This window comes from Streptomyces sp. NPDC004838, from assembly GCF_053600955.1.
Genome location: NZ_JBSGAW010000020.1, coordinates 111,576 through 159,520 on the forward strand (window position 1 = coordinate 111,576; position 47,945 = coordinate 159,520).

The 47,945-nt window shown below is 70.1% G+C and carries 49 protein-coding genes, 1 pseudogene and 2 riboswitches (1 of these 52 only partly in view); of the genes and pseudogenes, 23 read left to right on the top strand and 27 right to left on the bottom strand.

Annotated features, from left to right (window positions below; translation table 11 throughout):
* Nucleotides 1-816, top strand: partial view of an 8-amino-7-oxononanoate synthase gene (locus ACWEFL_RS22715; RefSeq protein ID WP_451715528.1) — the 3' portion only. The gene continues 357 nt to the left of window position 1, outside the view; the window shows 816 of its 1,173 coding nt (coding positions 358-1,173); the start codon falls outside the window, past its left edge; the stop codon is at nt 814-816.
* A gap of 119 nt (nt 817-935) precedes the next feature.
* On the opposite strand, the gene ACWEFL_RS22720 is transcribed toward ACWEFL_RS22715, so the two are convergent.
* Together ACWEFL_RS22720 and ACWEFL_RS22725 are read right to left on the bottom strand one after the other, a co-directional pair.
* A complete protein-coding gene (locus ACWEFL_RS22720; protein WP_451715530.1) occupies nt 936-1,238 on the bottom strand; it encodes a DUF397 domain-containing protein in 303 nt (100 codons plus the stop codon).
* Between the two features lie 11 nt (nt 1,239-1,249).
* Nucleotides 1,250-2,110, bottom strand: coding sequence for a helix-turn-helix domain-containing protein (locus ACWEFL_RS22725; RefSeq protein WP_451715532.1), 861 nt, complete (start codon nt 2,108-2,110; stop codon nt 1,250-1,252).
* A gap of 293 nt (nt 2,111-2,403) precedes the next feature.
* Between ACWEFL_RS22725 and ACWEFL_RS22730 the strand changes: the two genes are divergently transcribed.
* A complete protein-coding gene (locus ACWEFL_RS22730) occupies nt 2,404-2,835 on the top strand; it encodes an ATP-binding protein (RefSeq protein ID WP_451715535.1) in 432 nt (143 codons plus the stop codon).
* Between the two features lie 219 nt (nt 2,836-3,054).
* Here the strand turns inward: ACWEFL_RS22730 and ACWEFL_RS22735 are convergent, their stop codons facing one another.
* From ACWEFL_RS22735 to ACWEFL_RS22745, 3 genes are all read right to left on the bottom strand, one after another.
* A complete protein-coding gene (locus tag ACWEFL_RS22735; protein ID WP_451715538.1) occupies nt 3,055-3,531 on the bottom strand; it encodes a C40 family peptidase in 477 nt (158 codons plus the stop codon).
* Nucleotides 3,532-3,534: 3 nt separating this feature from the next.
* Nucleotides 3,535-3,732, bottom strand: a riboswitch (cyclic di-AMP (ydaO/yuaA leader).
* Nucleotides 3,733-4,083: 351 nt separating this feature from the next.
* On the bottom strand, nt 4,084-4,392 hold the full coding sequence (locus tag ACWEFL_RS22740; protein ID WP_451715541.1) for a hypothetical protein: 309 nt from the start codon (nt 4,390-4,392) through the stop codon (nt 4,084-4,086).
* A 7-nt stretch (nt 4,393-4,399) separates the two neighbouring features.
* Nucleotides 4,400-5,035 (bottom strand): ATP-dependent Clp protease proteolytic subunit, encoded by a 636-nt coding sequence (locus tag ACWEFL_RS22745; RefSeq protein ID WP_451715543.1) that lies wholly within the window; start codon nt 5,033-5,035, stop codon nt 4,400-4,402.
* 269 nt (nt 5,036-5,304) lie between these two features.
* Between ACWEFL_RS22745 and ACWEFL_RS22750 the strand changes: the two genes are divergently transcribed.
* On the top strand, nt 5,305-5,913 hold the full coding sequence (locus ACWEFL_RS22750; RefSeq protein ID WP_451715545.1) for a PASTA domain-containing protein: 609 nt from the start codon (nt 5,305-5,307) through the stop codon (nt 5,911-5,913).
* A 106-nt stretch (nt 5,914-6,019) separates the two neighbouring features.
* Entirely contained in the window at nt 6,020-6,313 is a 294-nt protein-coding gene (locus ACWEFL_RS22755) for a type II toxin-antitoxin system Phd/YefM family antitoxin (RefSeq protein ID WP_451715547.1), read from the top strand.
* Between the two features lie 201 nt (nt 6,314-6,514).
* On the opposite strand, the gene ACWEFL_RS22760 is transcribed toward ACWEFL_RS22755, so the two are convergent.
* The 5 genes from ACWEFL_RS22760 to ACWEFL_RS22780 all read right to left on the bottom strand — a co-directional run bounded on the left by ACWEFL_RS22760 (nt 6,515) and on the right by ACWEFL_RS22780 (nt 11,836).
* Nucleotides 6,515-7,222: a lysophospholipid acyltransferase family protein gene (locus tag ACWEFL_RS22760; RefSeq protein WP_451715550.1), complete on the bottom strand. Its 708-nt coding sequence runs from the start codon at nt 7,220-7,222 to the stop codon at nt 6,515-6,517.
* Between the two features lie 352 nt (nt 7,223-7,574).
* Nucleotides 7,575-8,066: a transglycosylase SLT domain-containing protein gene (locus ACWEFL_RS22765; RefSeq protein WP_451715552.1), complete on the bottom strand. Its 492-nt coding sequence runs from the start codon at nt 8,064-8,066 to the stop codon at nt 7,575-7,577.
* 2 nt (nt 8,067-8,068) lie between these two features.
* Nucleotides 8,069-8,228, bottom strand: a riboswitch (cyclic di-AMP (ydaO/yuaA leader).
* A gap of 475 nt (nt 8,229-8,703) precedes the next feature.
* Nucleotides 8,704-10,302 (bottom strand): AMP-binding protein, encoded by a 1,599-nt coding sequence (locus ACWEFL_RS22770; RefSeq protein WP_451715555.1) that lies wholly within the window; start codon nt 10,300-10,302, stop codon nt 8,704-8,706.
* Nucleotides 10,299-11,222 carry a crotonase/enoyl-CoA hydratase family protein gene (locus ACWEFL_RS22775; RefSeq protein ID WP_451715558.1) on the bottom strand — a complete coding sequence of 308 codons (924 nt, stop codon included), beginning with the start codon at nt 11,220-11,222 and terminating at the stop codon, nt 10,299-10,301. The genes ACWEFL_RS22770 and ACWEFL_RS22775 overlap by 4 nt, the downstream gene beginning before the upstream one ends.
* The gene (locus ACWEFL_RS22780; RefSeq protein ID WP_451715561.1) at nt 11,219-11,836 is read right to left on the bottom strand and encodes a TetR/AcrR family transcriptional regulator; all 618 of its coding nucleotides are present in this window, start codon (nt 11,834-11,836) and stop codon (nt 11,219-11,221) included. The genes ACWEFL_RS22775 and ACWEFL_RS22780 overlap by 4 nt, the downstream gene beginning before the upstream one ends.
* A 233-nt stretch (nt 11,837-12,069) precedes the next feature.
* On the opposite strand from ACWEFL_RS22780, the gene ACWEFL_RS22785 reads away from it, so the two are divergent.
* Entirely contained in the window at nt 12,070-12,606 is a 537-nt protein-coding gene (locus ACWEFL_RS22785) for an ATP-binding protein (RefSeq protein ID WP_451715564.1), read from the top strand.
* Nucleotides 12,607-13,029: 423 nt separating this feature from the next.
* Nucleotides 13,030-13,434: an SSI family serine proteinase inhibitor gene (locus ACWEFL_RS22790; protein WP_451715566.1), complete on the top strand. Its 405-nt coding sequence runs from the start codon at nt 13,030-13,032 to the stop codon at nt 13,432-13,434.
* A gap of 153 nt (nt 13,435-13,587) precedes the next feature.
* On the opposite strand, the gene ACWEFL_RS22795 is transcribed toward ACWEFL_RS22790, so the two are convergent.
* The 5 genes from ACWEFL_RS22795 to ACWEFL_RS22815 form a co-directional block, all read right to left on the bottom strand.
* On the bottom strand, nt 13,588-13,746 hold the full coding sequence (locus ACWEFL_RS22795; protein ID WP_451715567.1) for a hypothetical protein: 159 nt from the start codon (nt 13,744-13,746) through the stop codon (nt 13,588-13,590).
* Nucleotides 13,747-13,837: 91 nt separating this feature from the next.
* On the bottom strand, nt 13,838-14,794 hold the full coding sequence (locus ACWEFL_RS22800; RefSeq protein WP_451715570.1) for a cytochrome c oxidase assembly protein: 957 nt from the start codon (nt 14,792-14,794) through the stop codon (nt 13,838-13,840).
* 103 nt (nt 14,795-14,897) lie between these two features.
* Nucleotides 14,898-15,923: a 6-phosphofructokinase gene (locus ACWEFL_RS22805; protein WP_451715572.1), complete on the bottom strand. Its 1,026-nt coding sequence runs from the start codon at nt 15,921-15,923 to the stop codon at nt 14,898-14,900.
* A 140-nt stretch (nt 15,924-16,063) separates the two neighbouring features.
* Nucleotides 16,064-16,792 carry a type 1 glutamine amidotransferase gene (locus ACWEFL_RS22810; protein WP_451715575.1) on the bottom strand — a complete coding sequence of 243 codons (729 nt, stop codon included), beginning with the start codon at nt 16,790-16,792 and terminating at the stop codon, nt 16,064-16,066.
* Nucleotides 16,793-16,863: 71 nt separating this feature from the next.
* A complete protein-coding gene (locus tag ACWEFL_RS22815; RefSeq protein ID WP_451715578.1) occupies nt 16,864-18,102 on the bottom strand; it encodes a MurT ligase domain-containing protein in 1,239 nt (412 codons plus the stop codon).
* Nucleotides 18,103-18,215: 113 nt separating this feature from the next.
* Between ACWEFL_RS22815 and def the strand changes: the two genes are divergently transcribed.
* The gene (gene def / locus ACWEFL_RS22820) at nt 18,216-18,782 is read left to right on the top strand and encodes a peptide deformylase (protein ID WP_451715581.1); all 567 of its coding nucleotides are present in this window, start codon (nt 18,216-18,218) and stop codon (nt 18,780-18,782) included.
* A 238-nt stretch (nt 18,783-19,020) separates the two neighbouring features.
* Here def and ACWEFL_RS22825 read toward each other — a convergent pair whose 3' ends face one another.
* From ACWEFL_RS22825 to ACWEFL_RS22840, 4 genes are all read right to left on the bottom strand, one after another.
* Nucleotides 19,021-19,668: a TetR family transcriptional regulator gene (locus tag ACWEFL_RS22825; protein ID WP_451715584.1), complete on the bottom strand. Its 648-nt coding sequence runs from the start codon at nt 19,666-19,668 to the stop codon at nt 19,021-19,023.
* A 291-nt stretch (nt 19,669-19,959) separates the two neighbouring features.
* On the bottom strand, nt 19,960-20,451 hold the full coding sequence (locus ACWEFL_RS22830) for a glutathione peroxidase (protein WP_451715585.1): 492 nt from the start codon (nt 20,449-20,451) through the stop codon (nt 19,960-19,962).
* A 32-nt stretch (nt 20,452-20,483) separates the two neighbouring features.
* Nucleotides 20,484-21,362, bottom strand: a complete 879-nt coding sequence (locus ACWEFL_RS22835; RefSeq protein WP_451715588.1) for an acyl-CoA thioesterase — start codon at nt 21,360-21,362, stop codon at nt 20,484-20,486.
* Nucleotides 21,363-21,421: 59 nt separating this feature from the next.
* Entirely contained in the window at nt 21,422-23,935 is a 2,514-nt protein-coding gene (locus ACWEFL_RS22840) for a DEAD/DEAH box helicase (protein WP_451715590.1), read from the bottom strand.
* A 160-nt stretch (nt 23,936-24,095) separates the two neighbouring features.
* Between ACWEFL_RS22840 and ACWEFL_RS22845 the strand changes: the two genes are divergently transcribed.
* On the top strand, nt 24,096-24,887 hold the full coding sequence (locus tag ACWEFL_RS22845; protein WP_451715593.1) for a metal-dependent hydrolase: 792 nt from the start codon (nt 24,096-24,098) through the stop codon (nt 24,885-24,887).
* Between the two features lie 104 nt (nt 24,888-24,991).
* Here ACWEFL_RS22845 and ACWEFL_RS22850 read toward each other — a convergent pair whose 3' ends face one another.
* From ACWEFL_RS22850 to ACWEFL_RS22860, 3 genes are all read right to left on the bottom strand, one after another.
* On the bottom strand, nt 24,992-26,773 hold the full coding sequence (locus ACWEFL_RS22850; protein ID WP_451715653.1) for an ABC transporter ATP-binding protein: 1,782 nt from the start codon (nt 26,771-26,773) through the stop codon (nt 24,992-24,994).
* A 20-nt stretch (nt 26,774-26,793) separates the two neighbouring features.
* Complete coding sequence (locus ACWEFL_RS22855; RefSeq protein ID WP_451715596.1) at nt 26,794-28,692, bottom strand: ABC transporter transmembrane domain-containing protein; 1,899 nt, start codon at nt 28,690-28,692, stop codon at nt 26,794-26,796.
* A gap of 327 nt (nt 28,693-29,019) precedes the next feature.
* Complete coding sequence (locus ACWEFL_RS22860) at nt 29,020-29,466, bottom strand: MarR family winged helix-turn-helix transcriptional regulator (protein WP_451715598.1); 447 nt, start codon at nt 29,464-29,466, stop codon at nt 29,020-29,022.
* A gap of 181 nt (nt 29,467-29,647) precedes the next feature.
* Here ACWEFL_RS22860 and ACWEFL_RS22865 point away from each other — a divergent pair, with 181 nt between their 5' ends.
* The 3 genes from ACWEFL_RS22865 to mltG all read left to right on the top strand — a co-directional run bounded on the left by ACWEFL_RS22865 (nt 29,648) and on the right by mltG (nt 33,111).
* Nucleotides 29,648-31,462 carry an ABC transporter ATP-binding protein gene (locus ACWEFL_RS22865; protein WP_451715599.1) on the top strand — a complete coding sequence of 605 codons (1,815 nt, stop codon included), beginning with the start codon at nt 29,648-29,650 and terminating at the stop codon, nt 31,460-31,462.
* 68 nt (nt 31,463-31,530) lie between these two features.
* A complete protein-coding gene (locus tag ACWEFL_RS22870; protein WP_451715601.1) occupies nt 31,531-32,124 on the top strand; it encodes a hypothetical protein in 594 nt (197 codons plus the stop codon).
* 141 nt (nt 32,125-32,265) lie between these two features.
* The gene (gene mltG, locus ACWEFL_RS22875; RefSeq protein ID WP_451715603.1) at nt 32,266-33,111 is read left to right on the top strand and encodes an endolytic transglycosylase MltG; all 846 of its coding nucleotides are present in this window, start codon (nt 32,266-32,268) and stop codon (nt 33,109-33,111) included.
* Nucleotides 33,112-33,200: 89 nt separating this feature from the next.
* Here the strand turns inward: mltG and ACWEFL_RS22880 are convergent, their stop codons facing one another.
* Entirely contained in the window at nt 33,201-34,313 is a 1,113-nt protein-coding gene (locus ACWEFL_RS22880; RefSeq protein WP_451715604.1) for an NAD(P)-binding domain-containing protein, read from the bottom strand.
* Nucleotides 34,314-34,405: 92 nt separating this feature from the next.
* Here ACWEFL_RS22880 and ACWEFL_RS22885 point away from each other — a divergent pair, with 92 nt between their 5' ends.
* The 5 genes from ACWEFL_RS22885 to ACWEFL_RS22905 all read left to right on the top strand — a co-directional run bounded on the left by ACWEFL_RS22885 (nt 34,406) and on the right by ACWEFL_RS22905 (nt 38,021).
* Nucleotides 34,406-34,828 (top strand): secondary thiamine-phosphate synthase enzyme YjbQ, encoded by a 423-nt coding sequence (locus ACWEFL_RS22885; RefSeq protein ID WP_451715606.1) that lies wholly within the window; start codon nt 34,406-34,408, stop codon nt 34,826-34,828.
* A gap of 84 nt (nt 34,829-34,912) precedes the next feature.
* Nucleotides 34,913-35,605 (top strand): recombinase family protein, encoded by a 693-nt coding sequence (locus ACWEFL_RS22890; RefSeq protein WP_451715608.1) that lies wholly within the window; start codon nt 34,913-34,915, stop codon nt 35,603-35,605.
* Nucleotides 35,602-36,435, top strand: coding sequence for a zinc ribbon domain-containing protein (locus tag ACWEFL_RS22895; RefSeq protein WP_451715611.1), 834 nt, complete (start codon nt 35,602-35,604; stop codon nt 36,433-36,435). The genes ACWEFL_RS22890 and ACWEFL_RS22895 overlap by 4 nt, the downstream gene beginning before the upstream one ends.
* A 142-nt stretch (nt 36,436-36,577) precedes the next feature.
* Nucleotides 36,578-37,081, top strand: a complete 504-nt coding sequence (locus tag ACWEFL_RS22900) for a hypothetical protein (protein ID WP_451715613.1) — start codon at nt 36,578-36,580, stop codon at nt 37,079-37,081.
* 76 nt (nt 37,082-37,157) lie between these two features.
* Nucleotides 37,158-38,021 (top strand): hypothetical protein, encoded by an 864-nt coding sequence (locus ACWEFL_RS22905; RefSeq protein ID WP_451715616.1) that lies wholly within the window; start codon nt 37,158-37,160, stop codon nt 38,019-38,021.
* A 203-nt stretch (nt 38,022-38,224) separates the two neighbouring features.
* Here the strand turns inward: ACWEFL_RS22905 and ACWEFL_RS22910 are convergent.
* From ACWEFL_RS22910 to ACWEFL_RS22925, 4 genes and pseudogenes are all read right to left on the bottom strand, one after another.
* Nucleotides 38,225-38,413 (bottom strand): annotated as a pseudogene (locus ACWEFL_RS22910) (IS110 family transposase); the annotation flags it as partial.
* Nucleotides 38,414-38,548: 135 nt separating this feature from the next.
* The gene (locus ACWEFL_RS22915; protein ID WP_451715618.1) at nt 38,549-40,066 is read right to left on the bottom strand and encodes a hypothetical protein; all 1,518 of its coding nucleotides are present in this window, start codon (nt 40,064-40,066) and stop codon (nt 38,549-38,551) included.
* Between the two features lie 350 nt (nt 40,067-40,416).
* Nucleotides 40,417-41,220 carry a phosphotransferase enzyme family protein gene (locus tag ACWEFL_RS22920; protein ID WP_451715621.1) on the bottom strand — a complete coding sequence of 268 codons (804 nt, stop codon included), beginning with the start codon at nt 41,218-41,220 and terminating at the stop codon, nt 40,417-40,419.
* Between the two features lie 71 nt (nt 41,221-41,291).
* A complete protein-coding gene (locus tag ACWEFL_RS22925; protein WP_451715624.1) occupies nt 41,292-42,665 on the bottom strand; it encodes a helix-turn-helix domain-containing protein in 1,374 nt (457 codons plus the stop codon).
* 699 nt (nt 42,666-43,364) lie between these two features.
* Here ACWEFL_RS22925 and ACWEFL_RS22930 point away from each other — a divergent pair.
* From ACWEFL_RS22930 to ACWEFL_RS22960, 7 genes are all read left to right on the top strand, one after another.
* Nucleotides 43,365-43,985: a hypothetical protein gene (locus tag ACWEFL_RS22930; RefSeq protein ID WP_451715626.1), complete on the top strand. Its 621-nt coding sequence runs from the start codon at nt 43,365-43,367 to the stop codon at nt 43,983-43,985.
* A 119-nt stretch (nt 43,986-44,104) separates the two neighbouring features.
* The gene (locus tag ACWEFL_RS22935) at nt 44,105-44,482 is read left to right on the top strand and encodes a hypothetical protein (protein ID WP_451715628.1); all 378 of its coding nucleotides are present in this window, start codon (nt 44,105-44,107) and stop codon (nt 44,480-44,482) included.
* 262 nt (nt 44,483-44,744) lie between these two features.
* Nucleotides 44,745-46,049, top strand: coding sequence for an ATP-binding protein (locus ACWEFL_RS22940; RefSeq protein WP_451715630.1), 1,305 nt, complete (start codon nt 44,745-44,747; stop codon nt 46,047-46,049).
* Nucleotides 46,046-46,504 (top strand): roadblock/LC7 domain-containing protein, encoded by a 459-nt coding sequence (locus tag ACWEFL_RS22945; RefSeq protein WP_451715633.1) that lies wholly within the window; start codon nt 46,046-46,048, stop codon nt 46,502-46,504. The genes ACWEFL_RS22940 and ACWEFL_RS22945 overlap by 4 nt, the downstream gene beginning before the upstream one ends.
* Nucleotides 46,505-46,615: 111 nt before the next feature.
* Nucleotides 46,616-46,873 carry a DUF742 domain-containing protein gene (locus ACWEFL_RS22950; RefSeq protein WP_451715656.1) on the top strand — a complete coding sequence of 86 codons (258 nt, stop codon included), beginning with the start codon at nt 46,616-46,618 and terminating at the stop codon, nt 46,871-46,873.
* Nucleotides 46,851-47,471 (top strand): GTP-binding protein, encoded by a 621-nt coding sequence (locus ACWEFL_RS22955; protein WP_451715635.1) that lies wholly within the window; start codon nt 46,851-46,853, stop codon nt 47,469-47,471. Before ACWEFL_RS22950 ends, ACWEFL_RS22955 begins: the two co-directional genes overlap by 23 nt.
* Nucleotides 47,468-47,869, top strand: a complete 402-nt coding sequence (locus ACWEFL_RS22960) for a GAF domain-containing protein (RefSeq protein ID WP_451715637.1) — start codon at nt 47,468-47,470, stop codon at nt 47,867-47,869. Before ACWEFL_RS22955 ends, ACWEFL_RS22960 begins: the two co-directional genes overlap by 4 nt.
* Nucleotides 47,870-47,945: the final 76 nt, after the last annotated feature.

The window sequence follows — 47,945 nt, forward strand, 5'->3', positions numbered from 1 at the left end:
GTCTCCGACAGCGGCAATCACGCCTCGATCGTGGACGGCTGCCGGCTCTCGCGCGCGGAGACCTCGATCGTCCCGCACGCCGACGTCGACGCCGTACGCGGGACACTGGACGCGCATTCCGGCCGGCGCGCCCTCGTGGTCACGGACTCGGTCTTCTCGGTGGACGGCGACGCGGCCCCGCTGGCCGCCCTCGCGGACGTCTGCCGTGGGCGCGGGGCCGCCCTGCTCGTGGACGACGCGCACGGCCTCGGGGTACTCGGCGACGGCGGCCGGGGCGCCCCGAACGCCGCGGGGATCGCGGGCGAGAGGGGAGTGGTCGCCATGCTCACCCTCTCCAAGTCCCTGGGCAGCCAGGGCGGAGCCGTCCTCGGACCGGCGAAGGTCATCGACCATCTGGTCAACACCGCCCGGACCTTCATCTTCGACACCGGTCTCGCACCGGCCGCGGCGGGAGCCGCCCTCGCCTCGCTGCGGCTGCTGGGCCGCGAGCCCGAACTGGCCGAGAGGGTCCGTACGGTCGCCGTGACCCTGCACCGCCTGCTGACCGAGAGCGGTCTGACGGCCGTACGCCCGGACGCCGCCGTGGTCTCGGTACGGGCGCCGTCCCCCGAGGCGGCGGTGCGCTGGGCCGCCGACTGCCGTACCGCCGGTCTCGCCGTCGGCTGCTTCCGCCCGCCGTCGGTTCCGGACGGCGTCTCCCGGCTCAGGCTGACGGCCTGCGCGGACCTGACCGATCAGCAGATCGACCGGGCGATCGCGACGATCGTGAAGACCGCGCCGGCCGGAGCCTTCGCCGGGATGCCGTCCGTCGGTTGACGCGGGACACCGTCCGTCGGCCGGTGCTCTCGGGGGTGCCGTCCATCAACCGGAGCTACGAGACCGGCCCACCGCGCCGACGGTTCGGCGACGGCGCTCGGCCTGTACGGCGACGGGGGTCAGCCGTCGCTCTCCGCGGAGACCGCGGTCACGAATCGGGACCAGGACCGCGGGGAGAACCGCAGGGGTCGGCGGGTCACGTCTTTGGAGTCCCGCACGGCGAGCGACTCGTCCGGCAGCTTCGCCGCCTCGACGCAGTTGCTCATCGCGGTGCTGCGGCTGCTGTGCCGCCACAGTAATCCGCCGCCGTCGCGGACGAGTTCGCCGTCGGCGACTTCGCCGCCTGCCGGGCCGCTTCGGAGGGGATCGTCGAGGAGTGGATCGGGGCGGAAGGAGTCGGGGTGCACGAGGGGATCGGACATGGGGGGCCTCCCTATGCGTCATCCATGATCGTGGCGATGAGATCCAGAGAATCCACGGCGGACAGGGCGCGCGCCTGCATCGTGGTGAACGCGGCGCTGTACACCGCAAGGTCTTCTGCCCGCTCCAGATGGAGGCTACTCGTCAAATGGTCGAGAACGACCACATCCAGATCAGAAGTGTTCGGAAAGGAGAAGATAACGAAAGAGTTGGCGAGTCCGACATACGCGCCGACGGAGAACGGCAGTACCTGGATCCGTACATGAGGCAACCCGGCGGAGCGGATCAGCTCCCCCAACTGCTCCCGCATCACCCGTGAGCCCCCGACCCTCCGTCGCAGCGCGGCCTCGTCCAGCACGACGCGCAGCTTCAGCGGCTTCCTGCCGCGCAGCACCGACTGCCGGGCGATCCGCACCTCCGCCAGGGAGTTGACGGTCGCCTCGGGCAGATCCTCAAGCGTCGACCGGGTCACCGCCCGCGCGTACTCCGGGGTCTGCAACAGTCCCGGCACCACCGAGGTCTCCAGCGTGCGCACGGCGCACGCCTGCGCCTCCAGGGAGATGAAGTCCCGGTACTCGGGCGGCAGCAGCCCCCGGTAGGCGTGCCACCAGTGTTGGCCGCCCGAGCCGTCGGCCGCTCCGGCGAGGGTCTCCAGCAGATTCCTCAGCTGGGGGTCGGCGACCTCGTACACATCGAGCAGCAGCCGTACGTCGGCGCTCTTCACCCCGCTGGCCCCGGTCTCGATCCGGCTCACCTTCGACTGGTGCCAGCCGGCCAGCTCTCCGGCGTTCCGGCTGGTGAGGCCGGCGGCCAGCCGCAGCTTGCGGAGTTCCTCGCCGAGTTTGCGGCGGCGCACCGCGGGACCGTGCTGCATCAGGGCATCCTTCCTGCCGGTCCGTCTCCGTCGGTCCTCGGCCTCGATCCGTCGTCAGCCCCTGCGGTCGGCCGGATCGGCCCGTCGGACAAGGTTCTGAGTGTGCGCCCAAAAGCGGTTTCATGTTGCAGAGTTCACCGCATCGAGCGACAGATATATGCATATCTTTGTGGATCGCCACTCCTGGCGGCACGATGAGTGGCAGTCTGGCCGCAGCGCAATCCGTGGCCGCCCGCGCATCCATCCGCTACGAATTCGGAGCACGGCCGCGGTGGGAAAGGGACAGCGTCGCCATGGCAGATCTTCAGGAAGCCTCCATCACCCTGCCGAGCGAACCCGCCTCGGTGTCCGTGGCCCGGAGATACGCCACGGATGTCGTCTCCGGCTGGGGACTGCCGGCCGACAGCGAGACGGTCGACACGATCCGGCTGATCGTCTCGGAGCTGACCACCAACGCCGTACAGCACACCTTCGGCCAGTCGCCCACCTTCACGGTGGACCTGTCGCTGGAGCGGGACGAGGAACTGCGCATCGGGGTGACCGACAGCCACCCGCGCTGGCCGCAGCGACTGCCGGCGGCCGTCCGGCAGGACAACGGGCGGGGCATGGTCATCATCCGAAGCCTGACCGCGCACTCCGGCGGACGGCTCTCGGTCACCCCGACCGAGGAGGGCGGCAAGACCGTCTGGATCGCACTTCCGTGGACCGTGCCGGTGCCGAACTGACCGAGGCGCGCGCCGTGGTTCGCGTCTTGGTGCGCGCCGGGCTTGTGCCGTGCTCGTGCCGGGCGGTGAGGGCGGCGGGCCATTCCGCCGAGGAGGCCAAGGCTCGTGAGAGAGGCCCGGCCGGGCCGCGGAGTAACCGCTGAGGGCGCTCACAGCCCGACGCGCCGGCGGCCGGGCGAGACCCCGGCGACCGGCGCGTGTTCTGTCAGGTGCGGGCCGTCAGCGGACCCGGCCGTACAGGACGCTCTTGCTCCAGATCTTGTCCAGCTTCACCCAGGAGCCCGTCTTGGGCGAATGCCAGATCTTTCCCTTCCCGGCGTAGATGCCCACGTGGTACACCCTCTTGTTGCTGTGGAAGAAGACCAGGTCCCCGATCTGCCGTGAGGACGCCGAGACCTTGCGGGTCGAGTTGTACTGCTGCTGAGCGGTCCGCGGGAGCTTCTTCCCCGCCTTTTTGTACGAGTAGAGCGTGAGCCCCGAGCAGTCGAAGCGGGAAGGGCCCACGGCGCCGTACTTGTAGGGCGCCCCCTTCTTCGAGGCCGCGATCTTCAGCGCCTTTCCTGCGTGCGTCGTGGCCGCCTGGGCCTCGGCCGTGCCGCCCGGCACGATCAGGGTGCCGCCGAGCGCGGCGAGGGTCAGGGCCGATACGGCGCCCGCCCGGCTGATCAGAGACGGGACGTTCTTCTGCGCAGTCATGCGCAACCCTTCGTCAGCCGCCTGTGAAGGATGACCTGTCGGGTTCGGGCGGACGAAGGTGCCCGGCCGCTGACGCGGCTTCACCCCTAGGGACTTCCGGACCGGCCGGCTGTCCCGTGCTGCGTGGGTCCTCCACTCCTGCCGAAGCACTCCTGTCGACCAGTGGTCCGGAACAGCGGCAGGATTCGGCGTCTGTCCGGACTGCCCCGCCGAGGTGACGGGGGCTTGTCGTCCCAGGGATCTTGACCTACGCACCGCCGGTTTTCCGAGGCAAAACGGCGATATGTGAGTTTCAACACGAATACTCTGTTCGGGTGGACGTGCCCCGTCGCGCCTCGGTGTTCGACGGCCTACGAGGCTCTTACCAGCACCGGAATGAGATATTCCGGTTTCTTGGTCGTCTCCGTGCGCAACTCGACCGTAGCCGCCGACCGGTGGGTGACTACTTCAAAAGAGGTATGTCTTCTGGTACTCCGATGGCGGTTGACATTCGCTCGGGGGTGGCTTCGGGCCCCGAGGCGAAGTCCGCCGCCGGTCCTGAGCGAAGGTCCGTCACCGGTCCGGAGGCGGCGGCACGGTGACCCGGAGCGCCCTCCTCTCCCCGTCGAGGACTCTCAACGCCCCGGCGAGTGTGACCGAGTGCACCTCGCTCTCGCCGCGCAGATGCATCAGCGCCAGGGCGTCCCGCAGCGCGGTCGCCCGGCTCACGAGTGCCTGTGCGGCGCGGAGCGCGCCGTAGGTGTGGGTGGAGCGGGCCGGATTGATCCGTCCCACCATGTCGACGACTTCGAGGTAACTGTCGATGAGCGCGCACTCGGCGCGGGTCAGCGCGGGCAGCGGCGGCGGTTCGGGCAGCGGCATGACGTCATCACCCGGAAGAGCGGCCGGAGCGCGAGGTCTTGCGGTCGGTGACGACATGGTCCACCAGTCCGTACTCCCTGGCGGCCGCGGCGTCGAAGAACCGGTCCCGTTCCAGATCCGCCGTGACCCGCTCCACCGGCCGGCCGGTGTGCCGTGCGAGAAGCTCCGCGAGCTGAGCACGGAGCCGGAGCAGTTCCGCGGTCGCGATCTCCAGGTCGGACGGCATACCGCGCATCGGTTCGTCGAGCGAGGGCTGCTGAACGACGATCCGGGCCCCCGGCAGCGCCATCCGCTTTCCGGGGGTTCCCGCGGCGAGGAGCAGTGCGGCGGTCGAGGCGGCCTGGCCGATGCAGACCGTCTCCACGTCGCAGGTGACCACCTGCATGGTGTCGTAGATCGCCGACATGGCGCTGAGCGAGCCGCCGGGGGAGTTGATGTACAGCGAGATGTCCCGGTCCGGCGCCGTGTATTCGAGATGCAGGAACTGCGCGATCACATCGTTGGCGGCGGTGTCGTCGACATCGGTACCGAGGAAGACGATCCGTTCGTCGAGCAGCTTCGAGTACGGATCGAGGGTCCGGATTCCCTGGGCGGTGCGCTCCGAGAACTGGGGCAGGACGTAGCGGGCGGCGGGACGGGTCATGGCGTACCTCTCCTCGGTGCACTACTGGAACGGTGTCTGTAAAAAATGTACAGGACGTACAGAACTGAGAAGGGTGCGCTTCTGATGCGAGGAGAGGAAGGTCAAGCCAGAGGACGATTGCGTGGCGAGCGGACAGTGGGGCGAGGCGGATCAACACGCCTTCTCCGCCGATTGATCACAAGTGCGTCACTACGGGGAAGTGCGGGGCACCGCGGACGATTCGGGGCCGCTAGGTTCAATCCTGCAGTCGACATCCTTGGGGGGATCTCATGAGCTGGGGTCAGCAACAGCCGTCATCGCCGTCATCCCAGACGCCGCAGTGGGGGCAGCCCTCCGGGCCGCCGCCGCCGGAGAAGGGGCCGGGGTGGGCGCGGAAGCGGATCGCCATTCCGGCGGCCGTTCTCCTCTTCTTCATGGGCGTCGTCATCGGCGCGGCCGGGGGAGGCGGTACCGAATCGGCAGGGGACTCCGAAGCCGCCTCGGCCGCGACCGGGGTCAAGGCGGCGCCGGGGCCCACCGTCACCGCCACCGTGACCGTGACGCCTGCTGCCGAGAAGCCGGAGAAGCCGGAGAAGCCCGAGAACGCCGAGAAGCCGGAGGAGCCCGAGAAGCCCGAGAAGCTCGAGAAGCCTGCCAAGGCGGCGGCCGGGAAGGCCGTGCCCAACTTCATCGGCATGGGCCTGCAGGCTGCCCAGGACTCGGCGCAGTCGGCGGGCTTCTACCTCCTCACCTCGCACGACAGCCTGGGAACGGGCCGGAATCAGGTCTGGGACCGGAACTGGAAGGTCTGCAGCCAGGATCCGAAGGCGGGCAGCACCGCCCTCCCCGACACCGAGGTGAACTTCGGCACGGTGAAACTGGAGGAGACCTGTCCCTGAGCGCCCAAGTCGCCCCGCCTTGCCGGGCGGGGCCGCGCTGACCTGGGCCTTCGGCCGTTCGCCGCAGGCCCTGTGGCCGTATCGGCCGACGATTAAGCTGAGGAGCATGGCCTACGAGATTCCGGTGACGCAAGCCCGCGCAGAGCTCGCCGAACTGATCAACCGCGTGGTGTACGGCGGCGAGCGCGTCGTCGTGACCCGGCACGGGAAGCCGCTCGTGGCGCTGGTGTCCGCCGCTGATCTGGAACGGCTGGAGAACCTCCCGGAGCCGGCCGAGGAGCAGGTGATCGGCTCGGTGGCCTCGGTCGGTCCTATCGCGTCCGGGTCCGCGTCCGGGTCCGGCGAGCGGGGCCGGTTCGGCCTGACGGCCGAGCACCGCCGCCCCGAAGCGCACGGCTGATCCCCGCGTCCGGGCGTCCGGGCCCGACCTCCCGGCCGACCTCCCGGCCGACGTCCGCGAACCGGCCGTGCGGGCGCCCGCATGGTCCGCCCGTACCTCTCTTCCCGTGTGCGGGGAGCCGCGTCGTCGCAGGTGGGCACGGATCTCATGAGGTCACGTGCGCGGCGCTCCACCAGGACCGGCCGCCCCTGCTTCCCGTGCTCAGCCCTCGCGGCGGGCGGCCTTCTTCGACTGCTCCAGCTCCGCCTTCACCTCGGCCGCGTACCGGTCCACGTACTCCTGGCCGGAGAGTTCGAGGATTGCGTACATGATCTCGTCGGTGACTGCCCTGATGGCCGCCTTCTGGTTCTCCAGGCCCGCGTACCGGGAGAAGTCCAGGGGCTCGCCGAACCGCACGGAGACCCGCTTGATCCTCGGCAGCACCTGCCCGGGAGGCTGGATCTCGAAGGTCCCCACCATCGCGCAGGGAATCACCGGCACGCCCGCCTTGAGGGCCATCACCGCGACGCCGACCTTGCCTTTGTAGAGGCGTCCGTCGTGCGACCGGGTGCCCTCCGGGTAGATGCCCAGCAGCTCGCCCTTGCCCAGCACCCCGAGCCCTTCACGGATCGCCGCCTGGCCGGCGTCCTTGCCGGACCGGTCCACCGGGATCTGCCCCGCGCTGCGGAAGAACGCCGCCGTCAGCCTCCCCTTCAGACCGGGGCCGGTGAAGTACTCCGCCTTGGCCAGGAACGTGATGCGCCGCTTGATGATCGCGGGCATCAGAAAGTGATCCGAGAACGACAGGTGGTTTCCGGCGACGATGGCCGCGCCGTCCTCGGGGAGGTGTTCGAGTCCCTCGATGCGGGGGCGGAACAGCAACCGGAGAAGCGGCCCCAGGACGACGTACTTGAGAACGTAGTAGAACACGGTGTCTCTCCCCACTGTCCCTGGGTCGGCTCTGGGCCGCGTTCCGCTCGTTCGCACGCTGTAGCAGGCTGTTGTGCGGGGGTCAGTTTATGTGCGGGTCCGGTCGCCTGTAATCACGTCCGGTCGGACATCCGCCGCCCGCTGCCGGTTCTCCGCCGTGCTTCGGCGAGGGGTTCAGGGGCGCGGGGGACACCTGGAGTTCCGAGGATCCGGGGAGAGTTCCGAGGGTCCGGGGATCCCGGGGTGTGGTGGGCGGAGCCACGGTCGTCGCTCCGTACCGCGGTCCGCGGCCGACAGCCGAGAACGCCCCCGCTGTACGGGGGCGTTCTCGGCCAGGGAGTCGATGGGGGCGTCAGTAAGGCCCGTTCACATTGTCGATCGAGCCGTATCGGTCGGCCGCGTAGTTGCAGGCGGCGACGATATTGGCGACCGGGTCGTAACTGTCGGTCGAAGTGCCCGGCACGTGGTAGGCCCGGAACGTCGGGTCGATGACCTGCAGGAGGCCCTTGGACGGGATTCCGGCAGCCGCGTTGGAATCCCAGTTGTTGATCGCTCGCGGATTGCCGGAGGACTCGCGCATGATGTTCCGGTGAATTCCCTCGTAGCTGCCCGGAATTCCGTGCTTCTTCATGATGGACAGCGCTTCCGAGATCCACCCGTGAAGGTTGTCGGGGTACTTCACGGTCTGGGCGGCCGGCGCGGAACCCTTGGTGGCCGGCGCCGCGTGAGCGGTGGCCGCACCGGCTACCGGCAGGACCAGCAGGGCGCCGAGCGTTCCGAGGGCGACGAGTCCCCTGGTGAGCGTGGTGGTTCCGGTCAGGTGCCGATCAACCTTTGCAGGCATGGTGAGTTCCTCTCCGTCGCCTGCGAGGTGAGCTGTCGGGTTCGGGCTGGAGATGCCCTACCGCACCGGTGGTGCGGATTCACCCCGAGCCGGTTCCTTTCGGTACCGGCGGCTAACCTGGTTCCCCCGCTCCTGCCGTACGTGAGTGAGTAGGATCGATGGTCGGGCGGCGGCAGGATTAGGCGTTCCGTCCCGAGTGACGATGAACCTAGACGAAACCCGGCCATGGGAACAAGGTGCTATTCCCGTTCCGATATCTTCTTCGTTGATCGAATTCCGGGGATCTTGTTATTCCCGTTGGGTCGGGATTCTCAACTCGCGCCGTATGGCGATGAAATGAGACTTCGAGGAGTTGATCGAATTCGCGGCCGAGTGACGCTTGTCACCGATGGCGTCGTTACGGGAAAGAGACAACAGGGAATGCCTCTTGGGGATATGAGGAATTAAACGGGTAAATAGGACATGTTATGCAAGGGTGTCCATGTCGGCTGAAATCGCGGTTCGCCTGGCTCGAGGGTCGGCGGCTCGGGTCGGCCGGGCGTGTCGCCCGTCACGTGGGGCCGGTGATGGTAAATCATCTGAAATCGGACCAAATGCACCTAGGTCGGGCCGCCGGGGGTCGCCGGCGGCCCGAGCGTCAGGGCAGTACGGGCAGTGCGGCGAGCCGATCGCGGAGCACGAACTTCTGGATCTTGCCCATGGCGTTGGCCGGGAACGCCTCGGCGAGATACCAGTGCCGTGGCGTCTTGTGCGGCGCGAGACCGGCGCGCAGATACTCCCGGAGTTCGTCCGCCGTCGGTGGACGGTCCGGATCCGTGGGAGTGACGACGGCCGCGACCTGTTCGCCCCAACGGGTGTCCGGCACGCCGAGGATGACGGCGGCGCGGACGGCGGGATGGCGGACGAGGGCGGCCTCGATCTCGGCGGGATAGATGTTCTCCCCACCTCGGATGATCATGTCCTTGAGGCGGCCGGTGATGGTGAGATAGCCGCGTTCGTCCATGGTGCCCAGATCGCCCGTGTGCAGCCAGCCGTCCGGGTCGACGGCCGCCGCGGTGGCGTCGGGCTGGTCGTGGTAGCCGAGCATGACCTGATAGCCGCGGGCGCAGATCTCGCCGGGCAGACCGGCCGGTACCACCTCGCCGGTAAGCGGATCGACGACCTTCATCTCGACCTGCCACAGGGGTCGCCCGGTCGTGGTGGTCTTGTCCTCGATCGAGTCGTCGGGGCTGGTCTGCGCGACGATCGGGCTCAGTTCGGTCTGCCCGTACACGGTGGAGAACCGCGCGCCGAGCCGCCGCTCCGCCTCGGTCACCATGGGAGCCGGAACGCTGTCGCCCCCCGACATGACACGGGCGCAGGAGGCCAGATCGTAGGAGTCGAACTCCGGGTGGGCGAGCAGCCCGCCGAGCATCGCGGGGACCCCGCCGAAGGTGTCGGCGCGCCAGTGCTGCATCGCCGACAGGACGAGCGCCGGCTCGTAGAACGAGGGCAGCACCAGAGTGCCGCGGCGCAGCGCGCAGCCCAGGACGGTCAGCCCGCACCCGGCGGTGTGGAACAGGGGCAGCGCGCTCACCCAGACACCGCCGTCGGGGAAGCCCACCCGGGCGGCCACGTAGTCGGCGTTGGTGACGAGGCCGCGATGGTGCAGCACCGCGCCCTTGGGCGCTCCGGTCGTGCCGGAGGTGTACTGGATCTGCGCCGCGCCGCCCGGCGCGACTTCGGGCAGCGGCCGGACGGTGACGTCCGCCAGCCGGTCGTGCCAGCCGGTGAAGCCGACGCGCTCCCGCAGGCCGGGAAGGCCGGGTGTGACGCGGTCCAGGATCGCGGCCATGTCCGTGCCGCGGAAGGACTCCAGATAGACGATCCCGGCGGCTCCGGACTGGCGCAGCAGATGCTTCAGCTCCGCCTCGCGCAGCGCCGGGTTGGCGGTGACCAGGACGATTCCGGCAAGCCCTGCCCCGTACTGGAGGATCACCCACTCGGGCAGGTTCGGTGCCCAGACGGCAACGCGCTCACCAGGGGTGAAACGTTCCTGCAACCAGGATGCGGCGCGTTCGGCGTCCTGGAGCAGGTCACGGTAGGTCCACTGGCGGCCGGGCAGGCCGGGCGGGACGAACTCCGCCAGCGCGACCGTGTTCGGCACGGTCGTGGCCGCGTCGCGCAGCACGGTGCCGCAGGTGGTCTCGAGGACGGGGCGGCCGGTGTCGGCGGGCCAGAACGACAGGGCCGTCATCGGTTGTCTCCTCCGGTCGCGCCGGCGGCACCGGAGCCCGTCGCCCCGGCGTCGGCCGGTTCCCCGTCGGCCAGTTCCTCCGCGGTCGGGGCCGGTCCGCCGCCCTCCGGGATCCACCGCCCCGAATCCCGCCACTTCACCGCTTCGTGGAAACCGTGGGTGGCGGCGAACTCCTGGAACCAGCGCCCCTCGGGGGAGTGGCGGGTGATCCCGTCGAACAGCGTCGCCAGGATCTGGGTGCCCTGCAGCCCCATGTTGTCGTACGCCTGATTGATCATCAGCTTCTGCATGGCGAGCTGATTGACCGGCACTCCCGCCATTCGGTCGGCCAGGGCCTCGACCCGGGCGTCCAGTTCCCCGGGCGGTGCGGACTCCAGCACCAGGCCCCAGTCGGCGGCCTGTACGCCGTCGATGGTGTCGCCGGTCAGCAGCATCCGCTTGGCGCGCTCGGCGCCCAGCCGGTACACCCACATCGCCGTCGTCGGGCAGCCCCACACCCGAGAGGGCATGTATCCGATGCGGGCGTCGTCGGCCATCACCACCAGATCGCAGGAGAGCGCGATATCGCTGCCGCCCGCGACCGCGTATCCGTGGACCTTGGCGATGGTCGGCTTCAGCGAGCGCCACAGCGAGAAGTAGTCGTCGGTGTTGCGCTTCATCGAGCGGTAGTCCTTGATCGGGTCCCACACCACTTCCTGGGTGCCGACGCCGTCCTCCGCGTAGTCCTTGAGGTCGTAGCCCGAGCAGAACGCCCGGCCCGCGCCCTGCACCACGATCACATGCACGGCGGGGTCGTCGTTCGCCCGCTCGACCGCGGCGGCCAGATCCCGTGCCAGCTCGAAGGTGATGGCGTTCAGCCGCTCCGGCCGGTTCAGCGTGAGATACGCCTTGCGGTCCCTCGTCTCGTACAGGATGGTCATACGTCTCCTCCGGAAGGGTTGTGCGGGGGTGGGTTGCCCAGGACGGTCCGGGCGACGGCCGCCCACTGCTCCAGCAGTGCCTCGTCGTCGCGATCCCGGTACAGGGCGTCGGAGATGGCCAGACCGCGCAGAAGCTGGACGGTCAGCTCGGCGACGAGCGGGTAGCCGGGCGACGCGGCGATCTCCGGTCCGACGAGGTCGCCGACCACCCGGTAGAGGTCACGCTTGGCCGCCCCCTCGGCCCGCCGTAGCACGGTGCGCAGCTCCGTGTCCGAGCGCGCCGCCGCCCACAGCTCCAGCTCCGCGCCGAACGCCGGACGGGTGTTGGAGGCCCGGAGCACCCACAGGGCCCGCGACAGCGGATCCAGACCGGGCGGGGCGTCGGCCAACTGCTCCCAGACCGCCGCCTCGTTCCTGGCGACCAGTTCGGTGATGGCCGCGCCGAACAACTCCTGCCGCGACGGGAAGTGGTGCAGCAGGGCGCCCCTGCTCACCCCCGCCCGCCGCTGTACCTCCAATGTCGTACTGGCGGCGTACCCGGCCTCGATCAGCGACTCCACGGCCGCCTCCACGATCCGGCGGCGTGTCGCCTCCCGTTGTTCCTCGCGCGGCATCCGCCCACCTCCCGATTGACAGTCAGGGCTGACTGTCAATCGACCATCCCACAGTCAGGGCTGACTGTGAAGTCCCGGGGCCGGGTTTTCCGGTGGTGCGGAGGGTCCTTGTGTTGCGGGCGGCGGCACTCGGGGTCACTCTGATCAGTGACTGAGAAGCGTCAGGCGCTCACTTTCCGCACTCGGGGTCCGTAGTGGAGGAGCCGGTCTGTCGCGGTGAGGAGCCCACGGTCATGCATGTTCAGACCGCCTGCCGTTACCTCATGGAAGTGCAGGCATCCATGGAGCGGATCCCCCGGATCCGCCGCATTCTCGCGGCCCATCTCCGGTACTGGAAACTCGAACCCCACATCGCGCCGGTGTGCCGTGCCGTCGACGAGTTGATAGGAAATGTCGTCCGGCACGTTCCCGGTGACAAGACCTGTGTGGTGGAACTCCGCTGGACCGGACGTCATCTCATCGTCTCGGTCGCGGACAACGACCGCCGTCTGCCGAAGGTGACGAGTTCCTGCCCGGCGACGGGCGGACTCGCCACCGTCGCGGTCCTCAGCGACAGCTGGGGCACCTGCGGCACGGACACGGGCAAGGTGATCTGGTTCAGCCGGCGGGTGAAGGAGGCCGAGCACATCCCTCGGGCCGCCCGGACGCCGACGCTCCCCACGCGCGCGTCCAAGCCGTTGCCCGCCGCCGTCCCCGCCGACGGGGACACCGGCCGGGGTACGCGCCCGGAGGCCCGCGTATCGGGCCGGGTCGGCGCAGGCGTGGGCTGACCGGTCGGGCTCGGGCCCGCGGGAGCCGGCCGCCCCTGGTCCGTCCCGTGCGCGCGGCCGCCCCGTGGCCGGTCCCGTGCACGCCGTACGTCCCGGAGCGGTACGCGCCCGTCCGGCCTTCCGGACCGGAGCAGTACGTCCGCACACGGCCCGGACCGGGCTCGGACGACCGCGCGCGTACGCCCCGGATGCCCAGCACACGCGTGTCGACGACACACGCACGGATGAGGGTGGCCGCGGCGGACGGAGACGGCCCGAGCGCCGCCGTACGGGTGGTGCGCGCCGCCCGTACGCGCGACCGGGGCCGCGTGGCCCCTTGCCCGCGCCGCCGTCCGGGAGTGCTCTGGCCTCCGTCGGCCCGACCGCGCGCCGGCCCCAAGCCCTTCGAGCATAGGACGCACGGGGATGCACAGGATGCACCGGATGCACCGCAGCGCCGCCTTCGCCGCAGCCGCCCTGATCACCCTCGCCACGGTCGCGCCCGCCCAAGCCGCGCGGGCCCCGCGGCACGATCCCGCGGCCACCGACGGCGGACTCTTCCTGACCGTCTCCGGGAGCGGCGGCGACCGACTGCGCGGAGTACGTCTGAGGTGCCGCCCCGAACCCGCCGGACCTCACCCCGAGGCGGCAGCCGCCTGCGCGGCCGTCGCCGCCGCGGGCGGAGACTTCGACCGGCTGCCCGGCGACCCCCACCCGTGCACCAAGAGGTTCGACCCGGTCACCGCCGGGGCCACCGGCGGCCGGGACGAGCGCGCCACCCGTTGGACCAGGACCTACGCCAACGCCTGCGAACTCGACGCGGCGACCGGAGCCGTCTTCCGCTTCTGATGCCGCACAGTCGCTTCTCACGCCGAGCGGCGGACCCGGACGGCTCCCCGGCCGACTTTCCCGTCCGCGACCCGCCGCTCCGGTCGGCGCACCCGGTCGCCGCACCCGGTCACCGCTGTCCGCCGTCGGCCTTTCACGGCCCCGCCACGGCGTTCAGCCGCCGCGCGAGGCGACCATCCCGATCGTCAGCAGGCCGAGCACCACCCAGCCGAGCCAGAGCCAGCCATTGCTCCCGAGCGCTGCCGTGTAAGCGGTCACGACCACCAGGGCCGAGACGGTCAGCACTCCCATCGTCTTCGTGGATCCGGACATCCGCGCCCTCCTCGGACGACGACCGCCTCGGACGGCGATCGTCGCCATCCGTCATCGTCACCCCGGAGCGGGGCGGAGCGCTACCGTCCCGTCAGCCACCGCCGCGCGCGTGGAGCGAGGCGAGATACGCGTTGTACGCCTCCAGCTCCTTGTCGCCGTCCCGGTCCGCGGCCCGGTCCTTGCGCCTGGCCTGCCGCTGATCCGATCCGTACCACTGGTACACCAGCGCGATCAGCACCAGCACCGACGGGATCTCGCTGAACGCCCAGGCGATGCCGCCCGCCGCGCTCTGGTCCGCCAGGGCGTCGATCCCGAGCGAGGCCGGGGGATTCTCGTACGCCTTGACCATCGGCGCGCTCGCCATCATCAGCGCGATGCCGAAGAAGGCGTGGAACGGCATCCCCGCGAACAGCTCCAGGATCCGCATCACATAGCCGGGACGGTGCGGCCCGGGATCCACGCCCATGATCGGCCAGAAGAAGATCAGGCCCACGGCGAGGAAGTGCACCATCATCGCGATATGACCCGCCTGCGACTTCATCAGGAAGTCGAAGAGCGGGGTGAAGTAGAGCCCGTACAGCGACGCGATGAACATCGGGATCGTGAAGGCCGGGTGCGTCACGACCCTCATGTACCGGCTCTGCAGCAGAGCGAGCAGCAGCTCCCGCGGCCCCTTGCGACGGCCCCGGCCCGCGACCGGCAGCGCCCTCAGCGCCAGGGTCACGGGTGCGCCCAGCAGCAGCAGAATCGGCGAGACCATGCTGATGATCATGTGCTGCACCATGTGCACGCTGAACATGACCATGCCGTAGTCGTTGAGCTTGGTGCACATCGCGAGCGCCACGGTCAGCACACCGGCGACGAAGAAGGCGGTGCGGCCGGTCTGCCAGGAGTCGCCGCGCCGACGCAGCCGCAGCACACCCCATCCGTACAGCAGCAGTGCCAGGACGCAGCCCGTCAGGAAGAACGGGTCCGGTGCGAACTCCAGCCCCCGTCCCAGCGTGAACGGCGGCAGCTCCATCGATGTGCCGTGTTCGCTGTGATCCATCCGACGGCTCCCGGTTCGTGCTGGTGACGCGCTTGCCCGCACCACAGTAGAACTGCCCCCGGCAGCGCTCGCGGCCGGGGGCAGTCACTCGCTCACGGCCGGCCTACATGACGCACTCCGCTTCGGCGTACCGCTCCGACGGCACGGTCTTCAGGGTCTCCACCGCCAGCGCCAGCGGCACCATCGTGATCTCCGCGCCGCGCAGCGCGGTCATCATGCCGAACTCGCCGCGGTGCGCCGCCTCCACCGCGTGCCAGCCGAACCGGGTCGCCAGCACCCGGTCGTACGCGGTCGGGGTACCACCGCGCTGCACATGGCCGAGAATGACGGGGCGGGCCTCCTTGCCCAGGCGTGCCTCCAGCTCGATGGAGAGCTGCCGGGCGACGCCGGCGAACCGCTCATGGCCGTAGACGTCCTTGCCGCCCTCGTCCCACCGCATGGTGCCCTCGCGGGGCTTCGCGCCCTCGGCGACGACGACGATCGCGAACCGCTTGCCCGCCTCGAACCGCTCTCCGACCGTCCGGGTCAGCTCGCCGATGTCGAAGGGCCGCTCCGGCACGACGATGGCGTGCGCGCCGGCGGCCATGCCCGAGTGCAGCGCGATCCAGCCCGTGTGCCGGCCCATGACCTCGACGATCAGCACCCGCTGATGCGACTCGGCGGTCGTCTTCAGCCGGTCGAGCGCCTCCGTCGCCACGCCCACGGCGGTGTCGAAGCCGAACGTCACATCGGTCGAGGAGATGTCGTTGTCGATGGTCTTCGGCACGCCGACGATCGGCAGGCCGCCCTCGGAGAGCAGATGGGCGGCCTTGAGCGTGCCCTCGCCGCCGATGGGGATGATCGCGTCGAGGCCCAGATCGGCCACATGCCCCCTGGCGCGTTCCACCCCGTCCCGCAGATGCTCGGGCCGGACCCGGGACGAGCCGAGGATCGTGCCGCCGCGGGCCAGGATGCCGCCCACGGCATCGAGGTCGAGCTTGCGGTAGTCGCACTCCAGCAGGCCCTTCCACCCGTCGTGGAAGCCGATGACCTCGTCGCCGTGGTCGACGACCGCACGGTGCACGACGGAGCGGATGACGGCGTTCAGGCCGGGGCAGTCGCCCCCGGAGGTGAGCACACCAATGCGCATAGCCCGGATTACCTTTGCAACGTGGGCCGACTCCCGGACCACGTCGTCCGGTTGGATCCCCGTCACCCTACCGGCGTACGGTGGCGGAAACCGAACCGGGCGTCCGCCAGTTGGGACGCCCGGTTCGGTTTCGGCGCCCCTCAGGCGGGCTGCGTCGCGGAGGCGATGCGCTCGTCGCGCAGCGCCTCGTACCACCGGTCGTCCGTCGGGGGCAGCGCGTTCACATCGAGCGCCAGCTTCAGCAGCAGATCCGCGATCTGCGGATTGCGGGCCATGACGGGACCGTGCATATAGGTGCCGAAGACGGTGTCGTTGTACGCGCCCTCCGTGCCGTCGCCCGTGCCGTTGCCGCGGCCGAGAACGGTCCGGGCGAAGGGCCGGGCGGTGGGGCCGAGGTGCGTGATGCCCTGGTGGTTCTCGAAACCGGTCAGCTGCGGCAGACCCAGCCGGGGATCGATGTCGGCGAGCACGTCGCCGACGCAGCGCTCGCCCTCCCCGCGCGTGGAGATCACATCGATCAGACCGAGGCCGGGCTCGCGCTCGCCCAGGTCGTTGATGAACTCATGGCCGAGGATCTGGTATCCGGCGCAGACGGAGAAGATGATCGCGCCGTTCTCCGCGGCCCGCGAGAGCCCGCCGTCACGGCGCAGCCGCTCGGACGCCAGCCGCTGCGGGCGGTCCTCGCCGCCGCCGATCAGATAGATGTCCCCCGAGGTGGGGATCTGCTGGTCGCTGCGTACGTCGATACGCAGCACGTCGAGACCGCGCTGCCGGGCCCGGCGCTCCACGACGAGGGCGTTGCCCTGGTCGCCGTAAGTGCTGAGCAGGTCGGGATAGACCCAGACCAGACGCAGGCTGCTGTCGCTCATGCTCGTAGTCCTTCGGTCCTTCGTCGTTGGTCCGGGGATCGTCCGGGATCCTCCGGGATCGTCCGGCGGGATCAGTTGCCGACGCGGCGGCGTACGTCCTGGAAGGCCGTGTAGTTCGCGATCAGTTCGATCCTGCCCTGCGGAGCCATCCCCACCGCCTCGTCGACGGTCTCACAGACCCGGAAGTCCAGGCCCGCGACCTCCAGCCGCACCGCCAGGTCGAGACGGCGGTCGCCGATCACCATAATCGGGTGGCCCGCCAGCCGGGTGTAGTCGACGTCCCAGAGCCAGGAGGTGTCCGTTCCGTCGGCGCCGCGGGCGTTGACGGAGAGGATGACCGGGGTCGGCGGCGGGTCGATCAGCGAGAACGTCTCCAGCCAGCCGGCCGGGTTCTTCGCGAGCAGCAGCCGCAGCTCGCGGCCCTGGAAGCCGACCACGTCATAGCGTCCGGCCACGGCCTGTACCGAGTACATCCGCTCCAGCGCGACCTGCGGGGGCACACCGAAGCAGGCGGCGACGGCCGCGGAGGTGGCGGCGTTCGCCTTGTTGGCGCGGCCGGGGAGCTGAAGGCGGATCGGCCAGGCGGAGCCGTGCGGGTCGAGGACATGGTCGCCGTTGAGGACCCAGCTCGGGGCCGGGCGGCGGAAATGGCACTCACCGCAGAACCAGTTGTCGCCGGGGCGTTGCAGCACACCGCCGCAGGACGGGCAGGACCAGGCGTCGTCCTTCCACTCCTGGCCGGCGGCGACCCACACGACATTGGGGGAGGACGAGGCGGCCCAGACGATCAGGGGGTCGTCGGCGTTGGCGATGACGACGGCCTTCGAACCGGCGAGGCCCTCACGCCACTTCTCCGCGAGCATGCGGGTCTCGGCGGCGCGGTCCAACTGGTCGCGGGAGAGGTTGAGCAGGGCGATCGCCTTGGGCGTCACATCGCGGGCGACCCCGGAGAGATACTTCTCGTCGACCTCGATCACCCCGAACCTGGCGTCGGAGCCGCCCGCGAGCGCGGAGGTGATGCCGGCGGGCATGTTGGCGCCGAGCGCGTTGGAGACGACGGGGCCGGCGGCGCGCAGGGCCTCGGCGATCAGCCGCGTGGTCGTGGTCTTCCCGTTGGTGGCCGACACGAGGACGATGTCCAGGTGCTGCGCCAGCCGCCCCAGCAGATCGGGGTCGAGCTTGAGCGCGACCCGGCCGCCGATCACCGAACCGCTGCCGCGTCCGGCTGCGCGCGACACCGCCGCAGCGGCCTTGCCTGCCGTCACGGCGAGCTTGGCGCGAGGCGTCAGTGGCTCCGAGTTGCCTGACATCGTCCTTGATCCTCCTTGCATCGGTCGGGCCAAGCCTATCCAGGTCCGGCCCGACCGCCCTACCACGGCACCGCCGCGCGGGCGGGCCGCGGCCCGGACGTACGCTTGCGCCCATGCGAAACCGGCCGATCCCCGGCAGTTCCGGACGCCCGAGGCCGATGAGCCTGTTCGGCGATCCGGTGCTGCACAACCCCTGTGAACCCGTCACCGAATTCGGTCCCGCGCTCGCAGACCTCATCGAGGACATGTTCGCCACGATGTACGCGGCTCAGGGGGTGGGGCTCGCGGCGAACCAGGTGGGCGTGGCCCTGCGGGTGTTCGTCTACGACTGCCCCGACGACGAGGACGTACGCCATCTCGGACACCTCGTCAATCCACGGCTGGTGGAGGCGGACGGCGTCGTCGTGCGGGGCCCGGAGGGCTGTCTGTCGCTGCCCGGCGTCTCGGCGGGTACGCGCCGGTACGACCGCGCCGTCGTCGAGGGGGTGACCTCCGCCGGCACGGCGGTACGCGTCGAGGGCACGGGGTTCTTCGCCCGCTGCCTCCAGCACGAGGCGGACCATCTGGACGGCCGGGTCTACCCGGACCGCCTCGGCGACTGGCGCCGCTCCCGCGTGGCGCGCGCGGCCCGCAAGGCGGGTCTGCCGGGGCTTCCTCCCCGGCCCCACGCGTACCCCTGACCGGTCGCCGCCCGTCCCGCGCGCGGTCGGGGCCGTCCCCGGCCGTCCGGTGTCCGGTCCGCCGCCACGGCGGCGGCTCCGGAGCCCCCGTGGCTCCGCCTCTCGCGCGACGTCGGGGCCGGTCTCCGCTCAGGCCCGCACGCCGAGCCGCACCGCGTACCGTGCGCAACGGTCGTTCGTCCAGCGCCTCGGCATCGCCGGACGGCGTCGCACCGGCGCACCCGTGCGCAACGGTCCCTCAGAACCCCGGTCCGCCCGCCTTGTCCGCCACCGCGGCCAGACGGCCCCAGAGCAGATCGGCCAGGCAGCGGACCAGTTCCGCGCGTGAGCAGGGGCGCTCGCCGAGCCACCAGTCGCCCGCCGCGTGCATCATGCCGACGATGCCGTGGCCCCAGACGCGGGCCAGCCGCTCGCCGTCCGGGCCGAGTTCGACGCGGCCGTGGATGACCTTCGCCAACTCCTCGCCGAGTCTGCGCAGCAGCGGCGCGGAGTGGCGGCCGACATCGAAGCCGGCCTCCGCGGGCTGCGCGTCCTCGGAGGGGTGCATCAGGAAGCGGTAGACCTGGGGCCGCGCCTCGATGGCCGCGAGATACGTGTCGAGCGTCGCCTCGATCCGCTCGCGGCGGTCCGCGGGCGCGTCGAGTGCCTTGCGCAGCGAGTCGAGCAGCGCGTCCGTATGGCGCTCGCCGAGCGCCCGGTACAGTCCGCCCTTGTCGCCGAAGTGACGGTAGAGGATCGGCTTGGTGATGCCGGCCTCCGCCGCGATCGCGTTCATGGACGCATGCGGCCCGTCCCGGAGCACCACCCGGTCCGCCGCTTCCAGGAGTTCACGGCGGCGCTGATCGGCCGGCCGATCCCGGTCGGAAGACTGCTGTGTGGTCTCCATAGGTGTACTCCCCGCCCGAGCGATTGCGTGACGCCTGCGCAAACTAACACCCCTCGCGCTTCCGCAGGCGCTCTCGCGCCAGATCGGTTGACACGCCCTACCGCCTGGTACCAGAAGGTAGTTACCGCAGGTAATGCGTGGATGGGGCGTCGCGGAAGGTCGCTGTCGTCCGCTCCTTCGAGCCGGACGCGGGTTCAGACGTCAGGGGCGATGCGCAACCGCGCGGTGTACGACGAGGCCAGGGACGAGCCCGCGCCCTCTCGAGCGTGCCGATCCGCTACGGGACAGCCGTCAGGACTCGACGAGCCCCTCGATCAGCGAGACCACCTCCGCGGCCTCCGGCTCCGTACGGGGACGGATCCGTGCCACGACCTCGCCTTCGCCGTCGATCAGGAACTTCTCGAAGTTCCACTGGACGTCTCCGGCCTGGCCTTCCTCGTCCGGCGTCTTCGTCAGCTCCGCGTACAGCGGATGGCGGTCGGGGCCGTTGACCTCCACCTTCTCCAGGAGGGGGAAAGTGACGCCGTACGTCGTCGAGCAGAACGTCCGGATCTCCTCGGCGCTCCCCGGCTCCTGGCCCATGAACTGGTTGCACGGTACGCCGATGACCGTGAAGCCCCGTTCGCCGTACTGCTTCTGCAACCGCTCCAGACCGGCGTACTGCGGCGTCAGACCGCACTGGGAGGCCACGTTCACCACCAGCAGGGCCTTGCCCCGGTGGTCGGCGAGAGAAGTCGCCTCGCCGTCGAGCGTACGCAGGGGAATGTCGTACAGCGCTGTCATGCCATGTCTCCTCGTCCGAGATCCGATCGTGTTCAGCCGCTCAGCGGGCGGAACAGTCCTTCCTGCACCACCGACACCAGCAATTCACCCGCACGGTTGTAGATGCGGCCACGCGCCAGACCACGGCCGCCCGTCGAGATCGGGGACTCCTGGTCGTAGAGAAACCATTCGTCCGCGCGGAAGGGGCGGTGGAACCACATCGCGTGGTCCAGCGACGCCATGTCGAAACTACGCTTCCCCCAGAGAGGCTCGATGGGGATCCGGACGGCGTCCAGCAGCGTCATGTCGCTCGCGTACGTCAGGGCGCAGGTGTGCACCAGCGGATCATCGCCCAGCGGGCCCACCGCGCGCATCCACACCGCGCTGCGCGGATCCGACCGCTTCTGAGTGATCTCCTCCGGCGTCCAGCGCAGCCGTTCGGTGTAGCGGATGTCGAACTGCTGGCGGCGCGCCATGCGCTCCAGCGCCTCGGGGAGGGCGCCGAGATGCTCCCGGATCTCCTCGGCGAGCGGGGGCAGTGTCTCCGGCGCCGGGAACTCCAGGCGCGGCGGCAGCTGATGCTCGATGCTGCCCTCCTCCGGCCGGTGGAAGGACGCCGTCAGCGTGAAGACGGTCCGGCCCTGCTGTACCGCGGTGACCCGGCGTGTGGTGAACGACCTGCCGTCCCTCACACGCTCCACCTGGTACACGATCGGCACGCCGGGACGCCCCGGCCGCAGGAAGTACGCGTGCAGGGAGTGCACCGGACGCTCCCCGTCGGTGGTGCGGCCCGCCGCGACCAGCGCCTGTCCCGCGACCTGGCCGCCGAAGACCCGCTGGAGGGACTCGTTCGGGCTGCGGCCGCGGAAGATGTCGACCTCGATCTGCTCCAGGTCGAGCAGATCCACCAGGCGCTCGGCGGGGTTCGTCATGGCGGTTCTCCTGTGATGGTCGGGGCCGGTGGCCGAGGCGGCCGGATCTCCCGTGGCGGTCAGAGCTGGCCGACCGAGGTGACCCGGACGACCGCCCGACCCTCCTCGTCGGAGGCCGCGAGATCGACCTCGGCGCTGATGCCCCAGTCGTGGTCGCCGTTCGGGTCGGCGAAGATCTGCCGCACCCGCCACAGACCGTGCGGCTCGTCCTCCTCGATCAGCAGCAGCCTCGGGCCGCGCGCGTCCGGGCCCGTGCCCAGCTCCTCGTACGCGTCCCAGTACGCGTCCATCGCCTCGCCCCAGGCGTCCGCGTCCCAGCCGGACTCGGCGTCCAGTTCGCCCAGCTCGCCCACCCGGTCGAGCGCGGCCAGCTCCACCCGGCGGAAGAGGGAGTTGCGGACGAGCACCCGGAACGCGCGCGCGTTGGCCGTGACGGGTTTGACCTGGTCGGCCTTCTCCTGGGCCTGCTCGGCGGTCTCCACCTCCGGGTTGGCCAGCTGCTCCCACTCGTCCAGCAGACTGGAGTCGACCTGGCGCACCAGCTCACCCAGCCAGGCGATCAGATCCTGGAGATCCTCGGACTTCAGATCGTCCGGGATCGTGTGCTCCAGCGCCTTGTACGCTCCGGCCAGATAGCGCAGCACGATGCCCTCGGTCCGCGCCAGCTCGTAGTGCGACGTGAACTCCGTGAACGTCAGCGCCCGCTCGTACATGTCGCGGATGACGGACTTCGGCGAGACCGGATGGTCGCCGACCCACGGATGGCTCTTGCGGTAGACGTCGTACGCGTGCCACAGCAGCTCCTCCAGCGGCTTGGGGTACGTCACCTCCTGGAGCCGCTCCATCCGCTCCTCGTACTCGACACCGTCCGCCTTCATCAGCGCGACCGCCTCACCGCGCGCCTTGTTCTGCTGGGCGGCCAGGATCTGGCGCGGATCGTCCAGCGTGGACTCCACGACCGACACCATGTCCAGCGCGTACGAAGGGGATTCGGGATCCAGCAGCTCGAAGGAGGCCAGCGCGAAGGTGGAGAGCGGCTGATTGAGCGCGAAGTCCTGCTGGAGGTCGACGGTCAGCCGCACGATACGGCCCTGGGCGTCCGGCTCCGCCAGCCGCTCCACCACACCGCCGTCGAGGAGCGAACGGTAGATCGCGATCGCGCGGCGGATGTGCCTCAGCTGGTTCCGGCGCGGCTCGTGGTTGTCCTCCAGCAGGCGGCGCATCGCGTCGAAGGCGTTGCCGGGCCGGGCGATCACCGACAGCAGCATGGTGTGGGTGACCTTGAAGCGGGAGGTCAGCGGCTCGGGGTCGGACTCGATGAGCTTGTCGAACGTGCTGTCCGACCAGGCCACGAACCCGTCGGGGGCCTTCTTGCGGACGACCTTGCGGCGCTTCTTGGGGTCGTCGCCGGCCTTGGAGAGCGCCTTCTCGTTCTCGATGACGTGCTCGGGCGCCTGGGCGGCGACCAGTCCCGCCGTATCGAATCCGGCCCGGCCCGCGCGGCCGGCGATCTGGTGGAACTCACGGGCGCGCAGGGTGCGCACCCGGTTGCCGTCGTACTTGGTGAGCGCGGTGAACAGCACCGTGCGGATGGGGACGTTGACGCCCACACCGAGCGTGTCCGTACCGCAGATGACCTTCAACAGGCCCGCCTGGGCGAGCTTCTCGACCAGCCGCCGGTACTTGGGCAGCATGCCGGCGTGGTGGACGCCGATCCCGTGCCGGACGTAACGCGACAGATTCCGGCCGAATTTGGTGGTGAACCGGAAGTTGCCGATCATCTCGGCGATCTGGTCCTTCTCCTCGCGCGAGCACATGTTGATGCTCATCAGCGACTGCGCCCGCTCCACGGCGGCGGCCTGGGTGAAGTGCACGATGTACACGGGAGCCTGCCGGGTGTCCAGCAGCTCGGTCAGCGTCTCCGTGATGGGCGTGCGCCGGTACTCGTACGACAGCGGGACCGGACGCGTCGCGGAGCGCACCACAGCGGTGGGACGGCCCGTACGGCGGGTCAGATCCGACTCGAACCGCTTGACGTCGCCGAGGGTCGCCGACATCAGGACGAACTGCGCCTGCGGCAGCTCCAGCAGCGGGATCTGCCAGGCCCAGCCGCGGTCCGGCTCGGCGTAGAAGTGGAACTCGTCCATCACGACCTGGCCGATGTCGGCGTTCGCGCCGTCGCGCAGGGCGATGGAGGCCAGCACCTCGGCGGTGCAGCAGATGACGGGCGCGTCGGCGTTGACGGACGCGTCGCCCGTGAGCATCCCGACGTTCTCGGTGCCGAACAGCTTGCACAGATCGAAGAACTTCTCCGAGACGAGCGCCTTGATCGGAGCGGTGTAGAACGTGACCTCGTCCCTGGCCAGAGCCGTGAAGTGCGCACCCGCCGCGACCAGGCTCTTTCCGGAGCCGGTGGGGGTCGAAAGGATCACATTGGCCCCGGAGACCACCTCGATCAGCGCCTCTTCCTGAGCCGGATAGAGCGAGATGCCCCGGTCCTCGGCCCATGAGGAGAAAGCCTCGAAGAGGGCATCGGGATCGGCGTCAGGCGGCAGCTGGTCGATAAGGGTCACGCCCCCCATCTTGCCTGTCCTCACCCCGGTTCCGGGAACCGGGCGGCGACCGGAAGATCACGAACGATACGCTGCGCTGTCAACTGGCTTCACTGTCAGGCTTCACGATCAAAGCGATGGCTGTGCAACAGTCGTACCACCACGGGGCGGGGAAACGTACATGATGGGACCGGCTCATTCGCTGTCCGGAGCGGCCGCGTGGCTGGGGGTGGGGGCCGCGACCGCCGCGGCCGGCCGGCCGATGCCATGGCCGGTTCTCGTCGTCGGAGCGCTGATCTGCGCGGGTGCCGCGCTGGCGCCCGACCTGGATCACAAGGCGGCGACGATCTCCCGCGCCTTCGGGCCCGTCTCGCGCACCCTGTGCGAGGTCGTCGACAAGCTCTCGTACGCCGTCTACAAAGCGACGAAGAAGCAGGGCGACAAACGCAGGACCGGCGGCCATCGCACCCTGACGCACACCTGGCTCTGGGCGGTCATGATCGGCGGCGGTGCTTCCGCGCTGGCCGTCACCGGCGGCCGGTGGGCGGTCCTCGCGCTGCTCTTCGTCCATCTGGTGCTCGCCGTGGAGGGCCTGCTCTGGCGGGCGGCGCGGGTCTCCAGCGATGTCCTGGTGTGGCTGCTGGGCGCGACGAGCGCATGGATTCTGGCGGGCGTGCTCGACAAACCGGGCAATGGCTCCGACTGGCTGTTCACCGCTCCCGGCCAGGAGTATCTGTGGCTGGGCCTGCCGATCGTGCTGGGCGCCCTCGTCCACGACATCGGCGACGCCCTCACCGTCTCGGGCTGCCCCATCCTGTGGCCGATCCCGATAGGCAACAAGCGCTGGTATCCGGTCGGGCCGCCGAAGGCGATGCGTTTCCGGGCCGGGAGCTGGGTGGAGCTGAAGGTGCTGATGCCGGTGTTCATGCTCCTCGGGGGAGTGGGCGGGGCCGCGGCCCTCAATGTGATCTGACCCGCTGAAGCGGCCCGCGTGGAGTGGGCCGCCGCACCGGGCCGCGTGGAGTGGGCCCAGCCACGCCCCCGGAGCCCGGACGGCTTCCCGTACCCCGTATCAGCTCAGCCGTGCCAGGAGCGCCAGAGCGCCGCATACGCGCCGTCCGCCCCGACCAGCTCGTCATGGCTGCCCAGCTCGCTGATCCGGCCGTTCTCCACCACCGCGATCACATCCGCGTCATGCGCGGTGTGCAGGCGGTGGGCGATCGCCACCACCGTACGGCCGTCGAGGACCCGTGAGAGCGAACGCTCCAGATGACGGGCCGCGCGCGGGTCCAGCAGGGAGGTCGCCTCGTCGAGGACCAGAGTGTGCGGGTCCGCCAGGACCAGCCGGGCGAGGGCGATCTGCTGGGCCTGGGCCGGAGTGAGGGCCAGGCCGCCGGAGCCGACCTCGGTGTCGAGGCCGTCGTCCAGCGCCCGCGCCCAGGCGTCCGCGTCCACCGCGCCGAGAGCGGCCCACAGCTCCGCGTCGCCCGCGTCCGTCCGGGCCAGCAGCAGATTGTCCCGGAGGGAGCCCACGAACACATGGTGCTCCTGGTTGACCAGCGCCACATGCTCCCGGATCCGCTCGGCGGGCATCCGGGACAGCTCGGCCTCGCCGAGTGTGATCCGGCCGGACCGCGGGGCGTAGACGCCCGCCAGCAGCCGTCCCAGCGTCGACTTCCCGGCCCCGGACGGGCCCACCAGGGCGACCCTCGTGCCCGGCGCGACCGCGAGGGACACCTCGTGGAGCACGTCCACGCCCTCGCGATAGCCGAAGCGCACCTCGTCCGCGCGTACGTCGCGGCCGTCGGGCCGGACCCGGCCGTCCCCCGCGTCCGGCTCGATCTCCCGCACGCCCACCAGCCTCGCCAGCGACACCTGGGCCACCTGGAGTTCGTCGTACCAGCGCAGAATGATGCCGACCGGTTCGACGAGCATCTGTGCCAGCAGCGCGCCCGTCGTCAGCTGGCCCACGTCGATCCAGCCCTGGAGCACGAACACGCCGCCGAACAGCAGCACCGACGCGAGAACCGTGGTGTGCGTGAGGTTGATGACGGGGAACAGCACGGACCGCAGATACATCGTGTACCGCTCCCAGACGGTCCACTCCCTGATCCGCTGGTCGGACAGCGCGATCCGCCGACGGCCGAGGCGGTGGGACTCCACCGTCCGGCTCGCGTCGACCGTCTCGGTGAGCACGGTGGCGACCGCCGCGTAACCCGCCGCCTCCGAGCGGTACGCGGAGGGCGCCCGCCTGAAGTACCAGCGGCAGGTCACCAGCAGCAGCGGCAGGGCCACCAGCACGGCGAGCGCCAGCGGCGGCGCGGTCACCGCCAGGCCGGCGAGCAGCAGTCCCGCCCACACCACACCGATCGCCAGCTGCGGCACGGCCTCCCGCATGGCGTTGGCGAGCCGGTCGATGTCGGTGGTGATACGGGAGAGCAGATCGCCGGTCCCCGCGCGCTCCAGCACACCCGGCGGCAGCCGGACGGACCGCACCAGAAAGTCCTCGCGGAGCTCGGCCAGCATCTCCTCGCCGAGCATCCCACCGCGTAGCTGGACCATCCGTACGAAGAGGGTCTGGACGGCCAGCGCGAGGGCGAACACCGCGATCGTGCGCCCCAGATGGAGTTCCCGCGCCCCGGTCGTCAGCTTCTCCACGACGGAGCCCAGCAGATACGGCCCCACCATGGACGCGATCACCGCGAGCGCGTTGAACGTGATCAGGGCCGCGAACGCACGCCGGTGCCGCCGCAGCAGCTCGCGCACATAGGTCCTGACGGTCGCGCCGCCGCCGACGGGCAGCGTCGTCGCCGACTCGGGGGCCGCCGGATCGTACTCGGGCGGTTCCACCCGGAACATCACGTTCTTCTCGGGGCTCTTCACACGGATCCCTCGCTCTCCACGGATACGCTCGCCGCCTGCCGTCGTTCCCGGGCCTCGTCGTCGGTCTCGCGGGTGACGACGGCCCGGTAGCGCGGCTCACCGCGCAGCAGCTCGCGGTGTGTGCCCTCGGCCGCGACCTTGTTCCCCTCCACCAAGAACACCCGGTCCGCCAGATCCAGCAGCAGCGGCGACGAGGCGAGGACCACGGTCGTGCGCTCACGGCGCAGCCGCTTCACCCCCGCCGCGACACGGGCCTCGGTGTGCGAGTCGACGGCGGACGTCGGCTCGTCCAGTACCAGCACCTCCGGATCGGTCACCAGCGAACGCGCGAGCGCGAGCCGCTGGCGCTGACCGCCGGAGAGCGACCGGCCGCGCTCGGTGATCCGGGTCTCCATCGGGTCGCCGGCGTCGTCCGCGGACGCCTGGGCGAGCGCGTCGAGCACATCACCGCACTCCGCCGCTTCCAGGGCCTCGCGGGCGGAGACCTTCCCCGACGACGGGATGTCCAGCAGCTCCCGCAGCGTGCCGGAGAGCAGCACCGGATCCTTGTCCTGTACGAGCACGGCAGCCCGTGCCTCGTCGAGCGGCAGCTCGTCCAGCGGTACACCGCCGAGCAGTACGGACGGCACAGTCTCGATCCGGGCGTCGGCGTCGAGGGCAGGCGTCGTCTCGACCCGGGGGTCGGCGTCCGCGTCGCGGGCGGGGGTGGTCCCGGCCAGGGCGCCGGTGTCGGCGTCGTCCGTGACGGGGTGGCCGCCGAGCCGGTCCGCGAGCCGTCCGGCCGCGTCCGGGTCACCGCAGACCACGGCCGTGAAGCGGCCGGCGGGGGCGAGGACGCCGGTGACGGGGTCGTACAGATCTCCGGTGGGGCGGCCGTGCCCGACGCCGGTGGCCGTGGTGGTCCGGTGCAGGGACAGCACCCGTGCCGCCCGCTTCGCGGAGGGCTTCGAGAAGGAGTAGGCCATCGCGAACTCCTCGAAGTTGCGCATCGGGTGCTGGGCGAGCAGGACCGCGCTGTAGACGGTGACCAGCTCGCCGACCGCGATCCGGCCGTCGAGGGCGAGCTTGGCTCCGTATCCGACGACCGTCAGCATGAGCACACCGGGCAGCAGCACCTGGACCGCCGAGATCAGGGACCACATCCGGGCCGTGCGGACGGCCGCTCGGCGCACGTCCTGGGACGCCCTGCGATAGCGGTCGAGGAACAGGTCCTCGCCGCCGATTCCGCGCAGCACCCGCAGACCGGCGACCGTGTCCGACGCCAGCTCGGTGGCGTGGCCCGCCTTCTCCCGCTGGACGTCCGCCCGCCGGGTGGCGACCGGCAGCAGCGGCAGCACGGCCAGGGCGAGCACCGGGAAGCCGATGGCGGCGACCACGCCGAGCGCGGGCTGGTAGATCACCAGGCCGGTGCAGACCGCCACCACCGTGACGGCCGCCGCCACGAACCGGGAGAACGCCTCGACGAACCAGCCGATCTTCTCGACGTCTCCGGTGGAGACCGCGACCACCTCGCCCGCGGCGACCCGCCGGGTCAGCACCGAGCCCAGCTCCGACGCTTTGCGGGCCAGGAGTTGCTGGACGCGCGCCGCCGAGACGATCCAGTTGGTGACGGCCGCGCGGTGCAGCATGGTGTCGCCGAGCGCGATGGCCAGGCCGAGCAGCAGGATCAGCCCGCCCGCGTACGCGAGCCGGGTGCCGTCGCGGTCCACCACGGCCTGGACGGCGAAGCCCACGCCTAGGGAGAGCGCGGCGATCGAGAGCTGGTTCAGCAGCCCCCAGAACAGGGCCTTGAGCTGTCCGCCCAGCTGATTTCGGCCGAGCCAGACCAGGAAGCGGGTGCCGGAACGGACGTCGGGGTCGCCGGGATCGTGGAACGGAAGGTCTTGGATCTGCATGGCGTCCCAGCACGAGTCGTGGTTGGTGCAAACCGTGCAAGGTTCGCCTTCGCCGACACCGTTCCGCAATCGGTTTTCTCGTGGACCGGGTGTAATCCCGCCAGGTGGGGAGGGCGGAGCCGGGACAGGTGAGTGGAAGGGGGACCCCTGGGGGAGGCCGGTCCCGTCGCGGTCCCGCCGAAGCCCCGGAGCGCGGTTACGGCCTCGGTTCCGGCGGCGGTCCCAGCGGCGGCGGATCCGGCGGCTGGTCCGGCGTGGGCGCGGCCTGCCCGCGGTTTCACATGGGGTCACACGGGTTCAGACGGGTTCAGACGGGTCAAGGGGGCTTCAACAGGGTGGCGCCGGTCCGTCGACCAGGGTGTGGAGCAGCCCGCCGAAGGTCTCGCGCTGATCGGCGGTCAGGGGAGCGAGAATGTCCTCGGCCGCCGCCCTGCGCGCCTCGCGCATCGTCCTGAGCGTGGCGCGGCCGGTGTCCGTCAGCTCGATACGGGTCACCCTGCGGTTGGCCGGATCAGGGGCGCGGCGGACCCGGCCGCTCGCCTCCAGGGCGTCCACCAGACTGGTCACGGCTCTCGGAACCACCTCCAGCCGGGCCGCGAGATCGGCCATACGGGGAGCCTCGTCGTAGTGCGCGAGGATGCGCAGCAGCCGGGACTGGGCGGGGGTGATCGCGACGCCGACCGACTCCAGCTGCCGCTGCTGGCTGCGGTGGAGGCGGCGGGTGAGCCGCAGCAGCTGTTCGGCCAGCAGGCCGTCGGGGTCGGGAGTGGTCATACGGGAACAATATCAGGACCTTGTTCATTGTGTACATAGGTAACAGTGAGCTATGCTCTCGAAAGTGTCCGCGCGCCCAGCGCCTCGCGCCCCCTGCCTTCCGGGCATATCCCGGGCGCGGCGGCTCGAACGACCGCGCGGACCGACCCGGAGGAAAGGTCCCGCACCCTCGAAGGAGCCCATGCACCCCACAGATCCGACCGACTGGACACCACCGGCCAAGGAGCCGGAGCAGCCGCCCGCCCAGGTGCGGCGGATCCTCCGGCTCTTCCGTCCCTACCGCGGCCGTCTCGCTCTCGTCGGGCTGCTCGTCGGCGCGGCGTCGCTCGTCTCCGTCGCCTCGCCGTTCCTGCTGAAGGCGATCCTTGACACCGCGATTCCCGAAGGCCGCACCGGCCTCCTCAGCCTGCTCGCGCTCGGCATGATCCTCACCGCGGTGCTGAACAGCGTCTTCGGCGTCCTGCAGACGCTGATCTCCACCACCGTCGGCCAGCGCGTCATGCACGATCTGCGCACGGGGGTCTACGCCCGGCTGCAGAGCATGCCGCTCGCCTTCTTCACCAGGACCCGGACCGGAGAGGTCCAGTCGCGCATCGCCAACGACATCGGCGGGATGCAGGCGACCGTCACCTCCACCGCGACCTCCCTGGTCTCCAACCTCACGGCCGTGGTGGCCACCGTCATCGCCATGGTCGCGCTCGACTGGCGGCTCACCGTCGTCTCGCTGCTCCTGTTGCCGCTGTTCGTCTGGATCAGCCGCAGAGTCGGCCGCGAGCGCAAGAAGATCACGACCCGGCGCCAGAAGCAGATGGCGGCGATGGCCGCGACCGTCACCGAGTCCCTGTCGGTCAGCGGCATCCTGCTCGGCCGCACCATGGGCCGGGCCGACTCGCTCACCGACTCCTTCGCCAGGGAGTCCGAGCGTCTCGTCGACCTCGAAGTGCGCTCCAGCATGGCCGGGCGCTGGCGTATGTCCACCATCGGCATCGTGATGGCCGCCATGCCCGCGGTCGTCTACTGGGCTGCGGGCATCGCCCTCCAGAGCGGCGGACCGGCGATCTCCATCGGCACCCTGGTCGCGTTCGTCTCGCTCCAGCAGGGCCTGTTCCGCCCCACCGTGAGCCTGCTCTCCACCGGAGTGGACATGCAGACCTCGCTCGCCCTCTTCCAGCGCATCTTCGAATACCTCGACCTGCCCGTGGAGATCTCCGAACCCGACAACCCGGTCTCCCTGGAGAAGATCCGAGGTGAAGTCCGTTTCGAGGACGTCGACTTCGTGTACGACACCCAGCAGTCGGCCCCCACCCTCGACCGTGTGGCGGTGACCGTGCCCGCGGGCGGCAGCCTCGCGATCGTCGGCCCCACCGGCTCCGGGAAATCCACCCTGGGCTATCTGGTTCCCCGGCTCTACGACGTCACCGGAGGCCGGGTCACGCTCGACGGAGTCGACGTACGCGACCTGGACTTCGACACCCTCGCCCGCGCCGTGGGAGTCGTCTCCCAGGAGACCTATCTCTTCCACTCCTCCGTCGCCGAGAACCTCCGCTTCGCCAAGCCGGACGCCACCGACGCCGAGATCGAGGCAGCCGCCCGCGCGGCCCAGATCCACGACCACATCGCGTCGCTGCCCGACGGATACGACACCCTGGTGGGCGAGCGGGGATACCGCTTCTCCGGAGGCGAGAAGCAGCGCCTCGCCCTGGCGCGCACCATCCTGCGCGATCCGCCCGTCCTCATCCTCGACGAGGCCACCAGCGCGCTCGACACCCGTACCGAACAGGCCGTGCAGCAGGCCATCGACGCACTCTCGGCGGGCCGCACCACCATCACCATCGCGCACCGGCTCTCCACCGTCAGGGACGCCGACGAGATCGTCGTCCTCGAATCGGGACGCATAGCCGAGCGCGGCACCCACGCCGAACTGATCGCACTCGACGGCCGCTACGCCGAACTGGTGCGCAGGGACACCCGGTTGGCCGTTCCCGCCGTCCCCTGACGGGCGCTCCCGGCCGGTTGCTCGCGTGACGGTCCATCCGCCGTGAAGTTACGACATGATGACCGTCCATGAGAGCTCTCCTCGGGGTGGAACTGCCCGGCTACCAGCCCATCGACCATGACGTCTGGGCCAATGACGCGGGCGACGTGCTGTCACTGCACTTCTTCGGCCTGACGCCGGATCTGCCGGCGGCGCTCGACAACGGACCCGCGCTGCGCGAAGGACTCACCAGAATCATCGCCGGCGCGGGCGGCGGCCTGATCGAGGCATCCGTGAAGTCCCTGGGCACGCTGCCGGCGCTGCGGCAGATACTGAAGCTGCCGCTCCCCGGACAGCCCAGCGGACAGGCGTTCGTCGGCAGCTTCACCGTGCCGCGCGCGAACTGCAGCACCGTCGTGAAGATCCAGGCGCCGGAACGAGGCATCACAGGGGTGCGGGAGGCGACGGTCATGGCCCAGGTGGGCCATGACAAGTACTTCAGACCCCATCCGTACGCACCGGACGTGCAGGGCGGCCTGCCCTTCCATGTCGCCGACCACGCCCAGTGGGACGCGCAGTTCCCCGACCACCCCCTGAGCCGGGTGCGGAGCACCCTGGACGCGCTCGCGGGCGCCGTGCAGGTGGCCCCCGAATTCGCCGCGCTCCCGCCGTTCACGCGCTGAGCACCCCGGTCACACGCTGAGCACCCCGGCGGCCCGCCCTCCGCGGGCCGCCGCCCCTGCCCGGCGACCACCGGGCAGGGGAACGTGGGCACACCGGTGCGAATACCGGGTTCGGAGGCTGCCTGGGGTTAGCGTGCCGACATGATCACCGAGCCCTTGCCGCCGCCGAGCGGACGCAGAACGCGGCTGACCCGTCGCGGGCGCTTTGTCCTGATCGCCGCCGCGGTCCTCGCCGTCGCGATGGTCGTGGCACTGGTGTCGCTGCTGTTCGGGGGGAGCGAGAAGGAGAAGAAGCCGACGGCGACTCTGCTGATCCCCGAGGGCTGGCGCGCCTCACAGATCTACGCGGCCGTCGACAAGGCCCTCGGCAAGACGCCCGGCACCACCCGCGAGGCCGCCGCCACGGCCGGTCTGAAACTGCCCGCCGCGTCCGAGGGCAACCCCGAAGGGTACCTCTTCCCGGCCACCTATCCCGTGGACGCCACGACCACGCCGTCCGGCCTTCTCAGCTTCATGGTCAACACGGCCGACGAGAAGTTCGGCGCCGAACGCGTCACCAGCGGAGCACAGCGCGGCGGAATGACGGTCTATCAGACGGTCAACATCGCCAGCATCGTCCAGGCCGAGGCCGACACTCCCGAGGACATGGGCAAGGTGGCGCGGGTCGTCTACAACCGGCTCGCCCGGAACATGCCGCTCCAGATGGACTCGACCCTCAACTACGCGCTGAACCGGAGCACACTGGACACCACCACCGAGGACACCAGAATCGACAGCCCCTACAACAGCTATGAGCACCGGGGACTGCCCCCCACCCCCATCGGCAATCCGGGGGAGCAGGCCCTGCACGCCGCGATCAGCCCTCCGGCCGGAGACTGGCTCTACTTCGTCACCGTGGGCCCCGGCGACACCCGTTTCACGGCCGACTACCAGGACCACCAGCGCAATGTGGCGGACTTCAACAGCCGCCGCAGGGGCGACGGTTAGCGAGCGCCGATTCGGCCTTCGGCGGCGGGCCGCCGGAGCCCGACGGCACCGCCACCGGAGCCGCCTCCGGCCGCGCCGGAGGTTGTGCCCTACACCAGCGCCGGTTCGCGCTCCAGCAGCCGCCTGATCTCCCGGACGGCGGCCCGGCCCGCCCGGTTGGCGCCGATGGTCGAGGCCGAAGGGCCGTACCCGACCAGATGGATCCGGTCATCCCGTACGGCTCGGGTGCCGTCCATCCTGATGCCGCCGCCCGACTCACGCAGCCGCAGCGGCGCGAGATGGTCGATCGCCGCCCGGAAGCCGGTCGCCCACAGGATCACATCCGCCTCCACCGTCCGGCCGTCGTCCCAGGCGACCCCCGTCGGCGTGATCCGGTCGAACATCGGCAGCCGGTCGAGGATCCCCCGTTCACGGGCGCCCTTGAGGGCGTCGGTGAGGGGCAGCCCGGTCACCGACACCACACTCCGCGGCGGCAGCCCACGGCGTACGCGCTCCTCCACCCTGGCCACGACGGCACGGCCGACGTTCTCGTCGAAGGGGCCCTCGAAGAAGACGGGCGGCCGCCGGGTCACCCAGGTCGTCTCCGCCGCGTAGTCCGCGAGTTCCATCAGATGCTGGGTCCCCGAGGCCCCGCCGCCCACCACGATCACGCGCTGTCCGGCGAACTCCTCGGGTCCCGGGTAGTCGGCGGTGTGCAGCTGCCGCCCCCGGAAGGTCTCCTGCCCCCTGTAGCGGGGCCAGAACGGCCGGTCCCAGGTACCGGTCGCGCTGATCAGCGCCCGCGCCGACCAGACGCCCTCCGAGGACTCGACCCGCAGCCGCCCGCCCTCGCCCTCGCGTACCGCCACGACATCGACCGGCCGGTGAACCCGCAGATCGAAGCGTTCCTCGTACGCGGCGAAGTACGCGCCGATCACCTCCGACGAGGGGCGGGAGCCGTCCGCGCCCGTCAGCTCCATGCCCGGCAGCGCATGCATCCCGTGCACCTTGCCGTACGTCAGAGAGGGCCAGCGGAACTGCCAGGCCCCGCCCGGACGGGGGGAGTGGTCCAGCACGACGAAATCACGGTCGGGAACGAGCCCGATGCGCCGCAGATGATAGGCGCCGGACAGCCCCGCCTGTCCGGCGCCGATGACGACCACGTCCACGTCTCGCGCCTCGAAATCGTTCACACTTCTACTAACTCGGCCGGGGTCGCGCATCTTCCCGCCGCCGGCGGCGGATTCCCGCCTCGGAGCCGCCCGACAGTGGCCGTCCTCCGGCGGAGAACGCCGTACGCGGGGATGATGGACCCATGCCCGGACCCTTCACCACCACGATGCTGCACATCACCACCGGCGCGGACGAGTCGGTGACCGACCTGAGCAGTGCCTGCGACCGGTTCCTTCAGGAGGCCGCGGCCGGCCGGGACGGGCTGCTCCATGTCTTCGTCCCGCACGCCACGGCCGGCATCGCGGTCATCGAGACCGGGTCGGGCAGCGACGACGACCTGCTCGCCGCCCTGCGCACCCTGCTCCCCGCCGACGACCGCTGGCGGCACCGCCACGGCACTCCGGGGCACGGGCGCGACCACGTCCTGCCCGCGCTGGTCCCGCCGCATGCGACGCTGCCGGTGATCGGCGGCCGACTGGAACTGGGGACCTGGCAGTCGGTCTGCCTCGTGGACACCAATATCTCTAATGTCAACCGTCAGGTTCGACTGAGCTTCCTCGGCTGATCAAGATCATCCTGGGAGCGGCCGCCCAATCTCCGTACTCTGCACGTTCGAAACGGAGAGACCTTGCGCGGTACGGACCAGAACGTGATCGAACGACCATACGACGGCTGCGGGAAGTGCCTGCTCGGCGTCCGCCGGCTGTCCCGGATGAAGTTGGCCACGACCTCGCCGGAGCGGCAGCGCGCCGATGTGCTCGCCGCAGCCGCCGCGATCGGCGGGCACATCATCGGCTGGGCCGACGACTGGGAGGTCTCGGGCGCCACGGACCCGATGACCCGCCCGAAGCTCGGGCCATGGCTCCGGGACAAGCGGGGACCGTACGACGGTCTGGTGGCCGCCGCGGTGGACCGCCTCGGCCGCAATGTCGTCGACTGCCTCAACACCGGCTACAAGATGCGGGACGAGGGCAAGCTCCTTCTCACCTATGGGCACGACGGTCCCTGGGACCTGAACGACCCCATCGACGAGAACCGCTTCACCATGGAGGCGTGGGGCGCGCAGATGGAGCTGCGGGCCATCCAGCGGCGGAACCGCGACACCACGGTCAAGACCCGGGCGGCCGGCCGCCCCAAGGGAAAGCCCTCGTACGGGTTTCGGTACGTGCGCGTCGTGATGGGCGGCAAGATCGACCATGTCGCCCTGCACCCCCACGCCTCGGCCGTGCTCCGCGAAGTCGCCCGCCGGGTGCTCGCCGACCCCGAGCGCGTCACGCCGAGCAGCGAGGCGGCCCGGCTGAACCGGCCGGTGAGCTGTCCCCGGCCGACCATCTGGCCGTGATGTACGGCAAGCGCGCCGGGGGCAATCCTTGGCAGCCCACGAGCCTGAAGAACATCCTGCTGTCCGAGGCGGCCCTGGGCTATCTGATGCACCGGAAGCGGCCGGTGATAGACCAGGACGGCAACCCGGTACGTCTGTGCGAGGGACTGTGGGACCGGAGTACGCACGAGGCGCTGAAGCGGTGCCTCGAAGCCCGCGACACGCCCTTCAAGGGTCGGCGCTCGGGCCGGGAGTACCTCCTCACGGAGGTGGCCCTGTGCGGGCAGTGCGGCAATCGCCTCTACACCCAGACCTCTGCCGGTGTGCCGCCCCGCTATGTCTGCACCGCCCGGAACAAAGGATGGCTGAGCGCACAGCACTGCCGACCCGCACCCCTGATCTGGGCAGAGAAGCTCGACGTCTATGTGGAGGAATGGTTCGTGCGGGAGTTCGGCGACGGCCTGATCTACGAGACCGTCTTCGACCCCGGCAACGGCATCCCGGAACGCATCGCCGAGGTACGGGCCATGCGCGAGCGTCTGCGCGCCGACCGCGAGGCCGGCCTCTACGACGCCGCAGACGACGCGGCATGGTTCCGCGAGCGGTACGGGACCCTCAGCAGCGAGCTGGCGTCACTGGAGCGAGAACCGCAGCGCGCCCCCGGGATGATCCGGCGGCCCACCGGTGAAACCGTTGCCGACCGCTGGCACAACGCACCTGATGTCCAGGCCCGTAAGGAGATCCTCATGGACTTCCGGATCCGGGTCACGCTCTTTCCCATCAGCCACCCCGTGCGCCATGTGGTCGGCGTGATGCACGGACCGGACCGAGACCCTGACGCGGCGCGGTAGCGGGCCGGTCGGGCCATCGTCCTGCTGAGGGACGACGGCCCGACCGTGCAGCGCGCACTATCCGAATTCTCCGGCACGGCCAAACCGGGAATGCCGACCATCCTGATGCCTGCTCGCCAAGCACTAACGGGAGGTCGAGGGCATGGCGCATTCACCAGCACAGAATGTGGTCGGCCGCTTGTGGGCCGAGGAGCCCCGGAGCGGCCGATCGCCGCTTCCCCTGACTCACTGGCTGCTGGAGACCGCCGATGAACAGGTCATGAGGAGCGTCGACGAGACGTATACGAGCGACCCGTCCAGCCGGACTCCGGACGGCATGATGCGGAAGATCATTCGAGATGAACGCCTACCGATCTCCCTGGCCGATCCGGGGCCGGGCCCGCGATCGAGCCTGGTACTCACTCTCGAAGCGGGTTCCGGGATCGGTCCACTTCTCTTCGAGTCGTCCTCGCGGGACTTCGCCGAATCCATGGTGGCCGTCCGTGCAGAGATGAGCCGGACACCGGGTCCCCACACTCTTGAACTGGCCTTGGAGAAGCAGTGGGTCAGGACACGTTCCGGGGTCGACGTCGTCCTCGTCTTCCCGGCCGTCCAGATTGTCACCTCTGCTTCGAAGGAGCCGTGGTCACTGAGGCTCGCCGCTTGAACGCCTCATCTCATCAAGGCGGCCTCACCAGGCCGCAGTGTGATGTTCACTCATCGCTCGTGCGGACCAGGGCACCGTGAGCGTTCTTCTCGTAGACCCGATGAGCGTTCTTGTCGATCTTCCCCGCCACCTCTTCACCCAGATCGACGCCGTTCATGTTGGCTACCGATGCCAGGTAAGAGAACACGTCCGCGAGTTCCTCACCGAGGTCGGGGGGAGGTGCTTGCGCCAGGCGGTGAACGCCTTGCCCTCCTCGGCGGTGAGCAGCCCGAACTCCAGCGCGGTGTCCGTGGTGTTGAAGCCCTTGGGGAGCTTGTTCTCTCAGGCCAGCTTCTGGGCGGTGCGGATGTCCACGGGGGTCCTCCGAGCGGTGACGGCGTTGTCGCCGCAGTTGGTGAGCCGTATGGTTCGACTCGTGGAATCGTTGATCGCTGCAGTCCGCGAACAGGGTGAAGCTGCCCGTTTTCTCGCTTGGCCGGGTGACTTCGACCTTGACCGTGGCGACCATGTCGAGGAAGTCCACCTCGCCTCGGGCGCCGCGCTCGAGGGTTTCGCCGGCGACGGTGCCGGGGGCACGTACTTCTTCTGCGGTGAAGGCGGCGAGGAGCGACCCATCCTCTATGCCGACTCCGAAGGAGGTGCGGCTCTGGTTGCGATCGGGCTGCCCGAACTCCTGCGCCTGCTCCTGGTCGTCCCGTGGTGGCGCGACTGCCAAGTGTTCACGGACGAGGAGAGTCGTGAGCTTGCGGCCGAGTACCTGGAGGACATGCCGGATCTCGTGGCCCGAAGGGACCGTGCTGCCGCCGCCCTTGGCCTCGACCTTCTGGACCAGGCAGACGTCTTGGCCCGCTTGCGGGAGCTAGCTGTTCGGGTGGGAGAGAACTTCGTCCTCGTCTTCACGCCGGAGGGTTGCTCCTACGAGCCTCTCATCAGGAACTGAGACATATCGCAGCATCAAGCGCGCGCCGTCTCAGGCAACAGGGATCAGCTCACGGCGAGGCTAGGCCGAGGTGGAAATGCGTCGAAGGCTCGCTGATCGCCGATGAGGGCTCACAGAACGTCGGGGCGTCGACGAACGAGGGTGAGGATCGCCTGTTGGTGGCTCTTGCCCTTGGACGCGGGCGTAGTCGAAATCCCCGCTCAAGAGGGGAAGTACTCCAGCGTCTGGGTTCGCAATCGGTTGACGGCCCGCGTGCGATCGGCCGCCAAGTCGTAGCGGCGAACGGTGAGGATCTCCAGGGCCACCGCGATCTCGTCCCACTCTTGCAGAGGCTGCAGGTCCCGACGCATCCGTGCCTGGTCAGCGACGACGTAGGCGTCTTTGGCGTCGGACAGGTCGACTGCCCAGGTCACCGGATCGTCCAGCGCTTTCAGTCACACCCAGACCCCTGGGTCTCCCGATCGTGCGAAGGACCGGAATCGACCCGCCAACAAGGTCAGGAGCGCTTCAGCTGGCGGGCAGGGCAGTTACAGCCGGGGCACCAGATCCGACATCACGGCGAGCGGTAGCGACGGGTTGGCGGCTGCGGCTTCCACCACCTGCCAGTCGGTGTCGGTGAGCAGCTCCGCGATGACTTGCGGTGGAAGGGCCGGATGGCTGGCGGCCAGGGGCCGCGCGTGCTTGTCTGTCAAGCAGTTGTGCAGTGCTGGGCCCGTCGCATTGCGGTGCCGGGCGACCTCGCGGAACACTTTCTGTACCGAGGCTTCGTGACGGGTCAGGTCCTCCAGCAATGCCGGGGTCGCGTCCGGGTTGGCTGCCACCTTGGCGATGACACGGACTCCGTGCCGGTCGACCATGGCGCGCAACTGTGCTTCGGAGAGGCCCGGGTGCGAAGCGATGGACTTGACGACTTTCGCGTCGGGGTCGGTGGCCAGTGCGTCGCGGATCCCGGTCGGCAGATCGCGTCGTTGAGTCACGAGCATCCGTGCGGCCGGCTCCGGCGACCGGGCCAGCTCCTCAACCTCGGCGGGAGAGACGGCGGCGACCCGCGGCAGCAGGGTGACACCGATCCTGACGGTGCCGGCCAGGCGGATCAGCATGTCGAGCGGCACGCACGGGTTGTGTGCGAGCCTGCGCTGCACGTCGTGGCCACGGTCGTCGGCCAGCGCACGGATCAGGACGTCGTCGATCGCGGGATTCTCGGCGAGGTCGGCTCGGACACCAGGGTGGGGGTCCATGGCGAGCCGCCCGTATACCTCCGGCGGCAGGCCGGGGCGAGCGGCGAGTGCCCAGCGGAGCAGCGGTGAAGGGTGATTGACGAAGCGGACGACGGCGTCGGTGGGTGTGGCCGGGTTCTGCAGTGCCATCGGCTGCGTCTCGTGCACGGTGGACTCGTGGGTGCCGTCGCAGGAGCCGCCCGGCAGCAGATCGCAGTCCTGCCGCGGGCATTGCGGGTCGTGTACGAACGGCGTCTTTTCGCGGTCGCAGACCAGGCACCGCTGCGCCGGGGGCAGGCCCTCGCTGGTGAGCAGCGCCGCCAGCACGGGCGGGGGCGTCGCCTGGTTGGCCGCCACCGCGCGGCGGACCTCGGCATGCGGATGCCCCGCGAGCCTGGCGGCGACTTCAGGCGTGGTCCACAGCGCAAGCTCCGCGACGACCCGTACATCCGCGTCAGCGGCGAGCGTCTCCACCACATCGGACGGGAGACCGGAGCAGGCAGCCAGCTTCTCCTGGCGCTCGAAGACTGGATCCGTTGCGAGGAGGAGCGCCCATTCCGAGCTGCCAACACGCCTGCAGAGCAAGGCGAGGGCGGCGTGCGGCTGTGCTGCGGGATCGATGTCGGCGGCGGTCAGCCGGCCCTCGTACGCAAGCCGTGCAGCGCTCTCCTCGACGCGCGATGCCAGCGCGACCGCCTGCGCATGGCTGAGATCCGCGCGACCAGCGAGGTCCGCGGCGATATCAGCGTCCGCGACCGCGATCAGCCGGTCGACCAGCTCGGACGGCAGGGCGGCATTGGCCGCCAGTCCGCACAGCACATGGTTCACAGAGGGCATCCTGCCTGGGCCGCGACCGAATGGCTCACGGTTTTCGGCGTCACCGAGTTGGTGATACCAGGGCACGTCCTGAGCGCCGTACTTGGCGAAGCCCGCTGACCGAAGCACTCAGTTGGAGCGTCGGGCGTACTTGGCGATCTTCCCAGCCATCTCGGAGTCGAGGTGCAGACCGTTCATCTCCGCCAGGCCGCCACGTAGAGGAAGACGTCAGCCGGTTCCTCTCCGAGGTCCGGGCAACCCCTGCATCAAGCCGTGAAGGCTTCGTCCACCTCAGCCGAGAGGAGGCCGAACCCCAAGGAAACGCGGAGGTGGAGAACGTAGAGCCCAGGTCGGCGGAGAGGTCAGTGGATGTCCCACCGCGCCTGCACATGGTGTGCTCGAAGGGTTGCGAGGCGATGGGAGAGCTGCGTGGTCGCTGCGGAGTCGCCGCGGTCGGCGCGGCGGATGAACGACCCCAGGGTGTGCAGGTCGCGCATTCTGACGAGGAGGGGGAGGCCGTCCCAGCCCGAAGGGTCGTATCCGTAGCTGTCGGTGAACGCACGGATCTGCTGCTGGTTCCGGCCGAACCTGGTGCCTTGGAAGGTGTTCGCCAGATCGAGTTCCCTGGGCCCGACGGCTGCTTCGTCCCAGTCCGACAGTCGTACGGTGTTCCCGTCCCACAAGGTGTTGCCGGGGTACGCGTCGCCATGGATGAACCCCTTCCCCAGCGGGGACCGGAGTGCCCGGTAGCCGAGCTGGGTCTCCTTGACGGCGGTCTCCAGCCAGTTCCGGCTATCCGGGCTGAGCGCATTGCTGAGTGTCACCGCCTCTTGGAGGGAGGCGAGCGGCGGATACGGCGGCAGTTCCACCGGAGGGTCCGGTAGCTGATGCAGTTCGCGCAGAAGGGATCCGAGGGCGCTCGGTGGTGGTGGCTCGGCCCGCTGCTGGGGGTAGTAGACCAGCAGCGTCGCCACGTAGGGCTCGCACTTCACCGGCTGGGGAACGTCCAAGAGCTCGACGGCGGGAAATCCCTGGTCCGCGAGCCACCGCAGCAGGGCGACGCCGCAGGCCGTCTCCTCCGTCTTGGCGCTGGGTTTGACGCGGACCACGGCGTTCGCCCTTGGGAGGAGATAGACGGGGGTGGCGTGACTGCGTATCAAAGTCATGCCGCGATCGGAAAGGCCGAGTTGAGAGCAGACGTCGCGGACGGCTTCCTCGGGGGCGGCGGGTTTGGGGGTCACTGGAGTGACGGTAGCGCGGTGCCGCATTCGAGGACGCGGAAGCCCCGGGCCAGGTCGGTCAGCTCCCGCGCTGCGGGGTTTGACCGCAAGTGCGGCTGGTCCAGGGCTTCCGTGACGCGGCTCAGTGCTCCGCCGAGCTGCTGGATGCGCTGGTCCGGGGCGAGCGAGAGGACGTGCCGCAAGAGTTCTCCGGCTGTTTCGACGTCTCCCCGCGCGAGCCGAGCGGTGATGACGTCGATACTGGCCAGTGCTTCGTCACCGTACGACCGTTCCTCGCGAGGACCGTTGACGTACCGTGCGATGGCACGGGTCGCGTACCGCTCGGCCTCGGCATGCAGGCCGAGCAATGCGTACGTCGATCCGATGTAGTAGTCCTGCTTGGCTGCGGGGAAGGTGAGGATTCCACCGAGATCGCCGAGCCCGTCGGCTTCGGGAGTCTCCTCTTGAGCATCTCGCAGACGGGCGAGTGCCGCTGTGGCCCGCTGACGATCACCAACGCGAGCAGCCGTTCGGGCCTCGATGGCGATGATCCGGATTCTGGATTCACCCGCCGAAGCCAGTGGCGCGGCCTCGTCGACGTGCCGCAGAGCTCGACGGTGGCCGGGAGACCACTCCGCGATCAAGGCCGCAGTGCCCCCGATCCATGCCCGAAGTCCTTGGTGATCGGCCTGCTGTGCACAGGCGCCGGCGGTGCGGATCTGCGCCATGGCTGATCTACGGTCGCCGAGGTTCTGCGAGGCGTGGGCCAGCAGCAGACAACTCGTGCCCGCGAGGAAGTACAGCTGCCGTGCCTGCTGAGGCTTCTGCCTCCCCTGGAGCAGGCCGAACACCTTGTCGCGTACGTCGACCAGGTCGGCGAACAGAGGGCGGACCGGTGCGTGCACGTACTCCGTCGCGATACAGGCGAGGGTTTCGGACAGGTACGAGAAGGTGTCTTCGTCGACGTTGCTGGGCGTGATGAAGTCGGAGAATCGCAGGGAGTCCCTGGCCGCGCGCGCCACCGCGTCGTGCGGATCACGGCGGGCTTCCTCCAGCTCCGGAGGGTCTGTGGTTGCGGCGGTGTCGGTGGAGACGTCCTTCTCCGCCTCGTCGTTCTCCCGTCCCTCCAGGCATTCCCCGTTCTTGCGCCGGGCGCGGGCGGCGGATGCGTGCTTCTGGAGTTGTTCGGGCGGTACCCCGCAGGCGATCGCGATCTGCGCGACGGTGTGGTTCGTCGGGATGTTCTCGTTGTTCTCGTAGCGGCTGATCTCCCGCCGAGTGAGGGTGTCCCGGCCGGAAACGGCGTTCACCGCCTCTGCTTGTTCTTCCTGAGTGCGTCTCGCTTTGGTGCGAAGCCGGCGTAACAACTGGCCGAAGGTGGCTTCCGGCATGAGTGTGACCCCCGTCCACGTCTGCTTGGGACCATCATGGCCGCTGCTTCCCCCCTATGTTTCCCCCTTGACGGGATTTCCCCCTCCTGTTTCCCCTGGGAGGAGGCTTGTGAGGGCGATTTGATGGCGTCATGAGCGAGGAACGAAGAGGTGGTCGTGCGGCCCACCAGCGCGGCCCTTCGATCGGTGCCGTGAGGGCTGCCTCGACGAGGCTGGAGTCCACCCTCATAGGAACGCGCCCACCACTCCGCGGCGTCACCTGCCCCTTCCGTTCTCAGAGCCGGTGCCCTGGAGGAATGCGGCGCCCCAGGCGGACCGGGGCCATACGCGCCCGGCTGGTGGGAGACGAGACCCCGCCTGGGAGTCCGGCTGTTGACTCACCCGGTCCCAAGGCGGCCCCAGCGCGGGCCGCACCGCCTCGATAGGCCAGGCGGTCGCGTGAGCCGGGGCCGATCCCCCGATCCGGGAAGCGCGACCGTCCCGTGGGCTCTGGCCCTCTCCTCCTCGACGAACCTGTGCGCGGAGGAGCGAATGCCGGAGGAGACCGTGCTCCCGGCCGCCGTGTGACAGCGCCCCCCACGGCGGCCGGCCCACCCTGATGCGCATATCGGCGACCGCAGTCGCCGTCGAACCCCTTTTCAGCAGTCGTGCCGGTCTGTCGGGCGGCGGCTCGCTGAGTCCTGCCGAGGAGGACATGACGTGACCGTTCGCCGAGCCCCCGCCTGGCCGCCCACCACCGGTGATGTGGTGGGGACAGTCCGCGCCTACACGTGCCTGCTGGGCTGGCGGCTCACCATCGCCGAAGGCGGTGAACTCACGGCCGAGGCGGCTGCGCGGGTCCTGGAGCGCGCTGCCGGGGCCGAGTTACGCGTCTCGTGCGGCGGGTTCGACGCGGTGACCGTCCCGTACTCGGTGGGCCGATCGGCCCTGCTGCAGCTGGATCCTGTCCCGGTGCCGAGCATCCTGGGCCCCGGCACGGTGACGTTCCTGGTCGCGCCCGGTACGGGAGTGGTCCTGGCCGAGCGGATCGACGGTGTGGACGTCGTGTCGGGAATCGACTCGTGGCTGGTGGTGCCGCCGTCGGCGGGGCGGCGGTGGGACACCCCGCCGTGGTCCGTGACGGATTCCCGGGCGACGGTACGCCTGCCGGAAGCGGGCGCTCTCGTGCAGGGATTGGCCCAGGCTCGGCGTACCAGCGGAGCAGGCGCGCTGATGTCCCCGGGCCGCGGACGGACCGCTGTCGGAGCCGGGCCCGATGCCCGTGACGGGCTCCGGCAGCCCACCCCACTGATCCAGGCGCACGCTGCCGAACCATCCTGACCTTCTTCTTCCCAATGGACAAAACCGGAGTCCTGATGACCCTTCAAGCGAGCCGTCAGCCATGGCTGCTGAGCTTGGGCGAGCAGCCCCGTCCGGCAGGCCTGCCAGGTGTTTTCGATGTGGTGCGGACCAGCGCCGGGATCGGCATGGCCGCGGTCGACGACCTGCGCGATCAGGGCGAGCACGTCGGTCCGATCCTGTGCTGCCCGGATCACCGGGTGCTGCTCATCCCGGTCGAGGCGGGCACGGCCGCCATCTGGCAGGCGCCGCACTCGGTCTGCCAGCCGCTCGGCCAGTGGTCGTGCGAGAGCGAGCACGAGCCGCACCGGGCGTCATCGCGGTGCTCGGGACGATTCTGGATGTACGCGCCGGGCGCGCCGGCCTCGACCGCCACGCCCGCGGCCCTGCACCACAGCCTGAGCGTGGTCCGTTCACGGATACGGTCGGCCCGCTCCTCGATGGCCCGGTCCCGTCTCTGCGAGGACGCCGATGCCTGACACTCTTTCGTCGTCCCCGCTCGGTCGTCACCGGCGGGACCGCCGTGCGGATGCGGTCGGCGCTGTCCTCACCCCGCTGCAAGAACGGGGGAGAGCCGCCGTATCCGCCGCTATGGGCGCGGTGGTGGCTGGCTGGCTCGCAGACGGTATGAACCTGGTCCCCACGCCCGTTGCCGCCGCGGGTGCCGGCGTGACGGCAGCGGGGATTGTGCTGTGGGCAGCCCGGCGGGAACGTGTGGCCCGCGCGGCTGAGGCTGCGCTCGTGGACGCCGTACGCGCCGAGCGGGACCAGGCGCTGGAGGCACTGGGCCGGATCGCGCGCCGAATCGAGCATGGCCGGACAGGAATCGCCCACGCGCTGGAGCAGGTCCGGCCCGTTCACATTCCCCAAGCCCCTCGCCTGCGCTTACCCGCGCCGACCGGGGACCTGGGCCGCGACCTCGATGCGGCACTCGCCCACGTACACCGGGAAGCGAGACAGGCGGTCGTTGATGCGGCCGAGTTCCAGACCCGGTTTCTGGACGGCGAGCGGGAGCTGGCCGACATCGTCCGGTCCATCGCGCCACGGCTCATGGCCGCCGTCACCCAGACCCTCACGGTGATCGATACCGTCGAACGCGCGGTGGAGGACCTCGACCTGCTGCACGAGCTGTTCGCGATCGACCACCTCGTGATCCAGATCCGGCGAGCGGTGGAGAGCCTGGCCGTGCTGGGCGGCAGCACACCGCCGCGCGAAGCCGAGCCCGTCCTGGTCACCACAGTGCTGCGCCGGGCGGTCCAGGAGATCCGCGCCTACCAGCGGGTACGCGTGGTGCGGACCGTACGGGAACAGGTCGCCCTGCCCGGCTACGCCACTCCCGCCGTGGTGCATCTGCTGGCCGACCTCCTGGACAACGCCACTCGCTACTCGGCACCCGAAACGCAGGTGCAGGTGCGGACCTCGTTCACGGACGCCGGACTGGCGATAGAAGTGGACGATCGCGGACTGGGTATCTCCCCGGAGAAGATCACCGGACTGAACCGCCTGCTGGCCGCGCCGGAGACAGCCGACACGCGGCAGCGCCTGGTGGATGGGCGGATCGGCCTGCTGGTCGCCGCCCGCCTCGCCGCACGGCACAAGATCCCCATCCGGCTCCGCCACAGAGCGGGCGGCGGAACCGCAGCGACCGTGATCCTGCCCACCGTCCTGCTGTGCGCGCCGGAGCCGGGGGCACCGCGCCCCGCCACCCGCGAACCCGTACCGGGAACGGTCGGACCGCGCCGGGCCGAGGCGGTCCCGGTCTCCACTGGTCTTCCCCTGCGCACGGCCCGCGCCCGTCGAAAGGCTCTCCCCGGCCGCGGTGCGGGCGACGCCCGGCCTCCGCTGCCGCTGCGGAGCCACACGAACAGCGGGTCCGCGCCACCGCCCGCTGGGACCGGGCCCGCGTCCCCCGCGTCGTACGGCGCGCCCACCCCGGGGCTGGCGGCCCGATTCCTCTCCCGCGGGCAGCACGCACCGGGGTCGCCGGATCCACGCGTACGCCCCGCTGCCCCCACCCCCCACCACGACCAGGAGAGTTCACCATGAGCGGCACCTCCCAGCCCGACGGCGGGCGCAGCAGCCTCGACGGACTGCTGGACGGCTTCGTCTCCCGCGTACCCGGCGTCGTCCGGGTCCTTCTCGCCACAGGCGACGGACTCAAGCTCGCCTCCGCCGCTGCGACCGCCGAGGAAGCGGACACGATGGCGGCCCTCATCTCGGGCCTGTACTCCCTGAGCAGGGGCGCGGTCGCCGGGCCCGGCGGGGTTCGGCAGATCCTGATCGAGCACGACGCCGGAACCCTGTTCGTGATGAGCGCCGGCACCGTCGGCAACGACACCGCCCCGGACCGGCTCGGCACGTCCCTGGGAGTCCTGGCCACACCGGACACGGACGCGGGAGCGGTCGGCTACGAGATGTCGGCTCTGATCCGCAGCCTGGACGAACACCTGGTCACGCAGGCGCGCATCGTCGCGGGCACCCAGCTCCGGCAGGGGCTGTGACGTGACGTCCCCCCTCGGGTCCTGGCCCGGTCAAGCCCTGCGCGAGCTGCGGCCCTACGCCATCACCGGGGCCGTACCCGCTCGACCGCCCGGCTGTCCCTGACCACACGCCTGTGTGCCCGACCCGCCACCGGACCCGTCGACCTCAGCCCGGAGGGCGAGACCCTGCTGCTGCTGTGCAGCGGCGAGCCCCGCTCCGTCGCCGAACTCGCGGCGCTCCTCGACCAGCCCGTCCAGGTCGCCAGAGTCCTGATCAGCGACCTGATCGACGCCGGCGTACTGACCACGGCGGCCAGGCCGACCCCTACACCGCCCACCCGCGACACCGACCTTCTGGAGGCGGTTCTTGTCGGCCTACAAGCGCTCTGACGGCCCGCCCCCGGACGACGACGGGCAGCCCGCTGCAGAGCTGAAGATCGTGATCGCGGGCGGCTTCGGTGTCGGCAAGACCACCCTGGTCGCGGCCCTCAGCGAGATCGAACCCCTCGCCACAGAGGAGGTTCTGACCGCTGTCGGTGCGGCCACCGACGACCTGGAGGGCATCGGCCGGAAAACCACCACGACCGTGGCGATGGACTTCGGCCGCATCACCTTCCGCCATCCCCGGCCCATGGTCCTGTTCCTGTTCGGCACCCCCGGCCAGGAGCGCTTCTGGTTCACCTGGACCGACCTCTCCCAGGGAGCCGTCGGCGCCGTCGTCCTCGCCGACACCCGCCGCCTGGAGGACTGCTTCCCCGCGGTCGGATTCTTCGAGCGGCGCGGCATCCCGTTCGCCGTCGCCGTCAACGAATTCGACGGCTCCTACCGCTACGAACCCGATGAGGTCCGCCGCGCCCTGGGGCTCCCGGCGGTCGTACCCGTACTCAGCTGCGACGCCCGCGACCGCTCCTCCGCTCTCAACGTCGTGATCACCCTCGTCCGCCACGCCATCACCACCCTCAAAACCCCGCCCGGAGCGCTCATATGACCGTCCCGCCTTCCTTCTACGACGTCCACTCCACGCCCGCCGCCGCGCTCCCAGGCCGCGCCGACCTGCTCCGAATCCTCGCGCTGACCGGGCCGGATGACGAACTCGACGCCTTCGCCGCGCGCCTCGCCGCCGACGCCGACGTCCCGTACGCGATGGTCAACGCCTTCGGCGACGAACAGCACTTCGTCGGACTGCACGCCGACCGCGGTAGCGGCCTCCCGGACGTCGGCCGCGGCATGGCCCTGGATCACGGCTGGTGTCCCGAAGTCGTGAAGCGGGAGCTGCCGCTCGTACTCCCGGATGTGTACGCGCACCCGAGGTTCGCGGGCAACCCCGTGGTCGACGCCATCGGCATCCGCACCTATGCCGGGGCGCCTCTAGTAGTACTTCGTTAAGTCGGGGTGGTTTGTGGGGTGCGGTTTGTGGATCTTCTTCTGGGAAGCGGGCGTTGGCAGGTTCGGCAGACACCGG

Excerpts from the sequence above, each read along its gene's own strand:
- ACWEFL_RS22720 (WP_451715530.1), bottom strand. The coding sequence starts at position 1,238 with ATGTCCGATCCCCTCGTGCACCCCGACTCCTTCCGCCCCGATCCACTC.
- ACWEFL_RS22725 (WP_451715532.1), bottom strand. The coding sequence starts at position 2,110 with ATGCAGCACGGTCCCGCGGTGCGCCGCCGCAAACTCGGCGAGGAACTC.
- ACWEFL_RS22730 (WP_451715535.1), top strand. The coding sequence starts at position 2,404 with ATGGCAGATCTTCAGGAAGCCTCCATCACCCTGCCGAGCGAACCCGCC.
- ACWEFL_RS22735 (WP_451715538.1), bottom strand. The coding sequence starts at position 3,531 with ATGACTGCGCAGAAGAACGTCCCGTCTCTGATCAGCCGGGCGGGCGCC.
- ACWEFL_RS22740 (WP_451715541.1), bottom strand. The coding sequence starts at position 4,392 with ATGCCGCTGCCCGAACCGCCGCCGCTGCCCGCGCTGACCCGCGCCGAG.
- ACWEFL_RS22745 (WP_451715543.1), bottom strand. The coding sequence starts at position 5,035 with ATGACCCGTCCCGCCGCCCGCTACGTCCTGCCCCAGTTCTCGGAGCGC.
- ACWEFL_RS22750 (WP_451715545.1), top strand. The coding sequence starts at position 5,305 with ATGAGCTGGGGTCAGCAACAGCCGTCATCGCCGTCATCCCAGACGCCG.
- ACWEFL_RS22755 (WP_451715547.1), top strand. The coding sequence starts at position 6,020 with ATGGCCTACGAGATTCCGGTGACGCAAGCCCGCGCAGAGCTCGCCGAA.
- ACWEFL_RS22765 (WP_451715552.1), bottom strand. The coding sequence starts at position 8,066 with ATGCCTGCAAAGGTTGATCGGCACCTGACCGGAACCACCACGCTCACC.
- ACWEFL_RS22770 (WP_451715555.1), bottom strand. The coding sequence starts at position 10,302 with ATGACGGCCCTGTCGTTCTGGCCCGCCGACACCGGCCGCCCCGTCCTC.
- ACWEFL_RS22775 (WP_451715558.1), bottom strand. The coding sequence starts at position 11,222 with ATGACCATCCTGTACGAGACGAGGGACCGCAAGGCGTATCTCACGCTG.
- ACWEFL_RS22780 (WP_451715561.1), bottom strand. The coding sequence starts at position 11,836 with ATGCCGCGCGAGGAACAACGGGAGGCGACACGCCGCCGGATCGTGGAG.
- ACWEFL_RS22785 (WP_451715564.1), top strand. The coding sequence starts at position 12,070 with ATGCATGTTCAGACCGCCTGCCGTTACCTCATGGAAGTGCAGGCATCC.
- ACWEFL_RS22790 (WP_451715566.1), top strand. The coding sequence starts at position 13,030 with ATGCACCGCAGCGCCGCCTTCGCCGCAGCCGCCCTGATCACCCTCGCC.
- ACWEFL_RS22795 (WP_451715567.1), bottom strand. The coding sequence starts at position 13,746 with ATGTCCGGATCCACGAAGACGATGGGAGTGCTGACCGTCTCGGCCCTG.
- ACWEFL_RS22800 (WP_451715570.1), bottom strand. The coding sequence starts at position 14,794 with ATGGATCACAGCGAACACGGCACATCGATGGAGCTGCCGCCGTTCACG.
- ACWEFL_RS22805 (WP_451715572.1), bottom strand. The coding sequence starts at position 15,923 with ATGCGCATTGGTGTGCTCACCTCCGGGGGCGACTGCCCCGGCCTGAAC.
- ACWEFL_RS22810 (WP_451715575.1), bottom strand. The coding sequence starts at position 16,792 with ATGAGCGACAGCAGCCTGCGTCTGGTCTGGGTCTATCCCGACCTGCTC.
- ACWEFL_RS22815 (WP_451715578.1), bottom strand. The coding sequence starts at position 18,102 with ATGTCAGGCAACTCGGAGCCACTGACGCCTCGCGCCAAGCTCGCCGTG.
- def (WP_451715581.1), top strand. The coding sequence starts at position 18,216 with ATGCGAAACCGGCCGATCCCCGGCAGTTCCGGACGCCCGAGGCCGATG.
- ACWEFL_RS22825 (WP_451715584.1), bottom strand. The coding sequence starts at position 19,668 with ATGGAGACCACACAGCAGTCTTCCGACCGGGATCGGCCGGCCGATCAG.
- ACWEFL_RS22830 (WP_451715585.1), bottom strand. The coding sequence starts at position 20,451 with ATGACAGCGCTGTACGACATTCCCCTGCGTACGCTCGACGGCGAGGCG.
- ACWEFL_RS22835 (WP_451715588.1), bottom strand. The coding sequence starts at position 21,362 with ATGACGAACCCCGCCGAGCGCCTGGTGGATCTGCTCGACCTGGAGCAG.
- ACWEFL_RS22845 (WP_451715593.1), top strand. The coding sequence starts at position 24,096 with ATGATGGGACCGGCTCATTCGCTGTCCGGAGCGGCCGCGTGGCTGGGG.
- ACWEFL_RS22850 (WP_451715653.1), bottom strand. The coding sequence starts at position 26,773 with ATGTTCCGGGTGGAACCGCCCGAGTACGATCCGGCGGCCCCCGAGTCG.
- ACWEFL_RS22855 (WP_451715596.1), bottom strand. The coding sequence starts at position 28,692 with ATGCAGATCCAAGACCTTCCGTTCCACGATCCCGGCGACCCCGACGTC.
- ACWEFL_RS22860 (WP_451715598.1), bottom strand. The coding sequence starts at position 29,466 with ATGACCACTCCCGACCCCGACGGCCTGCTGGCCGAACAGCTGCTGCGG.
- ACWEFL_RS22865 (WP_451715599.1), top strand. The coding sequence starts at position 29,648 with ATGCACCCCACAGATCCGACCGACTGGACACCACCGGCCAAGGAGCCG.
- ACWEFL_RS22870 (WP_451715601.1), top strand. The coding sequence starts at position 31,531 with ATGAGAGCTCTCCTCGGGGTGGAACTGCCCGGCTACCAGCCCATCGAC.
- mltG (WP_451715603.1), top strand. The coding sequence starts at position 32,266 with ATGATCACCGAGCCCTTGCCGCCGCCGAGCGGACGCAGAACGCGGCTG.
- ACWEFL_RS22880 (WP_451715604.1), bottom strand. The coding sequence starts at position 34,313 with ATGCGCGACCCCGGCCGAGTTAGTAGAAGTGTGAACGATTTCGAGGCG.
- ACWEFL_RS22885 (WP_451715606.1), top strand. The coding sequence starts at position 34,406 with ATGCCCGGACCCTTCACCACCACGATGCTGCACATCACCACCGGCGCG.
- ACWEFL_RS22900 (WP_451715613.1), top strand. The coding sequence starts at position 36,578 with ATGGCGCATTCACCAGCACAGAATGTGGTCGGCCGCTTGTGGGCCGAG.
- ACWEFL_RS22920 (WP_451715621.1), bottom strand. The coding sequence starts at position 41,220 with ATGACTTTGATACGCAGTCACGCCACCCCCGTCTATCTCCTCCCAAGG.
- ACWEFL_RS22925 (WP_451715624.1), bottom strand. The coding sequence starts at position 42,665 with ATGCCGGAAGCCACCTTCGGCCAGTTGTTACGCCGGCTTCGCACCAAA.
- ACWEFL_RS22945 (WP_451715633.1), top strand. The coding sequence starts at position 46,046 with ATGAGCGGCACCTCCCAGCCCGACGGCGGGCGCAGCAGCCTCGACGGA.
- ACWEFL_RS22960 (WP_451715637.1), top strand. The coding sequence starts at position 47,468 with ATGACCGTCCCGCCTTCCTTCTACGACGTCCACTCCACGCCCGCCGCC.